At 46.9% G+C, this 57,671-nt stretch carries 56 protein-coding genes, 2 CRISPR repeat arrays and 1 riboswitch (2 of these 59 cut by a window edge); of the genes, 42 read left to right on the top strand and 14 right to left on the bottom strand.

Annotated features, from left to right (window positions below; translation table 11 throughout):
* From CR164_RS03740 to cbpB, 3 genes are all read left to right on the top strand, one after another.
* Positions 1-396: the 3' end of a bile acid:sodium symporter family protein gene (locus tag CR164_RS03740; protein ID WP_110022576.1), read on the top strand. 516 nt of this gene lie to the left of the window's left edge; only the last 396 of its 912 coding nucleotides appear in the window; the start codon falls outside the window, past its left edge; it ends in the stop codon at positions 394-396.
* 91 nt (positions 397-487) lie between these two features.
* Positions 488-629: riboswitch (cobalamin riboswitch) on the top strand.
* Positions 630-741: 112 nt separating this feature from the next.
* Entirely contained in the window at positions 742-885 is a 144-nt protein-coding gene (locus tag CR164_RS13095; protein WP_167392932.1) for a hypothetical protein, read from the top strand.
* Positions 882-2,303, top strand: a complete 1,422-nt coding sequence (gene cbpB, locus CR164_RS03735) for a peptide-modifying radical SAM enzyme CbpB (protein ID WP_110022575.1) — start codon at positions 882-884, stop codon at positions 2,301-2,303. Before CR164_RS13095 ends, cbpB begins: the two co-directional genes overlap by 4 nt.
* Positions 2,304-2,393: 90 nt before the next feature.
* Here the strand turns inward: cbpB and CR164_RS03730 are convergent, their stop codons facing one another.
* The 7 genes from CR164_RS03730 to tsaD form a co-directional block, all read right to left on the bottom strand.
* Positions 2,394-2,750, bottom strand: a complete 357-nt coding sequence (locus CR164_RS03730) for a c-type cytochrome (protein ID WP_110022574.1) — start codon at positions 2,748-2,750, stop codon at positions 2,394-2,396.
* Positions 2,751-2,840: 90 nt separating this feature from the next.
* The gene (locus CR164_RS03725) at positions 2,841-3,224 is read right to left on the bottom strand and encodes a c-type cytochrome (RefSeq protein WP_110022694.1); all 384 of its coding nucleotides are present in this window, start codon (positions 3,222-3,224) and stop codon (positions 2,841-2,843) included.
* A gap of 130 nt (positions 3,225-3,354) precedes the next feature.
* Complete coding sequence (locus tag CR164_RS03720) at positions 3,355-4,788, bottom strand: B12-binding domain-containing radical SAM protein (RefSeq protein WP_110022573.1); 1,434 nt, start codon at positions 4,786-4,788, stop codon at positions 3,355-3,357.
* A gap of 5 nt (positions 4,789-4,793) precedes the next feature.
* On the bottom strand, positions 4,794-5,453 hold the full coding sequence (locus CR164_RS03715; protein WP_146204132.1) for a hypothetical protein: 660 nt from the start codon (positions 5,451-5,453) through the stop codon (positions 4,794-4,796).
* An 18-nt stretch (positions 5,454-5,471) separates the two neighbouring features.
* Positions 5,472-6,572, bottom strand: coding sequence for a glutamine-hydrolyzing carbamoyl-phosphate synthase small subunit (gene carA / locus CR164_RS03710; RefSeq protein WP_110022571.1), 1,101 nt, complete (start codon positions 6,570-6,572; stop codon positions 5,472-5,474).
* A 9-nt stretch (positions 6,573-6,581) separates the two neighbouring features.
* Positions 6,582-6,935: a preprotein translocase subunit YajC gene (gene yajC / locus CR164_RS03705; protein WP_110022693.1), complete on the bottom strand. Its 354-nt coding sequence runs from the start codon at positions 6,933-6,935 to the stop codon at positions 6,582-6,584.
* A gap of 139 nt (positions 6,936-7,074) precedes the next feature.
* A complete protein-coding gene (gene tsaD, locus CR164_RS03700) occupies positions 7,075-8,115 on the bottom strand; it encodes a tRNA (adenosine(37)-N6)-threonylcarbamoyltransferase complex transferase subunit TsaD (RefSeq protein WP_110022570.1) in 1,041 nt (346 codons plus the stop codon).
* 34 nt (positions 8,116-8,149) lie between these two features.
* Here tsaD and CR164_RS03695 point away from each other — a divergent pair, with 34 nt between their 5' ends.
* From CR164_RS03695 to CR164_RS03680, 4 genes are all read left to right on the top strand, one after another.
* Complete coding sequence (locus CR164_RS03695) at positions 8,150-8,368, top strand: hypothetical protein (RefSeq protein ID WP_110022569.1); 219 nt, start codon at positions 8,150-8,152, stop codon at positions 8,366-8,368.
* Between the two features lie 41 nt (positions 8,369-8,409).
* A complete protein-coding gene (locus tag CR164_RS03690; protein WP_110022568.1) occupies positions 8,410-9,408 on the top strand; it encodes an AAA family ATPase in 999 nt (332 codons plus the stop codon).
* Positions 9,409-9,606: 198 nt separating this feature from the next.
* Positions 9,607-10,497 carry a DUF58 domain-containing protein gene (locus tag CR164_RS03685; RefSeq protein WP_110022567.1) on the top strand — a complete coding sequence of 297 codons (891 nt, stop codon included), beginning with the start codon at positions 9,607-9,609 and terminating at the stop codon, positions 10,495-10,497.
* Positions 10,481-11,377 (top strand): hypothetical protein, encoded by an 897-nt coding sequence (locus tag CR164_RS03680; RefSeq protein ID WP_110022566.1) that lies wholly within the window; start codon positions 10,481-10,483, stop codon positions 11,375-11,377. Before CR164_RS03685 ends, CR164_RS03680 begins: the two co-directional genes overlap by 17 nt.
* A 29-nt stretch (positions 11,378-11,406) precedes the next feature.
* On the opposite strand, the gene CR164_RS03675 is transcribed toward CR164_RS03680, so the two are convergent.
* The 5 genes from CR164_RS03675 to CR164_RS13145 form a co-directional block, all read right to left on the bottom strand.
* Entirely contained in the window at positions 11,407-11,838 is a 432-nt protein-coding gene (locus tag CR164_RS03675; protein WP_110022692.1) for an SRPBCC family protein, read from the bottom strand.
* A gap of 636 nt (positions 11,839-12,474) precedes the next feature.
* Positions 12,475-13,161, bottom strand: coding sequence for a DUF3307 domain-containing protein (locus CR164_RS03670; RefSeq protein WP_110022565.1), 687 nt, complete (start codon positions 13,159-13,161; stop codon positions 12,475-12,477).
* Between the two features lie 78 nt (positions 13,162-13,239).
* A complete protein-coding gene (locus CR164_RS03665; protein WP_146204131.1) occupies positions 13,240-13,938 on the bottom strand; it encodes a hypothetical protein in 699 nt (232 codons plus the stop codon).
* A gap of 681 nt (positions 13,939-14,619) precedes the next feature.
* Positions 14,620-15,379: direct repeats of the CRISPR family, unit length 30 nt; unit sequence GTTTCAATTCTCCATGAGTACGATTAGAAC.
* Between the two features lie 1,206 nt (positions 15,380-16,585).
* Positions 16,586-16,723, bottom strand: a complete 138-nt coding sequence (locus CR164_RS12985) for a hypothetical protein (protein ID WP_153303684.1) — start codon at positions 16,721-16,723, stop codon at positions 16,586-16,588.
* A 50-nt stretch (positions 16,724-16,773) separates the two neighbouring features.
* Entirely contained in the window at positions 16,774-17,676 is a 903-nt protein-coding gene (locus tag CR164_RS13145) for a CRISPR-associated protein Csx3 (protein ID WP_204901784.1), read from the bottom strand.
* Positions 17,677-18,396: 720 nt separating this feature from the next.
* On the opposite strand from CR164_RS13145, the gene cas10 reads away from it, so the two are divergent.
* The 12 genes from cas10 to CR164_RS03600 all read left to right on the top strand — a co-directional run bounded on the left by cas10 (position 18,397) and on the right by CR164_RS03600 (position 34,125).
* Complete coding sequence (gene cas10 / locus CR164_RS03655) at positions 18,397-20,730, top strand: type III-A CRISPR-associated protein Cas10/Csm1 (protein WP_110022563.1); 2,334 nt, start codon at positions 18,397-18,399, stop codon at positions 20,728-20,730.
* Positions 20,731-20,743: 13 nt separating this feature from the next.
* The gene (gene csm2, locus CR164_RS03650; RefSeq protein ID WP_110022562.1) at positions 20,744-21,163 is read left to right on the top strand and encodes a type III-A CRISPR-associated protein Csm2; all 420 of its coding nucleotides are present in this window, start codon (positions 20,744-20,746) and stop codon (positions 21,161-21,163) included.
* A gap of 15 nt (positions 21,164-21,178) precedes the next feature.
* The gene (gene csm3 / locus CR164_RS03645) at positions 21,179-21,991 is read left to right on the top strand and encodes a type III-A CRISPR-associated RAMP protein Csm3 (RefSeq protein WP_110022561.1); all 813 of its coding nucleotides are present in this window, start codon (positions 21,179-21,181) and stop codon (positions 21,989-21,991) included.
* Entirely contained in the window at positions 21,988-23,052 is a 1,065-nt protein-coding gene (gene csm4, locus CR164_RS03640) for a type III-A CRISPR-associated RAMP protein Csm4 (RefSeq protein WP_110022560.1), read from the top strand. The genes csm3 and csm4 overlap by 4 nt, the downstream gene beginning before the upstream one ends.
* A 5-nt stretch (positions 23,053-23,057) precedes the next feature.
* Positions 23,058-24,356 carry an RAMP superfamily CRISPR-associated protein gene (locus CR164_RS03635; RefSeq protein ID WP_110022559.1) on the top strand — a complete coding sequence of 433 codons (1,299 nt, stop codon included), beginning with the start codon at positions 23,058-23,060 and terminating at the stop codon, positions 24,354-24,356.
* The gene (locus CR164_RS03630; protein ID WP_161953475.1) at positions 24,353-25,840 is read left to right on the top strand and encodes a hypothetical protein; all 1,488 of its coding nucleotides are present in this window, start codon (positions 24,353-24,355) and stop codon (positions 25,838-25,840) included. The genes CR164_RS03635 and CR164_RS03630 overlap by 4 nt, the downstream gene beginning before the upstream one ends.
* Positions 25,841-25,899: 59 nt before the next feature.
* The gene (gene cas6, locus CR164_RS03625) at positions 25,900-26,694 is read left to right on the top strand and encodes a CRISPR-associated endoribonuclease Cas6 (protein ID WP_110022557.1); all 795 of its coding nucleotides are present in this window, start codon (positions 25,900-25,902) and stop codon (positions 26,692-26,694) included.
* 29 nt (positions 26,695-26,723) lie between these two features.
* Entirely contained in the window at positions 26,724-27,659 is a 936-nt protein-coding gene (locus CR164_RS03620; RefSeq protein ID WP_110022556.1) for a hypothetical protein, read from the top strand.
* Between the two features lie 1,375 nt (positions 27,660-29,034).
* Positions 29,035-29,468: a CRISPR direct-repeat array (repeat unit 30 nt; unit sequence GTTCTAATCGTACTCATGGAGAATTGAAAC).
* Positions 29,469-29,959: 491 nt separating this feature from the next.
* A complete protein-coding gene (locus CR164_RS03615) occupies positions 29,960-31,018 on the top strand; it encodes a cytochrome-c peroxidase (protein WP_204901783.1) in 1,059 nt (352 codons plus the stop codon).
* Positions 31,019-31,659: 641 nt separating this feature from the next.
* Positions 31,660-32,652, top strand: coding sequence for a VWA domain-containing protein (locus CR164_RS03610; protein ID WP_110022555.1), 993 nt, complete (start codon positions 31,660-31,662; stop codon positions 32,650-32,652).
* Between the two features lie 77 nt (positions 32,653-32,729).
* Positions 32,730-33,749, top strand: a complete 1,020-nt coding sequence (locus CR164_RS03605; RefSeq protein ID WP_110022554.1) for a VWA domain-containing protein — start codon at positions 32,730-32,732, stop codon at positions 33,747-33,749.
* An 85-nt stretch (positions 33,750-33,834) separates the two neighbouring features.
* Complete coding sequence (locus CR164_RS03600) at positions 33,835-34,125, top strand: hypothetical protein (protein WP_110022553.1); 291 nt, start codon at positions 33,835-33,837, stop codon at positions 34,123-34,125.
* Positions 34,126-34,128: 3 nt separating this feature from the next.
* Here CR164_RS03600 and CR164_RS03595 read toward each other — a convergent pair whose 3' ends face one another.
* A complete protein-coding gene (locus CR164_RS03595) occupies positions 34,129-35,763 on the bottom strand; it encodes a glutamate synthase-related protein (protein WP_110022552.1) in 1,635 nt (544 codons plus the stop codon).
* Between the two features lie 62 nt (positions 35,764-35,825).
* On the opposite strand from CR164_RS03595, the gene CR164_RS03590 reads away from it, so the two are divergent.
* The 3 genes from CR164_RS03590 (at position 35,826) to gatB (ending at position 39,434) form a co-directional block, all read left to right on the top strand.
* Positions 35,826-37,145: a Clp protease N-terminal domain-containing protein gene (locus CR164_RS03590; RefSeq protein WP_110022551.1), complete on the top strand. Its 1,320-nt coding sequence runs from the start codon at positions 35,826-35,828 to the stop codon at positions 37,143-37,145.
* Between the two features lie 216 nt (positions 37,146-37,361).
* The gene (locus CR164_RS03585) at positions 37,362-37,892 is read left to right on the top strand and encodes a lipid-binding SYLF domain-containing protein (protein ID WP_239994451.1); all 531 of its coding nucleotides are present in this window, start codon (positions 37,362-37,364) and stop codon (positions 37,890-37,892) included.
* A 114-nt stretch (positions 37,893-38,006) separates the two neighbouring features.
* Positions 38,007-39,434, top strand: coding sequence for an Asp-tRNA(Asn)/Glu-tRNA(Gln) amidotransferase subunit GatB (gene gatB / locus CR164_RS03580; RefSeq protein ID WP_110022549.1), 1,428 nt, complete (start codon positions 38,007-38,009; stop codon positions 39,432-39,434).
* Positions 39,435-39,446: 12 nt separating this feature from the next.
* Here the strand turns inward: gatB and xseB are convergent, their stop codons facing one another.
* Positions 39,447-39,695 (bottom strand): exodeoxyribonuclease VII small subunit, encoded by a 249-nt coding sequence (xseB, locus tag CR164_RS03575; RefSeq protein ID WP_110022548.1) that lies wholly within the window; start codon positions 39,693-39,695, stop codon positions 39,447-39,449.
* Positions 39,696-39,886: 191 nt separating this feature from the next.
* Here xseB and obgE point away from each other — a divergent pair, with 191 nt between their 5' ends.
* From obgE to rpsC, 20 genes are all read left to right on the top strand, one after another.
* Positions 39,887-40,900 carry a GTPase ObgE gene (obgE, locus tag CR164_RS03570; RefSeq protein ID WP_110022547.1) on the top strand — a complete coding sequence of 338 codons (1,014 nt, stop codon included), beginning with the start codon at positions 39,887-39,889 and terminating at the stop codon, positions 40,898-40,900.
* Positions 40,901-40,907: 7 nt separating this feature from the next.
* On the top strand, positions 40,908-41,393 hold the full coding sequence (locus CR164_RS03565) for an N-acetyltransferase (protein WP_110022546.1): 486 nt from the start codon (positions 40,908-40,910) through the stop codon (positions 41,391-41,393).
* Between the two features lie 97 nt (positions 41,394-41,490).
* Positions 41,491-41,757: an HPr family phosphocarrier protein gene (locus CR164_RS03560; RefSeq protein WP_110022545.1), complete on the top strand. Its 267-nt coding sequence runs from the start codon at positions 41,491-41,493 to the stop codon at positions 41,755-41,757.
* Between the two features lie 85 nt (positions 41,758-41,842).
* Complete coding sequence (locus tag CR164_RS03555) at positions 41,843-42,982, top strand: glycosyltransferase (protein WP_161953474.1); 1,140 nt, start codon at positions 41,843-41,845, stop codon at positions 42,980-42,982.
* A gap of 2 nt (positions 42,983-42,984) precedes the next feature.
* Positions 42,985-43,830, top strand: coding sequence for a glycosyltransferase family 2 protein (locus tag CR164_RS03550; protein ID WP_110022689.1), 846 nt, complete (start codon positions 42,985-42,987; stop codon positions 43,828-43,830).
* 152 nt (positions 43,831-43,982) lie between these two features.
* A complete protein-coding gene (locus CR164_RS03545; RefSeq protein ID WP_110022543.1) occupies positions 43,983-45,464 on the top strand; it encodes an oligosaccharide flippase family protein in 1,482 nt (493 codons plus the stop codon).
* A gap of 41 nt (positions 45,465-45,505) precedes the next feature.
* Positions 45,506-47,866 carry a glycosyltransferase family protein gene (locus CR164_RS03540; protein WP_110022542.1) on the top strand — a complete coding sequence of 787 codons (2,361 nt, stop codon included), beginning with the start codon at positions 45,506-45,508 and terminating at the stop codon, positions 47,864-47,866.
* Between the two features lie 46 nt (positions 47,867-47,912).
* Positions 47,913-49,112, top strand: coding sequence for a glycosyltransferase family protein (locus CR164_RS03535; RefSeq protein ID WP_110022541.1), 1,200 nt, complete (start codon positions 47,913-47,915; stop codon positions 49,110-49,112).
* Between the two features lie 168 nt (positions 49,113-49,280).
* Entirely contained in the window at positions 49,281-49,667 is a 387-nt protein-coding gene (rpsL, locus tag CR164_RS03530; RefSeq protein WP_110022540.1) for a 30S ribosomal protein S12, read from the top strand.
* A gap of 29 nt (positions 49,668-49,696) precedes the next feature.
* On the top strand, positions 49,697-50,164 hold the full coding sequence (rpsG, locus tag CR164_RS03525) for a 30S ribosomal protein S7 (protein WP_110022539.1): 468 nt from the start codon (positions 49,697-49,699) through the stop codon (positions 50,162-50,164).
* Between the two features lie 31 nt (positions 50,165-50,195).
* The gene (fusA, locus tag CR164_RS03520; RefSeq protein ID WP_110022538.1) at positions 50,196-52,310 is read left to right on the top strand and encodes an elongation factor G; all 2,115 of its coding nucleotides are present in this window, start codon (positions 50,196-50,198) and stop codon (positions 52,308-52,310) included.
* A 74-nt stretch (positions 52,311-52,384) separates the two neighbouring features.
* A complete protein-coding gene (gene tuf, locus CR164_RS03515) occupies positions 52,385-53,566 on the top strand; it encodes an elongation factor Tu (RefSeq protein ID WP_110022537.1) in 1,182 nt (393 codons plus the stop codon).
* Between the two features lie 82 nt (positions 53,567-53,648).
* On the top strand, positions 53,649-53,960 hold the full coding sequence (rpsJ, locus tag CR164_RS03510; protein WP_110022536.1) for a 30S ribosomal protein S10: 312 nt from the start codon (positions 53,649-53,651) through the stop codon (positions 53,958-53,960).
* Between the two features lie 24 nt (positions 53,961-53,984).
* On the top strand, positions 53,985-54,614 hold the full coding sequence (rplC, locus tag CR164_RS03505) for a 50S ribosomal protein L3 (protein WP_110022535.1): 630 nt from the start codon (positions 53,985-53,987) through the stop codon (positions 54,612-54,614).
* 20 nt (positions 54,615-54,634) lie between these two features.
* A complete protein-coding gene (gene rplD / locus CR164_RS03500; RefSeq protein ID WP_110022534.1) occupies positions 54,635-55,261 on the top strand; it encodes a 50S ribosomal protein L4 in 627 nt (208 codons plus the stop codon).
* A gap of 30 nt (positions 55,262-55,291) precedes the next feature.
* Positions 55,292-55,615, top strand: coding sequence for a 50S ribosomal protein L23 (rplW, locus tag CR164_RS03495; RefSeq protein WP_110022533.1), 324 nt, complete (start codon positions 55,292-55,294; stop codon positions 55,613-55,615).
* 20 nt (positions 55,616-55,635) lie between these two features.
* Positions 55,636-56,475 (top strand): 50S ribosomal protein L2, encoded by an 840-nt coding sequence (gene rplB, locus CR164_RS03490; protein ID WP_110022532.1) that lies wholly within the window; start codon positions 55,636-55,638, stop codon positions 56,473-56,475.
* Between the two features lie 32 nt (positions 56,476-56,507).
* Positions 56,508-56,804 carry a 30S ribosomal protein S19 gene (gene rpsS / locus CR164_RS03485; protein WP_110022531.1) on the top strand — a complete coding sequence of 99 codons (297 nt, stop codon included), beginning with the start codon at positions 56,508-56,510 and terminating at the stop codon, positions 56,802-56,804.
* 29 nt (positions 56,805-56,833) lie between these two features.
* Positions 56,834-57,184, top strand: coding sequence for a 50S ribosomal protein L22 (rplV, locus tag CR164_RS03480; protein ID WP_110022530.1), 351 nt, complete (start codon positions 56,834-56,836; stop codon positions 57,182-57,184).
* Between the two features lie 24 nt (positions 57,185-57,208).
* On the top strand, positions 57,209-57,671 hold the 5' portion of the coding sequence (gene rpsC / locus CR164_RS03475) for a 30S ribosomal protein S3 (protein ID WP_110022529.1). It continues 299 nt past the right edge of the window; 463 of the gene's 762 nt are visible here — the first part of the coding sequence; the start codon lies at positions 57,209-57,211; its stop codon lies off the right edge, out of view.

The raw sequence follows: 57,671 nt of genomic DNA, 5'->3' as shown, positions 1-57,671 counted from the left end.
GTGAGGCATTTTTTTTCGGGCATTGTTACCCGATACAGTGATATTCTGCCAGCAGTGTCAGTTGTTTCGATCACGTTGATCATAGCCTGTGTTATGGCTCTGAATGCAGACAAGGTTATGAGCTTGCCGCTCGTGGTGGCTGCGGCTGTCATGATGCATAACATGCTCGGTCTCGCGGCAGGGTACGGGGCGGCGAAGCTGTTGTCCTGTAACCGTGTTGATCGTCGGACTGTTGCGGTAGAGATCGGTATGCAGAATTCCGGACTCGGCGTGGCACTTGCCAACCAGTTTTTTCAACCATTGAGTGCGTTACCGGGAGCACTGTTCAGCCTCTGGCACAATCTCTCCGGAATTGTGCTCGCGAAATATTGGGCGAGAGAAAAGAGAGAGCGCTGAGGGCAGGAGTTGTGAAATTGCTTTTCAAGCAGTACATTTTTTCTTGTAGAGCCGTGAAAGTGCGTCACGGCTGATTGTTTTGTAACATTCCGGAACACGGTGAAAATCCGTGGCGGTCCCGCCGCTGTAATCGGGGACTGAACCTGCACGAGACCTGAAAGATGGTGGTCACTGTTCCGAACTATCGGGATGGGAAGGCTTGCAGGCTAAGGATGATCCGAAAGTCAGAAGACCTGTTACATGACAATGACATAGAGCACGAAACCCGATGGTAAAGGGCTTCGCTCCATCTTCGATAAGGTGGAACGAAGCCCTTTTTCTTTTTATAAAAAAAAGAGAACAACAATGAAACAACATGAGACGACACAGAAGAACAAGACGATCATCCTTGCCAGACGTAAGCGCTGCACTGCGAAAGGTACCGGACTTTCCCACTACATTTTGATCGAGAAACCTTCTGAAAAAAAGGAGCGCGGAAAAACAGTATGAAGACAGGACGTACAAAAACAGCTGCATCATCACAAGGCAGATGGGCCAATTCCGGTAATGGAATCGAGCTCTATCCGGTGGACATCGATCATCCCGTGTTTACGGCTGTGGTCTCTCCCGATACAGCGTTCTGGGCTCTTGTTGACAAATCCGAATTGGCCGGAGTGTTTTCTGACGATCATTCTCTGTATCGGGAATATCGCCAGAAAGCGGAGGTGTTTGAACATGAAATGAACGCTCTGCGTTCGGGACAAAAACCTTCTGCGGTTTACGTTAACCCTACGGAACGCTGTAACCTCGACTGTTCATACTGCTATATTCCCGGGGAGATGCGCAAGGATGGCCGTGATATGCCGAAGGAGGAGCTGATCGATGCATTGGGACGTATGAAACGGTATTTCAGGAGGAACACGCCTGAGGATTACAAGCCTGAGGTGATTTTTCACGGGTCCGAGCCGATGTTGAACCGTGAAGCGGTTTTTACAGCTATCGACTATTTCAGTGATGATTTCCGGTTCGGCGTGCAAACAAACGGGACGTTACTTGACAGGGAGTCGGCTGATTTTCTGATGTCGAGAGGGGTGGGTATAGGCTTTTCCCTCGATGCACCCGAGGCGTTGCTTGCTTCGAGGACGCGTAAGACCTGGTCGGGAGACGGGGTCTATGACTCCGTCGTTCAGGCGATAGAGCTTGTCAAGGGGTATGACAGGTATAGTGTCATTTGTACCGTGACGAAAGAAAATATGGCGGCTTTGGTCGATATGGTTGATTTCTTTCACGCCATGGAGGTTCCGGTATGCATGCTCAATCCTGTGCGGTGTACCAGAGTGGGCGGGCGGATGATGAAGCCGGATGATGCCGCAATGGCAAATTACTACCTGAAAGCACTCGATCGCACCCACGAGCTGTATCGTGAGACAGGCAGGAAACTGGTTGTCGCGAATTTCGCCAATATTCTGCTTGCCGTTCTTGCTCCGACAGCAAGAAAGCTCATGTGTGATATTTCACCCTGTGGCGGAGGGCGTTGTTTTGTCGCCCTGTCGGCGAAAGGAGATCTTTTTCCCTGCAGTGAGTTTGTCGGACTTCCGGAGTTCAATGGGGGCAGTGTGTTTCATGAGGATATCGACGACGTGCTTGAAAAAGCACCTTTCCGGAAAGTAACCGGTAGAATGGTCGAGGATATCGAGCCCTGCAACCGTTGTGCGATTCGTCATTTTTGCGGATCGCCCTGCCCTGCTGAAGCATACAGTCTGCATGGAACCATGCAGAGTCCCGGAGCATTTTGTGAACTGTATGAAGAACAGGTTCGCTATGCCATGCGGTTGATCGCCGATGGAAAGGCGGATGATTTTCTCGAAGACAACTGGGAAAACAGTGTGGAGACGGTGTTTGATCTTGCGCTTTCTTCTCCAGCGTGATTGCAGAGGGTGAGCCGGCGTGGATAAAAAAAAGCGGGTGCGCCAGGAGGCAGCCCGCTTTTTTCAAGATGTTCTGAAAGAACCTTGATATTAGAGAACCTGTTTGACCATATAGGCAACGGCATCACCTACCTGCTTGTCGGTGAGGTCAGGATTGCCGCCCCGTGCCGGCATGTTGCCTTCAGCGGTATAGCCATTGATTGATTTTTCTACAAGAGTTCCCATTCCCTGTCCAAGACGAGCAGTCCAGCTTGCTTTGTCTCCGGTTTTCGGTGCCTGCAGGATTCCGTTTGCATGACAGGCGGCACAGCTTGCATCATGGACGGATTTGCCATTTGCAAGGTCGTATTTGGCTAAATCTTCAGCTGTAACTCCGGCAAGTGCATCGAGACCGAAAGAAAGCACAGCAGCTGCGCAAAGGGTGAAAGCGGAAATCAGTCGTCTCATGTGTTTCTCCTTGACAACGTTGGACTGTTAAAAAAAACAAAAAAACGGGCGCTTTTCTGCGCCCGTTGTAGTGATATATCAAGAAATTGCTTATTTGGCACTTTCGTTTACCATGTAAGCAACTGAATTGGCAACTTCCTCATCGGTAAGAGCGTCATTACCACCTCTTGCCGGCATGCTGCCTTCAGCAATGTAACCCTCGATCGACTTCTTGATCAAAGTGTCCATGCCCTGTTCGATGCGTGCGCTCCATGCAGAAACATCGCCTGTTTTCGGTGAGCTGAGCACGCCTTCAGCATGACAGCTTGCACAGTTTGCTTCATAGATCTCTTTGCCGTTTGCAAGATCGTAGCCGCTGACAAGCTCGCTTGCTGCTCCACCTTCAGCAGGTGCCTCTGCTGAAGGTTCCTGTGCGCCGCCACAACCGATGAAGAAAATGCTGCAAAGTGCCGCTACCGGTAGGATTTTTTTCATGTTGTTCTCCTTCGTTCGTAATGATATAAGTGTGCTGATATGTTTTTTTTTGAAAACAGGTAGGAAAAATACAAAAGTTAGCGATAAAAACATTCATTTCTTAACTGAAAAAGTTTTAGGGCCTTTTCTGTCAAGGTGTTGCGTGTCCTGATAGAGAGAGGCTTATCTGTTTTTTCAGGTCATGGCGCGAAAGAGCGTACAAGTGTGTATAGAACAGATTGAACAACAGCACCGCAGCTTTTGCGCTTGGAGCGGAAACACCACGCAAAAAAGAGTTTTTGACCGTAAAGATGTCAGCTGTCAGTCGTGAATAGCTTTCTACAAAATCAGGGAGCGTTATGTGTTTCGGCATGTAGAGCATCTCCTGCCCGAACGTATAGCGATAGGCGGAGAGATCTTCTGCATCGAACAGCAATCGGCCTTCCTCTTTGAGACGTTCGAAAACCCTTGTTCCGGGATTTGGCCGCAGGATGTTAATGCCGGGAACGTCCAGCTTGGTCATGCGTATGAAATCCAGGATCGCTGCCGGAGTTGCCAGCGTATCACCGTCCAGCCCGTAAATGAAGCTTCCGTACAGACTGATGCATGCCTTGCGGATATTGATGATTGCCTCTGCGAGTTCGGTAGAGCGGTTCTGTGTTTTGTTATGGCTTTCCCGGCTTTCGGGCTCGATGCTTTCAATACCGACAAGTAACGCCTGACATCCTGACCGGGCAAAGGTTTCAAGCAAGCGGGGTTGTTTACCGAGCATTGTTGTGGCCTGTCCGAACCAGGTGATGTTGAGCGGAATGAGTTGGCGGAACAGTTCCTGTGCGTATTCTTCGTGTGCGTTGATGGAGTCGTCGACGAAAAAAAATATCCTGTTATCGTGTTCGCTGAAACGGCGTACCTCGTCAACAATGTTCTTTACGGTTCTTCTTCGGTGCCGGTTGCCGTTGAGGATATGAACATTGCAGAAATCACAACTGTAGGGGCAACCCCGGCCGGTTTGGATGATATTCGTTGTGAAATACCGTTTCTTATCGAGCAGTCGGGAGTTGATGGGGCGGTTGAGTGAAAGATCGGGAAAATTTTCAGGAACATAGCTCTTTTTCGTGGTCCCGTTTTTGAGATCTTCAAGGACAGTCTTCCACGTATCGTCGGCCTCACCTTGAACAAGGATATCTGCATGCTTGCTGCAGGCGTCGGGAAACAAGGTTGCATGGGCTCCGCCAAGAGCCACTTTGTAACCTTTCGCTCTCAATCTGTCGGCGAGGTTGAACGCTTTCGACGCCATACCTGTCTGAACACTTATCCCGATGAGGTCCCAGGAAGTATCAAGCGGTAATTTTTCGAAACGAAGGTCGCAAATGGTTTGCTCGACACCTTGCACATCGATGGAGGCGAGGATCATGAGCGCCAGGGGAGGGATGGCAAACTGTGTCTGTTTTATCAGGTTGCGAACCGCTCTGTCAAACCATTCTTTTGCTTTATGTTTCGATTGTTCTTCAAAAAGCGACCTGGCCCCGTCGACGCCGCTGTCGGAGGCAAGAAACACCAGCAGTACCTTTTTACTGTTACTCATTCCTGTTACCAGTCCTTGTTTGAGCCACCCGGTTTCGCTCGGTCTGCATTGCGATATCTTTGTCGCAATACGGTTTGTTCTTCCTCTACGGCCTGCTCGAGAATATTTGCTACGATATCATTTCCGATGCTGGATTTTCCGGTATCGGGATCGCTGTTTTTTCCTGTGGCTGGCGGGGGAGCCTGCTGTTTCAACAAGCGAAGAATGATTTCATAGTTGACCTTGCTTTCCTGGTCATCGGGATTTAACAAAAGAGCCGCCCGGTACTCCATGAGAGCGGCTTTCAGGAGTGTTTTTTTCTCGATGCTTTTGTTTACGGGCAATGCAAGCTGGGCGTGTGCATTGCCGGCATTGAAATGGGCGTCGGCTCTGAATTTTTCGGGAAGACCCGGTGTTTCGGCTATCTCATGAAACAGCGCGGCTGCATCTGCATGATGCAGTGTCTGAAACAGCGTGTTACCGAGGTTGAAGGCGGCGATAATGCCGTTACGGCTTTGTGGTTCGCGTTCGATAACGCTTTTGTAGAGTCCACCAGCCTCGTTGTAGCGACCTGCGTTAAAATGCTCGTTCGCGGCTTTTACTTTTGCATGGTCCGCTCCCGCATCTGAAAGAGAAATACAGGTCATGGCGATGACCAGTGGAGCCGGTAGATACCAGTGTATCATAACACCATCCGTAGTACTTCATCTATCCATCATTTCGGTAAACAGATTGAAGAGGTAGTGTGAATCATGCGGACCGGGCGCTGCTTCTGGATGATACTGTACGGAAAAACAGGGCAGTTCACGGTGCCGGACGCCTTCAACCGTGTTATCGTATAGGTTAAGATGAGTAAGTTCGAGTTCTTCGGGCAGCGAGTCCATCTCCACGGCAAAACCATGGTTTTGGGATGTGATCTCGATGGATTTTGTCGAAAGGCGCTTTACCGGGTGATTGCTGCCATGATGACCGAACTTCAGCTTGTATGTTTTGGCTCCGAAAGCCAGTGAAAGAAGCTGGTGACCCAGGCAGATACCGAATATCGGCAGTTGGCCAGAAGGGTTGTCCTGCCGGGTAAGGTCTTTGATGGTATCGACCGCATAGGTTACAGCGAACGGATCACCGGGACCGTTTGAAAGAAATACTCCGTCCGGGTTCAGCTTGAAGATCTCATCGGCAGAGGTCTTTGCGTTGAGCACGGTAACTTTGCATCCGGCGTCCTGCAGCATTCTGAGGATGTTTCGTTTGATGCCGTAATCAAAGGCAACGACGTGGTATTTTGCGTCAGGGCAGTCAACCGTGTAATTCCGGGCGGTACTGACCTTTTTAACCAAATCGAGTCCGGTCATTTCAGGGGTTTGCAGGGCTTTTTCCTGCAGACTTTTTTCATCATGGTCAATCGTGGAGATGAACCCTCGCATGGCGCCTTTTTCCCGTATTTCACGGACCAGTCTTCTGGTGTCGATACCGGCAAGGCCCATAACCTTTGATTCTTTCAGGTAATCGTCAAGGCTTGATGTCGCTGCGAAATTGCTGTGCAGGTTGGACGCTTCGCGAACGATAAGGGCCGATGCCCAGATTTTATCGGACTCGCCGTCGCTCTGGTTGACCCCGTAATTGCCTATCAGAGGATACGTCATGACCACCATCTGGCCTGCGTAAGAGGGATCGGTAATGATTTCCTGGTACCCGGTATGGGAAGTGTTGAAAACTACTTCTCCGGTGGCTTCGCCAACATGTCCGAACGCTATACCTTTATAGACGGAACCGTTTTCTAAAATCAATGTTGCCTTTGTGGACTGCATATATCTCGTTTAATCCTTACTGGTAAGTTTTTCGCCGGCTTCCTGTTTTTCAGTTGTTGCAATAGCGCTGCGGTCAAACTTTATTTTCAGGTTGTCGGCAACCTGAACTAAAACAGTTTTTTTCTCCGAATCGATCCCGGCTACGGTGCCATGGACACCGCCGATGGTAATGACCCTGTCTCCCCGCTTCAAACTTTCGAGTACCTTTTCGCGCTCTTTTTGTTTTTTCTGCTGCGGGCGAATGAGAAACAGGTAGAAAACAACGAAAATAAGGGCTAACGGTATGAGCTGAACAAACATGTTGGGGGTTTCGCCTCCACTTGGAGGAGCGAAAAGAAGTAAAGATGATATGAAAGTGTGCATGGTATCGTAATAAAAATTGAAAAACTTCAGCTCCAAAAGCCGAAAGATAACGTATTCAGCCAACTAATTCAATGAGAAGTTTGGACACTCGATATGGAAACCTCCAAAGCAAGCCGGTTCCGAAAGCCGGAGAAACAACTCAAGAGTATTCAAAGCTTGCGAAAGGTGCGACATCGTAGTTGTTCGGTTTGACGAGTCCTCGGGAAAGTTTCAGGCTGGCGAGCGTGGCTATCATTGCTGCGTTGTCGGTTGAATACACCGCTTTGGGAACGAAGAGGCGTATACCGTGTTTTGCGCAAGAGGTTTCCATTTTGTGCCGCAAGCCTGAATTGGCGCTTACTCCACCGGCTACCGATATCGCTCCGATATTGTACTTCAAGGCGGCGGCAACGGTTTTTTCGACAAGGACACTGATAATTGCCTCCTGGATAGATGCCGCTATGTCGGGAAGATGCTGCTCGATGAATTCCGGCTCATGGTTGTTGATGTAGTTCAGCACGGATGTTTTCAGGCCTGAAAAACTGAAATCAAAATTGTCACGGTAGCTTTTACTGGTTCGAGATTGTGCGGTAAGCGCCCGTGGAAACGTGTGAAAATCCGCATTTCCTTCTTTCGACAGCTTGTCGATGAGCGGGCCTGCAGGATAGTCGAGACCGAGCATCTTTCCTGTTTTATCGAAGGCTTCGCCGGCAGCATCGTCGATGGTTCTGCCGATGACCCTATAGTGCAGATCGTTATCCACGACGCAAAGCATGGTGTGCCCTCCTGAAACGGTCAGGGAAATGAAATTATCCTCGGGGGCCTGATGTTCGGGATCTTCCTGTATAAAGCCGGAAAAGATGTGTGCCTCGATGTGGTTGACCGGGACAAGCGGCTTTTTCAATGCATAAGCAAGGCCTTGGGCGAAACAAAGGCCCACCATCACCGCGCCGATAAGGCCGGGACCGGCAGTTGCGGCTATGATATCGAGATCGTTTTTTTGTATATTAGCCTCGTTTACCGCACGGTCGACAATCGATACAATCAGCCGTTCATGTTCACGCGAGGCGAGTTCCGGAACAACACCGCCATATGCCTTGTGAATGAGCTGTGAGCTGATGATGTTCGATGCGACGCGGCCGTTTTTCAGAACGGCGGCCGACGTTTCATCGCAACTGGTTTCGATGCCGAGAATATTCATGTATTATCTTTTACTCCCATTGTAATATAAAAGTATGGCCAAAGAAGCTAACAATAATAAACCAAGGGTCAAGATAAAGTTTCTCAACTTGTTGCTGGTTATTCTCGGAGCAGACATTATTCTGCTCTTTGCTCCCGGGATTGGAATGCTTAATGCTTTTTTATCACTTGACGCATTTTTTAGTTGGGGGGCTCTTGTTGTGGGAATAATTCTCCTCGTTCTCGGTTTCAAAGATCTCTACCAGAAGCAATAGGCAGTTTCTCCCTCGCAACCATCACATGCAGGATCACAGGAATGAAACAAGACGCAGAGCTTCAGGAACTGGCGGGACAGATCACCGAAGCATCGGCTTTTCTGAACAGGGCGGCAGAGTTGCTTGCAGAACGTGTTGTCGGTCAGAACAAGGTTCTCGAGAGGGTATTTATCGCCTTGCTGGCAAACGGTCATGTTTTACTGGAAGGGGTCCCCGGACTGGCAAAAACGCTTATTGTCAGAACCTTCGCTTCGGCAATGAACCTCGCTTACCGGCGCATACAGTTCACGCCCGATATGCTTCCGGCCGATCTTGTGGGCACCATGGTCTATAATCCCAAAGAGATGGTGTTTTATCCTCGGAAAGGCCCGGTGTTTGCCAATATCATACTGGCTGACGAAATAAACCGTTCACCGGCAAAAGTGCAGTCGGCGTTGCTCGAGTCCATGCAGGAGCGTCAGGTAACCATCGGCGACCAGTCGTTCATGCTTCCGGAACCCTTTATGGTGCTTGCTACGCAGAATCCCGTAGAGCATGAGGGGACTTATCTTTTGCCCGAAGCTCAGCTTGACCGTTTCATGATGAAGGTGCTGGTCGAGTATCCTTCCTATGACGAGGAGCTTGAAATCATGCAGCGCTCGGCAAAAACCGCACTGCTTCCCGATGTGTCTCCTGTTGTTGACCGGTATGAGATTCAGAAAGCGAGGACATTGATCGACCTTATCTATGTCGATGTGAGGGTGCAGCGCTACATAGTCGACCTTGTCACCGCATCGAGAGACCCGGTAGCTGCGGGACTGCAGTCGCTTGAAGAGATGATCGAATACGGGGCGTCACCGAGGGCATCCATTTTTCTGTTACTTGCCGCAAAAGCGCACGCTTTTTTGCGTCAGAGAGCCTACATAACACCCGAGGACGTCAAGGAAGTGGCGTTCGATGTACTGCGCCACCGCATTCGCCCCACATATGAAGCCGAAGCCGATAACGTGCACCCGGAAGACTGCATCCGCCAGATACTCGCCCATGTGAAAGTACCATAAGGCAGTGATTGATGAGTTCTGGTGTAAGAAAGTGTTGCATCTCAGGTGCGGAATCACAGCAAGAGTGGATTCACATTGATTCAGGAAACCTATTTTCTATCCATTACCCATTACCCATTACCCATTACCCATTACCCATTACCCATTACCCATTACCCATTACCCATTACCTATATCACCTATTGACTTTCTTCAGCCATGCAACGAAGAGTTCGCAATATAAAAGAGCTTGCCCGGACAATCAGGCATATCGAAATCCGTTCGAAGCGGCTGGTGAATGAACTCTTCAGCGGTGAATATCACTCATCATTCAAGGGGCGCGGTATCGAGTTCAGTAATGTTCGGGAGTATTCCTGGGGTGACGATGTAAGGACTATCGACTGGAACACGTCGGCTCGCAAAAATGACCTTTATGTCAAGCTCTTTACCGAAGAAAGGGAAAGGACGGTGTTGCTTGTTCTCGATGGATCGGGGTCGATGTTGTTCGGTAGCCGCCAGCGTACGAAAAAAGAACTTGCCTCGGAGGTGGCGGCTGTGCTGGCGTTCAGTGCGATCATGAATAACGACAAGGTCGGGCTGCTGATTTTTTCCGATCATGTCGAAAAATTCATACCGCCACGAAAAGGAAGGAGTCATGTACTGGTTATTCTCGAGGAGATCATAAGCTATGAGGCACAAAACCGAAAAACCGATATCGATGCGGCACTTTCCTTTATCCGTTCTACCCAGAAGCGACAGGCGATAGTTTTTCTGCTTACCGATCTTATCGACGAACGTTACGAAAAAGCCATGAAGATCCTCAATGCAAGGCATGACTTTGTGGTTGTGCACCTCACCGACCCGCTCGACACGGAAATACCCGGCAGCGGTATTCTCTGGGTCCAAGACCCTGAAACAGGAGAAGAGGGCATTATCGACGCTGCTGGAACAAGGGTACTGAAGCGTTACAAAACGATCCGGCAGGCGCAACAGGAGCTTTTGATGAAAAAACTCAGCGGCATGAAAATCGATACGATTTGTCTGCAAACGAACAGTTCCATTATCGGAGCGCTCAACAGGTTTTTCCGGTACCGTGAGAAAAAAGTCTGACATTCCGGCAGCATTGCTGCTGGTATTCTCCCTTTTTTTTGTGTTCTCTCCGGCAAGGGCAGATGATGGTGACGGCAAATACAGCAGCGACTTTTCTCCTGCATCGGTTACCGTAGGAGATAGAATAGCATATACGGTTACGGTAAAGCATGAGCCGGGACAAACCGTGGCCTTTGCAATGCCTGACAGTACAGGGATTCATCCATTCGTACTGATCGACCGGCAGGAGAAAAGACCTCGGGAGCGAACGGCTGCTTTTCAGGCGACGCTTGCAGTGTTCGATATCGGTGAATATGCGTTGCCTCCGGTAACCGTTACCATTCGTAGTACCTCGGGAGCCGAAACAGTGATGCAGGTGGTGCCTGAAAGCGTTGTTACAGTGAACGCATTGACCGATTCATCCGTCACCGCTTTATTACCGATAAAACCGATCAAACGGCCTCACCGCACAACTGCAGAGATTTTTTTCGCGCTTTTTCTCGGTGCAGTAGTGGTTGTAGCGGTTATTGTTACCTGGTTTCTGGTGAAGAGAAGAAGAGGCTCCTTATCTCGAGAGGTGGATCATTCGAAGGTGGCGCTTCGGAAAGTACGAAAGCTCGAAAAAAGCCTCGGTAAAACCGTGCAGCCCGAAGAGTGTTACGAACAGCTTAGTTTCCTGATTCGCGAATACCTCGAAGGTGCTTACCGTATCAAGGCTTTCGAAGAGGTGACAAGTGAGATAGAGGAAGAGTTGTCGGTCATTTCTGTCCCCGATGCCATTGTACTTACCGACGTGCTGCATCAGGCTGATCTCGTCAAGTTCGCCGAGAGCCGTCCGGGAAAAGAGGATTGTCGCACATCTCTCGCTCAGACGAAAAAAGCGATCAGCGTAAAGACGTAGGAGTGCAGGGCAGATCGATAAAGGGATATTTAGCTGTTTTCAAGTATCGTCATAAGCGTCTCGAGGTTCTTGCGGAACCTGCGTGAAAAGATGCCCTGCATGAAAGGGTCGAAGAGTGCATTGAATCCGGAGTGAAAGATGGTAAACGAAAAGGTGACTTTCGTGCTCATGTCAACGGCTTCAAGGTTGAATGTGCCTTCGTAAGGAGCAACACTCGATGTACTTGCAAAGCTGAAGGAACTGCCCGGTTGATATGCCGTTATTTTCCACTCGGTCCGTAAGGGAAAGTTCATGATGTTCCTAACCTCGAAGGCTTTTGTCCCTTTGCCGATGACACCGTCGGTCAGAAGGCCGGACTCGGTTACGTCTTCCTGCCATACACAGTTGTTCGAAATATCGATAAGGTAGGCTTCTACTTCTTCGAGCGGTTTTCTAATGATGACAGAGTGCTGGATGTGCATTGAAGCGTTCCGCATTTTGGAAATACGATATGGCATTGGATAAACCCATGATGCATTTCCTGTTGAGTTGAGCAAAGAATACGTTTACGGCCGGGCATGTTTTCCACTGTCATGAATCCTCGATTGTATCGGAACCAACGAAACAATTGAAGTCCCGGCATAAATTGAGGTATTCCGTAGTATACCCGTGTGCAAATATACGCTATGCATTTCTTTTTTTTGTGCTCGTTAACTATCGGGAACGACGTTTCTTGCAGGCGTCTGCGTGATCCAAACTTTCAGATTGGTTCATGATCGGCCCAAAAGTGCAGGGTGAACGGATAGGGCGCAAGTGCCCGGCAGATTTTTTGTGAAAAGGTACTCGTCGAGCTCTTTGCAGGTGAGAATTCCTGCGGCATAAGTGAAAAATGTGGCAAAATCTTGGCCCGATACATGTCCCGTCGCCATGTTGAGCTATTGTTCACGAGGGCGGAGCGGGAAGACGATAGAGTGCTTTAGAATGCTTTGTTTCGGAAGATGATTTCGCGGAAATGGGAAAGAAGTTTGGGAAATGGTTGAGTCCCAAACAGGGCGATGGCACCAAGAGCTTCAACAAGGATTCCCCGTTTATTATTGCATGATCGATGAATTTTTCGTTCAGAAAGAAATGGCCCACATGGTGAGGGTGCCAATGGCGATAGCGGTCGAGAAGCTCAGAAGGGTGCCGATGAGAATATACTCGGCGAGTTTCTGTTTTCGGGCTTCTTCGAACCGGAGGATGGATTTTGCAGTTACGAGAAAACCTATCGCAGTGGGCAGGTTGATAAAGATAAAAAGAAAAATGAGCCCTCTTTCCAATTGACCGATGAGCTTGCCGCCATCGATCAGTCCGTCAGGATTGAGCTGGTTTTTTTCGAGGATTTCTTTCGTGATAAGGTTGATGAGAAAACCCGCGCCCCGGATGGTTGCCGTCAAACCTGCCAGGACGACGGTTGCCTTGTAAAGAAAACCGGAAAGCTCGGGCACGAAGTGTTGCTCGGCAAGCAGGAACGACAGTAAAACGAGGCTGAAAAGATGAGCTGTCTGATCGGCGATGAATGACCGGTAGCTCTTTTCCATGAAACGCTCTTTGAGATAATCGATAAGAGCATGAACAGCGAACAGGTACAAGGGAACCTGCCAGTATATCCATGCCTGAAGCAGCAGCCAGCTCACTACGGCATGAATCGCGGCATGGAGAAAGAGCAGTAAAAGGTTTCTTTTGTTGTTCGCCATCTTGCCGGTTTGCAGTAGAAAGTCGGCAAAGATATGAGCGCAAATCAGGATTGCTGCTATTTTTTCCATGAAAACACTGTTGATAACAAAATATGTTGTGGGTAAGCTTTGAGAGGTTGCTTTTGATGCTTGCAAGCTCTCAGGTTTTCATTCTGTTGGGATGTTCAGAGTATCGGCTATCTGCTGCTCTGTCCAAAGCAGTACATCATGTATGGTGTTCCAGTGGGCACGCTGCAGAGAACCGCCGACAGCCTGCCGGGTAGGCTTCTTGCCGTCGCTCGACTGCCACCGGGCGGCAGTCTGATCCTGAGTCAGGCCCGTGAGAACGCTGTTGACAGCCTGGGATTCCGTAGGAGTCCAGTCGGATACAAGACAGTCGAGCAAAGGGATTGTCGTTCTTTTGAGCGTACTCCAAAAGGGAAGTGCGTCGTGCTCGGTGCTCCATGCCAGCCGGGAATTCTTCATGGAATCGAGAAGCTTGCCGGAACGAGTGAACGCCGGGCCTCGTGAATTGGAAATGTTTGTCGGGTCGATATATTCGACCTCTCCGATTCCGATGGCGATTCGGGTATCGTACTTGATATCGGGATTGGAGTTCATCCTGAGAACGGTTCTGAAGAACAGCGCCGCTCTGAGCGCGTTTTCCGGCCGGTTGAGAAGCAGCTGCCAGCTGTCATGACGGAATGTATCCATGCTGCCGTAAACCGAGCCGGGAGAGACGGTGTTAAATGTCGAAACAGAGGCTTTCAGCCACGCCATGGCTTTCGTGCTGAGTGTGCTGGGCAACCTCGAAGACTTGACAAGGTCCCCCGTCAGTACCGCATATGTGGCCTGAGATTCGGTCATGTTCATCGCTTTGCGCCCGAAAGCTCTTGAGATATGCTACGTTCCAGAGATGTCTATAATGTACGAGCACAGCCGTAGCTTTGCAAAAATACAGCAAACACGAGCATGTATACAGTTCGATACGGAATCCTATAAAGCAATCCCGCCATCCTAACCCATGGCCCGTAGCACATGCTTCAACTTAGCCCTGAATGTTCTCCGTGAGTACGATAGTGCACCTTGCTTCGTTCAAGGAGCCAGGGACCTGAGTCTGGCAGGTAGGTAACGGGGAATAGGTAATGGGTAATGGATAGAAAAAAAAGCTGAACTTCGCAGCCAAAGCACAAAACCTCTTGCAGTCATTCCGCACTTGATGCGGAATCCATCTTACAAAGCCATTCCTCGGCCATAACACTAACGCAATCTTCAACTCAGAACTCAGGACTTAGAACTCAGCACTTGAATATTCTCCATGAGTACGATTTGTTTCGCTTCGCTCAAGGACCCAGGAGCCTGAATTTAGGAAATAGGTAACAGGGAATGGGTAATGGATAGAAAAAGAACACGAAGCTTTACAATCAAAGCACGATTCCCCCTTCCAGTCATTCCGCACTCGATGCGGAATCCATCTTACAGGGCTATTCCTCTGCCATAGCACTAACGCAATCTTCAACTCAGAACTCAGGACTTAGAACTCAGCACTTGGATATTCTCCATGAGTACGATTAGAACTTGCAGTATAGCCCAGATCCCAATGATCTTTACGAGTTTCAATTCTCCATGAGTACGATTAGAACGTCTGCTGCGTATTCGGGCGTGTACGAGGGGTATGGTTTCAATTCTCCATGAGTACGATTAGAACGCTCTTTTTCGGGTGTCAATTCTTGCATTAGGATTTGTTTCAATTCTCCATGAGTACGATTAGAACTCAAGGGAGTAGCTTCGGAGAGTTCTTTAAGCAAGCGTTTCAATTCTCCATGAGTACGATTAGAACAGTATACCAGTCACCTGCTTTTGCCTTGGCCATACGAGTTTCAATTCTCCATGAGTACGATTAGAACCGTTCCGGCTGACAAGAGGGGCAGACCTTACCTCCGGTTTCAATTCTCCATGAGTACGATTAGAACTTGGCGGTAGCACGAAAGATACTATTGCCTTTACTGTGTTTCAATTCTCCATGAGTACGATTAGAACTCATACAGGCATTGATGAGTTGCGTAAGAGAAAGAAAGTTTCAATTCTCCATGAGTACGATTAGAACGAAGCGGGACAGCTGATGCAACTATAACCCATGATCTGTTTCAATTCTCCATGAGTACGATTAGAACGCTCAACTTCCTTGTCATTTGCCGCCCTTTCATCCTGTTTCAATTCTCCATGAGTACGATTAGAACAAGGCAATGCTCAACCGTGAGGCTCCGGTGTTATTTATGTTTCAATTCTCCATGAGTACGATTAGAACCCGCAGCAATGAGCTGCAGAGAGGTGCGAAAACACAGGGCATGACGCGTGACAATATGCCAAAGAAAGTCGTCGATATCCAATAGCCCGAAAACCCAGGGAGGTCGACGACAGCTCTAAAGAAATATAAAATAAACTCTTAAAAATCGACACACCGAAAAACAGTTCGCACAAGACTACAAAAGCACAAGAAAACAGTTGGTCGACGACTGCTAAAAGAGAGTTAATAAACTTTAAGTGTAGATATTATTGATGCTTAATCCGTATGTCCTGCGCTAAACTTTGCAGTAACCACGATCCCTTCTTTATCGGTTCCATTTCAAGATGTATTGCCTCCTATTCCTTGCTAATCGATGTGCAATGCCGGTGTTATCGGAATAACTGTTAATTATTTACAACGTCCCCTAGTGTTTGGTTCGTTGACGGCAATAAAGATTTTGATATAGAGGGTCCGTTCATCATTACCTGATTCTTCAAGACAAATCATTCGCTACAGCCTCATATTCCCGCCAAGTGTTTTGTTGTAACCTGCAGTCTCACCAGCGAGGCTCCAAAGTCTCATATCACCACCATCAGTCATTCCGCACTTGATGCGGAATCCATCTTACAAAGCCATTCCACCATAGTACGTAATACCAACGAAAATCTTCTACTCAGAACTAAGAACTTAGAACTCAGTACTTCCTGTTCTCCATGAGTACGATTAGAACGTGTGCTGTACGACGACAGCGCAAGCGCGACGGTTGAGTTTCAATACTCCATGAGTACGATTAGATCAAAAGTGGGTACAAATACGTTCTTGGACGTTTTTCTCTTTGGGAGTCGCAATACTCCATGAGTACGATTAGATCAAAAGTCGTCGATTCCGGGATGGGGATCCGCGGAATGACCTTTGTCGCAATACTCCATGAGTACGATTAGATCAAAAGAGTACCTCTGGAAACACTTGTCTGGTAAGGGCTCCCAGAGCAAAATGGATGGCTCGTGTAAAAATCAGTGATGTCAAAGGACAATGTGGTGATTTTACTCTCTTTGCTTACCTGTATCTTACGTATTTTGAGCATGTTATGCAACATCGAAGGCTCATTTGCTTATGTGATGGTAGCTAATACTATGTTTTTTATGGTGTTATGGTGAAATTTGCGAGCAGCTGGTTTGGTATAACGACGAGGGTTCCGAGTTTTTGGTTGATACTTATTCTAAGTGATTACTTTGGAAGCTTATACGGCTCATACTCCTCAACCTTTCCCGTCATCATATCTTTCAGTAAGCCAACCTGCTTTTCGATATGCCGCCGGACGTTGAGGGTTCTGCCGGTGTAGCCGTCTTTCGATTCCTGCCACATACGGGTTTCGAACAGCTTGCCTTTTTCTGAGCATCAAGAGACATAACGATTTAATCGACAAGGTCTCCTACCCTATATTTAGGTCCATGGGTGATTACAATAACGTATTTAGATAGTTTTGGGTCATACATTGCAACGGCTTCATATAGATGATTGAGCTTATGTGCGAGTACGAAAGCTATAGGCAGTGTCGCGGGGCCATTGATTTTTATGATTTCTCCTCCATATATTTTTTTCGCAGCAATTAATTCATCAAGCTTTTTTTCTACAGTCTGAACGAGTACGTCATTTTGGGCGGGAACGTCTCCCATGCACAACTGAAGAATATTGTTATTCTCTAAATCTATTTTGTATACCTCCATATTTGGTTCTCTTTTTTTTATGCCTATCTGTGTAAGAATTTTAGCGAGTTCAACGATCGTTGGCCGATCTTTTATAGATAAATCACCTCGCTCAAGGTGATGAACGGTTCCGCGATAAATATTGTCACTTCCTAAAGATAATGGGACATCATCGTTTTTGTTTAGGTCGCTATAAATTATGGCAATTATCTGAAGGTTTAGCTTTTTACAGAACTCGAGCCATTCGGGTAGAAGTTCCTCTTTTCCGTATACAAGAATTGCATGAGTTGCTGATTTACAGATCTCTTGATTCTTTGCATCTGGGATGCCTCCAATATCAATAAATGTCAAAGGTTCGGAGCAGTTATTCACCCATTCTGCCCACATTTCTACTTTTTCTTTTGAAAAGCCACTTTTATATGGCAGCCTCAAACGTTTTGCTAATTCAGGGTCTTTGTTGTGTGTTTCTTGAAACCAAGCTCCTTCTCCATCTGGACATGCAGTTATAACATAGGGATATGGCGAACCTGTCTGTGCTTTTATTGATTCTTTCAACCCGTAACGTAAGCATGACTTTCCAGAATGATGTGGGCCACCAATAATGATTTTCATAGCATCTTCTTTATTGATTGAAAAAAGTAGGCGGGTGTTGTACTGTTGACGTAATATAGAAAATGTCAGTAGTATAAACAGTTGTGCCTCTCTCGTGATATCGTTTTTGTGATATCTTCCAAACCAAAACTGACAAGCTGATAGATGTGATTATGACGGAGCCTCGTTAACTGCAGTTGCATCATCGAATCTTTAATGTTTTTTCTGCGTCTAAGAAGCGATACTCCATAAGCTATCGGTTCATTTTAGTAAGAGGAGTTGACTCGCCGAGAGTTGAGGGATGGCTTGGCATGTTTTCTTTAAGCATTGTGGCTGTTGGTTGGGATAATAAGAGTTAACTTATTTTTATAATGGGTTTTAATTAGAGTTTTGAATTTGATGTGTCAATGTTGTTGATATTCCGTGTGCTGATAAGAAGAGAGTCCAGTTCAATGGAGAAAAGATTACTGGCAAAAGCGGAAAGTTTTTCTGGCGTAGAAAATTATTGTTTTTGTTTCTTCGGTTTGGTATTATTTAAGTAATAATCAGGCGGAGCAAGTGGAGCAAGTTTCTTATATTATATACACTGTTGATTGAGATGTCTTCTTGTTCAGTTATCCGTTGCAAGTAAAGCAGTAGCCTCGACGTTCCCCCCACCCTGATCTATGGACACGAAGTCCGTGTGTCCACCGTGTTGTTCGGTAGTATAAACTTTCTGGATTACCTCAAGACCGTAAAGTTATGTCCGGCAGTTCGCATCCAGTAATACAGCTTGGCTTTGATCTTTTGAAAGAAAAAAGCATTGAATCTCATCTGCTCGAAGAGTACAGAGAAGCATTTTCACTACTTGATATTGACATAAGCACCGGGTTAAAACTTGCTGGACTTCGGTCGATCTTTTCTGATCCTACAGATTCGACAACTGCCGCCAATTATTACTTGCCATGCAAACTCGATCCCAAAACAATCAACTATCCAGATCAGGATGTCGAACCGAGTGATTTCGAAAATGTAAGGCCCCCTAAGCCATCTTCTCAAAATTTACTCGTTCAGCTTGAGCGTTACGGTTCGTTCGTTGCAACAAGTGCTGATCCGCAAATCCCTGTTTACGACCTCTTCAAATCTGTGGCGGCGGTTCATGATTGTCTTGGCCTTAAACAGTGTGATGAAGAATTCGATAAGAAATGCCTGCTTGTCGGATGTGACTTTTCGGGCATTCAGGATACAGTGTATACGATTTCTTCAAAAGGTGCATTGAAAACCCTGCGTGCCCGATCGTTTATGCTTGAAATGCTCACTGAGCATATCATTTATGAAATTCTAAGCTTGGCCGAAGCTGAACGCCATGCTGTTATTTATTCCGGCGGGGGGGGATTTGGGTTGCTTTTGCCGAATAAAAAAGGATTGAAAAAGGACATTGGAAAATTTGGAGATCTCCTGAACGACTGGGCGTATTCAGAATTTTTCGGAAAGCTATTCATCGCGTTGGATGCGTTGCCATTCGAGAGAGAGAGCCTCGAGACAGGGGGAGCTTTTCAAACTAAGAGGCAAGAACAATCCGATAATTTGGATAAGCAAAAACGGCAGAAGTTTCTCAAACAATTGGATAAGCTTTTCGAGCCGAAGATGCCGAAGCAAAAGTCCGTTCAAACCGAATGCCAGATTACCAGAAGAGATGATTTGCCTCCAACAAAAATGTTCGCGTTGCCTGACAATATTGTGAGGCCATCGGAAAAAATATCAATGCAAGATGTACTTGATAAAAAAGAAAATCGCAAGTCACTTGAGGATTATAATTGGGCTTCAGAAAGTTGTTTCCATCAATTCAAGTTGGGTGATAAACTGGTTGAAGAATACCGTTTTATTTGCCGTTCAAGCGTTGAGTTGCAGAATGACCCATATTTGAAATTTCCAACCATAGATTCCGATGTAGATAACCTGCAGTATTGCTATTACTACTTGAGCAATGGGAGAGGCGCTCGCAAACCATATTGGCAAATTAATTTTTGGGATGGAAACGGCACTCCTGTTGTTTATGCCGATTATGCCCGTAAGCACGGTGATCTTTCTGAATATGCCCAATCTATTGAGTTAGAAGCGATTCAAGGTGATGGCAGACAAGTAAATGGCAGCGAAGAGATCAAAAACGATACTGCCACGTTTGAAGGTCTTTCGGCAAGCTCCTGCGGCGCAGATTTGATTGGTGCACTTCGTATGGATGTAGATGACATGGGCAAATTGTTTGCCGACATCGAAAAGCTTTCGATGCTTTCGGCAAAGTCGCGAATGTTGAACCTTTTTTTCAAAGTCTATCTCAACGAAATTTGCACTACAAACTTGGGCGATAGCCTTAAGGCAAAAGACATAGTCGGAAAGGAATATGATAAGGATAACAAACATGGAAAATCTGGACGAAACGTGTCGGTGATTTATGCAGGTGGCGATGACCTGTTTATTCTCGGTGCCTGGGACGAAACAACCGAGCTTGCATTTGATATTCAACGCTGTTTCGCACACTTCACCGGGGGACTAGGAATTTCAGGTGGGCTGACATTGCACCAACCCAAGTTCCCGCTTTACCAGATGGCACGAAGATCCGGTGAAGCAGAGCACGTGGCGAAGCAAGCAAAGGCGCAAAAAAACTGCTTTACACCGTTTTTACTTGGTTTGGACGATGTTGATAAGCGATATGAATTTGACAACAACAAAACGGTTCGGGTCATTGATTGGGATGACTCAAAATTTTTTGAAATACTAAAAAGCTTAGTGGCCCTAACAGATAAGCAAATAATCGGGAATCAAATTGATGCCGTCAAGCTCGAAGGTGTATCACGAGGTTTTATATATAAATTATTCGAAGCTGCTAAAGACTGGGTGATCGAAGACTCTTTCTATTTGCCTCGGTTACGCTACATATTTGCACGTTTAGAAAAGCAATATAACGAGCATAACAATGATGATATTGAAATATTGAGGAGTCATTTATTTGTTCCAATTAAGCCTGAAAGAGAGAAGTCTGTGAAACTTCTAAGTTTAATTCTTAACTGGTTTGAGCAACTTCAATGCAGCAAATAAGGGGAGTGAAAATATGTCGTCAGTTCATGCTATTAAGCAAAAAACTTCTAAATACAATGCTAATTTATATGATGAATTGGAAATTGATGATGCAATTGAGTATGCAGAAACAATTGCAAAACATATGCGGAAAGTAAAAAATCATCAGTTAAGACGTTTTTTTTCTGCTATCAAAAATATTCAAAAAAAAATCGTTGATCTCAAGGATGAAGATCAACTCCCACCTGAGAACTATGCTGAGTTACAAATGCTTAGGCCTCAACTTGCAAATACTGTTGGACGTTTACGTGGTCATGAAAAGTTTGTTATGCAAGATTTGCTAGACATTTTACAACCAGTTTTTAAAACTGTTAAAAAGAACAATGATTTTGTTCTTTTTGTCAATTTTTTTGAATCCATTGTGGCCTATCACAAGGTTTATGCGAACGATTAAATTGGAGGAAAATTAATGTCAAAAGGTCTATTTGGGCATGTTGTTATAAGAGGGGCAATTATTGCTAAAACCGGTTTGCATATCGGTGCAAGTGCCGACACAGTGGAAATTGGAGGAATTGACACACCTGTAATTAAGCACCCGATTACTTTCGAGCCGTATATACCAGGAAGCTCGCTTAAGGGAAAAATGCGTTCCTTATTAGAAAAAATTAATGTTTGTGATAATGGTATGAAATATAATCGCCCTGTTGTTAAGGGGAACAAACCTATTAATCAACATATTTGTGATGATATAATCCAAGCTTTGGATTGTCCCGTATGTCGTGTTTTTGGCTCAACAGGACAAGGAAATCGTAATGATAACCTTAGCAATCAAAATCATCCTGCAAGAATCCTTGTTCGTGATGCTACTCTATTAAATAAGGATTTTCTAATTCCAGATGCTTTATTAATCACCGAAGCAAAAATGGAAAATGTACTTGATAGAGTTACCTCACATGCAGTTCCTCGCACTATTGAGCGTGTTCCAGCCGGAGCGAAGTTTGCATTTGAAATTGTTTATCGAGTTGAGGGAGAAAAAAATGCCGATAAAAAAGAAGTTCAAACAGATGTGAAAAATATCCTTTTGCTTCTCAGGGCCGTTGAGCGAGAAGGGTTAGGCGGCAATACTTCTCGTGGGCATGGTCAAGTCGGGTTTGAACTCACTGAATTCTTTTACCAAAAAGTGAAAGAAAGCGATTCAACATCCCAATTTTCTGAATCAAAGGGTTTGGAAAAAGTTATTGAACATATTAACAAAGACAATTGGGAGCTGCAAGGGCTATGAAATATCTTGTCGAACTGCAATTTGATCATGCGGTTCATTTTGGATCATCAGTTGCTGGATTTGGTGTTGAGGAAGTTGATGATACATGTCACTCGGATACGCTCTTTAGCGGTATCATTAACCAGCTTGCCACAGTTGAACATCTTATTCCTCACTTCAGTCTCAAAAATTTTCTTGAAGAATTTGATTCACAGAAACCACCATTCCAAATTTCATCATTCGGTCTTGTAAAAGATACGGATTATTTTCTTCCGAAGCCTTTACTTGAACCTGCTGCTTTTACTGCCGAGCCATTGTTAACAGAATACAGAAAAGAATTTAAAAAACTTAAATGGATTCATTTGGAGGATTTTCATAAATGGCAGAACAAATTGCTTTCTGGTAGTGACATCAAAAATTATTTCGATAGTTACAGCAATGAACCACCTCCGAAGGCTCCATCGTTCTATAAAACACTCACCAAAGCACAACATGCCCAAGACAGGGAAACGGAGGCTACCCAACTCTACCATGTAGGGCAATTGTTTTATGCCGATGAAGTTTACCCTTTTTTCCTTGTAGATTTTAACTCGAAACATCTCTCATGGGAATGGTTTAAGGAGGCATTGCGGCTTTTGGGGATCTCAGGTTTGGGAGGACGACGCTCAAGCGGCTATGGAAAATTCACCTTACGATATGAGCCGATTTTGATTGGCGATGATGAATCTCAATGGCCAAAAGAAGTTCGTGAAACTACTCGGCATAGAAAAGCAGTTGAATTATGGAATAAAGTTCTAAATCATGAAAGTGAAGGCAGATATCTATTTTCACTGCTAAAACCCAAAGTAATAACTGAAAATGATTATGTGTCCTATTACTTATTAATTCGAAAGGGATGGTTCTTTTCCAATTCGAGCTTTTATCAAATGAAGCGAAAAACCGTTTACATGTTCTCGGAAGGCTCAATTTTTAGCAAGCCTATTGAAGGTGAATTGCTCAATATCTCTCCTGATGAACTTCCCGAAGAGCATCATGAACTCTATCGTTACGGGCATCCTTTTACAATCCCATTTTCTATTTGAATACTATGAGTTACGAGGAAAAGATAGAGCGTCGAACAGTTAAGCTTACAACAGTAACACCTCTTCACATCAAAGGAAAAGATATTGATTTCGGGCAAGGATTTGTACGGCGTAATAATTACTCAGCATACGCAATTGACCATATGAAACTCGGCAACTACCTGCTTTCCAAAAACAAGTTTGAAGTTTATTTGGAAGAAGTCGATAGGCTTATCAGTCGCCGTAAATTTAAGGATTTTAATTTCCAAAAATTTTTGAAACATCATCACCTCTATGATATTGATAAACCCGAAACACATGATGAATTAATCAAGGCCGGTGTTTTCAAAGGGATTGTCGAGTCAACAAATGATAAGCAGTTCGTCAGAGACGGTATGCAACGGCCTTTTATTCCAGGGTCATCAATTAAAGGATTTATTCGGGTTGCCTACATTTATGAGCATTTTAAGAGCAAGTTATTTGCAAATCGAGAAACTTTTGAAACAGAAATTCGAGATTTTGATAGACATCTAACAGATATTTTTCGTTTTATATCTGTAACAGACAGCTGTGAACTGAATATTCAACAGCTTAAAGATGAAACTGTTTCCATCATCTCCAGAAATACAAGAAACGAGAAGATCTTGGCACAAGCGGAAGAAGGTGAAGCCAGAGTTATTGATATGTTTGGGAAAATCAAACTACAAGCAAATGGTATAAAAATGTATGATATTGACGAAAAACTTGTTAAGCAATTTTTTCTAAAAACCGGAGATATAATTTCTTCATATAAAGCCGATAAAAAAGGAAAGGTCATCAAAGAGCTAACGGTTAAAGAGAAAACATCTGTTAGCAAACCGGTTACTCAAAAGGTTATTAGCTTAAAATTCAAGGATAAAGAAGAACTTGAATGCTTTAACGGGGAAACAACTTTCGATATCATTCTAAACAAAAATAATTCGAATGTCCCTTTTAAAAGCATAGAACATGTACTTGCAGCGCTTGATTCTTTTTCTCAAAAAATCTGGGAACTGGAAACAGACTTCATCTCGGAAATCACTGAAAATATTGCATCTATCACCGATATAGGTGCCTTTTATTCTCAACCTCGTACTGCAAATGCACGATTAGGTTTCGGAACGGGACTTATTAGCAAAACTCCTGATAGTATTTTAGAAGAAACCATGTTAACAGAACTTGTTAATGCGCATTTTGATCCAAAGAAAGATCCGCCTCACACACGCCCGAAAAGTCGTAGAGTCATCTCTTTCGATAATAATGCAATGCTTCCGCTTGGATGGGTAAGGCTGGAGTTAATAACATGACAAGAAAGAATATACAAGATAAAGTTTACTCCTCTCAAGCATTTAAAATTTATAAAATTGCTAATGATAAGCTAAAAGAAAAATATTATTTTTCACATGATTTGAATTGTAATGACAATAATAAGAAAATTGATCCTGATAGTCTTTTTTGTCATTCGGCACAAGCTTTAAAAATCAAGCAAATTTCCGATGAGTTAAGTGCCCTGAATTATGATTTGCATATTCTTCTCGTAGGAACAAGCCTTCAACCCCTTATGCTATCTGTTTCTGCAATTAATTCGGAACAAATTTTACTCCTTTATGCTTCTGATGGAACAGAGCAAAAGAAAGATGACCTTACGGACTACATCAGAGCTTTTAAGTCAACAAAGGTGATATCAAAGTCAATAAATAGTTCTGAGCCAAATACAGTTTTTTCTACGATTAAGGATTTTATAGAAAAAGATGAATGGCGATGCAAAAAAATATGTATTGATATTACTGGTGGTAAAAAGTCAATGGTTGGAGGAGGCTTTTTGGCGTCTTCAATTCTTGATATAGATACTTATTATATCGATTTTGAAGAATACCGGAACGGAAAGCCTGTTATTGTGACGGAATTTATTAATAGGCTAGATAATCCATATAAAATTTATACGGTTAAAGAAGATCATCTAATCAAGAATTTATGGGATAAGGGGAATTATTCGACTGTCAAAGATCTTGTTACATCTTTGATAGAAGAGTCGCTTACAAAGGATATCGCAAAACGCTATTCACTAGAAGAAAAATATAAGAAATACGATGAGATAAGTAAAGCAGCTGCGTGTTATGATGCGTGGGTTAGGTTTGACTATCAGGGAGCAAATAAATCTCTGTTTGCTGATTATGATGAATATCATGATGGAATCCTCGATGAACTTGATAAGTGCTCAATGGTATTTATGGAAGGTAAGTGTTGTAAGAAGGAAAACGCTAAAATAGCTTTGATGTTGGCTGTAGACCGTTATAAGCGTGGAGCTGACGCTAAACGATTTGAGGAGTGGAATAGAGCTGCGCTGTGCTATATGCAGGCAGCAGAAGCGCTGCTACGCTTTAGTTATTCGGAATCAGAAGATGAGCCATTGAGATCAGGAAAATATGAATTTTTTTCAAGTAATCTTCTGAGCAAGCTTTTTGGTTTGAAGATTAACAATGAAACTCAAGAGATACAAACTTGCCATAGGGCAAAACAATCACTTTTTTATAATTGTGATTTGTATAGAAGATTAAAAGAATCTGTCATCAATAAACGAAATGAACTATCGCATTATGAATGCATCTCACATGATGGCAAAAACAATGTAATGGAGCCGATGATAGATGAGATGGGGAGCGTTGTAAAAAGCTTTCTTGAAATGTTTGCTAAAATATATGTGATTGAAGAGAATTTTGTTGACTTATTCTGCAAGCAGGTTGCTTTCGTACAACTTGATTACAGCCTTCAATTCATAAAGATGGATTAAGCGAAGAGTGCTTTATCATTTGTTATTAGCAATAATATTGATATGTAATTGACTGTATCATGCGCATTGCCCTCGAATTATCCCATCGAAACCGCTATCTCACCCTGCCAGTGAATGTTAATCACCTGATTTCTTCCCTGATTTATCATATCGTTTCGAACAGCTCCAGCGAGTATGCGGAGCGGTTGCATGAGCAGGGGTATCGGTTGGACAAGCGGACGTTCAAGCTGTTTACGTTTTCGCCGCTGTTTCCGGGCGGACATCGCCGGTGGAAGATGAACCGGGACGGGACGATGACGACGGATGCGAGGAGCGTGTCGATTATGATATCTTCGGGGAAAGCCGAGTTCATCGAGCATCTGGTGGTAGGGCTGCTGCACCAGCCGTTTGTGCAGATAGGGCGGCAGCGGTTCAGGGTGGAAACAGTCAAGAAACTGGAGCCGCCGGAGCTTGGTGATGATATGCGGTTTATCATGCTGTCGCCGCTGGTGTGTTCTACAAAACTGAATGGGGAGAAGTATCCGAAATTTCTCTTTCCGGGGGACGAGGAGTTCAAACGCGTGCTGCTGGAGAACCTTCTGGGGAAGTATGAGGCCTTATGTGGTCAATCGTACGAAGGTGAGAATACGGAGTTACGCGTCAAGGTGTCGGAAGAATATGTGGAACGTAAGCACGGGAAAATCACGAAACTCGTCACGTTGAAAGAGGGTTTACCAGACGAAACGAAGATTCGCGGTATGCTGGCCCCTTTTCGGTTACGTGTGTCTCAGTCTCTGATGGAAGTTGGCTATTACTGCGGCTTCGGCGGATTGAACGCACAAGGTTTCGGCATGGTCAAAGTTGAGAATAGATAAACAATAAATATTTTTTAACAATTGAATATATGAGATCAGATAGGCCATTTGATCGAGGTAGGCTTAAAGGTTATATGTGGGAGTGTGTAATTCTTAAGCTTCTACGGGAAAATGAATTTTTAGAGGTGTTGGTGTCTGATAATATTAGAATAAGACAGCATCGAAGCCATTTCCTAGAAATTCGTGGTAGAGGTGCTTGGCATCAAATTGATTGTTGTTGTGATTATGATTCATTCATCCCTTTCATAAATCCAATAAGATTGCTTGGCGAAGTAAAGTTCCAACATAAACCTATTGAAAAGTATTTGATTAGAGAGTTTATTGGTACTATAAAGGATATACAGGAAAATTACTTTATTTCGGATGATTTTTCTACTTCTACGGAGCGTTATACTGAATTAGGGGTATTTTTTTCGGCAAATAGTTTTAGCGAAGAAGCAGAAAAACTTGCTTTTGCACATAATGTTAAAACAATCTCATATAATAACATTGCTATTTTAGAGCCCTTGAAAAAAATAGTTGAAGAAACTGAACGAAACTATTTGTCAGCAAGGTTATGCTTGAGTGAAAACAATCAATCTGAATTTATAACTCTTTTTAGAGATATCTTATTAAGGAATGAAGAAGCAATATTAAAATTTAAAAAGCATTTTCGAACTCCTAATGGATTTGAAAAAGTTATCAATTCCCTTCTTGATAAATTTTATAAGATTGGTGCAAATTTTGTTGCAAATTCGAGTGGTGGTGCAATGATGCATTTTGTGGGTATTAATACATTTCCTGATGAATTATTCGGAAAAACTGATACACAGCCTTGCCAAGTCTTTTATCAAAATTCTGATTTGCCTAATCGTGAATATGAGTTTTATTTGATTTTTTCTGAAGATCAGAAAAAAAGAAAATTTTACTTTAGCCCACCGACTTCTTTAAGACAAGCTGTTTTTTTTGGGAAAAAAAAGCAATAGACGAGAAAGAAAATATATTTAGAACTCTCCATACTGCAAGAAAAATTAATGGACTGACACGATCTCTTGTGATAAAATTAGATAATGACTGGCTTGAATCGGTAAGAAGTTAAAACGGATAGTGTTGTTTGTTTTGGTATATAGGTTATGTGGTTACCTTACATTGAATGAAGAAAAACAGAAGGAAAGCAGGTGAAAATCACAAAACTTTTCACGTTAAAAGAAGGCTCGGTGGAAGAAGCTAATTTTAGCGAATAATTTGAACATCTCTGTCTTTACATTCTAAAACAGTTTATGGGATTTGGTTATTATTGTGTCTTGACATGATTGAGTTAGAAAAAGTGGACGGTGAAAAGTCTTGATCTTATAAGCATGATCCTCAAATCTAGAAGGGATTGCGATATCTCTTGATCAATAGTTGTATTCAAGCCAGAGATTATACAACCTTATTCCAATATAGCAGAGTCTGATGGCTGTGATAATCAATTGCCATATTTTTCTGGTTCGAATGTTGTTATAATGTTTTTTCTTCATAAAATATCTAAGATTTTTTTATAGAAATGATCATTATTGATCTAATCGTACTCATGGAGAATTGAAACTCATCACCCTGATAGGTTATCGGGAGTTCGCCGCAAGTTTTAATCGTACTCATGGAGAATTGCGACTCAAAAGAATTGTTTCCCTTGCTGACCAAGTTTTCGACAGCTTTTGATTTAATCGTACTCATGGAGAATATTCAGTACTGAGTTCTGAGTTGAAGAATGTATTACGTGTTAGGTGCTTTGTCAGAAGATGGATTCCGCATCAAGTGCGGAATGACTGATGGTGGTGATATGAGACTTTGGAGCCTCGCTGGTGAGACTGCAGGTTACAACAAAACACTTGGTAGTGATATGAAACTGTAACGGTTGATTTGTCTTGAAGAATCAGGTAATGATGAACGGACCCTCTATATCAAAATCTTTATTGCCGTCAGCGAACCAAACACTAGGGGACGTTGTAAATAATTGACACTTTTTGTAAGAGAAGCAGTTAAGCTGATCGTTCAAGATCAAGTTCGAATGAAAACGAGGAAATTGTGACTACGATGAGTTCATAGGAAGAAGTGAGTGATAACGATATATACTATATGTGCTTATGAGTCTTTTTCTCTCTTTCAGAAGTCGTCGGTGAGTTGTTTTCTTAGCTTTTGCAGCTTTGTTGCGAGCTGTTTTTCGGTGTGCTGATATTTTAAGCGTTTGTTTTATATTTCTTTAGAGCTGTCGTCAATCCCCCGGGGATTTTAGGCTATTGGAGGTCGACGACTTTCTTTGGCTTATTGTTACATGTCATGTGTAGTGTTTTTGCGCCTTTCTGCGACTCTACCTGGTGGGTTCTAATCGTACTCATGGAGAATTGAAACTCGGCCTCCTCCTGAATCATACCGTACCGGATCATCGTTCTAATCGTACTCATGGAGAATTGAAACAGCAACAGCGGCGACGACAAGACGTGTACCCGCACCGTTCTAATCGTACTCATGGAGAATTGAAACCTGGTATGTAAATCATCGACGATTTCGCCGACAACCTTCGTTCTAATCGTACTCATGGAGAATTGAAACCTGGTATGTAAATCATCGACGATTTCGCCGACAACCTTCGTTCTAATCGTACTCATGGAGAATTGAAACTCTTTAATTGCTGACCAAATCATCGTATTCCAAAGTAGTTCTAATCGTACTCATGGAGAATTGAAACTTGTGCTGTGACCTCCGTCTTTTTTAGCGCCGGACCAGTTCTAATCGTACTCATGGAGAATGTTTAAGTGGAGAGTTCTAAGTCCTGAGTTCTGAGTAGAAGAATGTGTTCGTGTTTGGTGTTTTGGCAGAAGATGGATTCCGCATCAAGTGCGGAATGACTGTAAGGGGGGTTTTGCGCTTTGGCTGTTGGATCTTACTTTTTCTGTCCATTTTTCAGTTCCTATTCCCCATTTCCTGTTACCTACTACCTCTCTCCCCAATGACCCCCCTGGATTCCTGAGCGAAGTGGAATGGCATTTCTGCTACTGTGTTGAATCGAAACTTTTTACAGGCTTTTTTTCTTCTTAATAGCACCTTCAGGTGGTTTCCCTTAGAGAAAATAATATAGTGTGAGCGCTTGACTCGGTATAAACCGGCAATGGTAGACATTTCGAGGGCAGTGCAGGGTTTTGGGCAGTTGAGACAGCATCGAGTGCCGGATGGCTCCGGCATGATACGGCAGTTTGCATGTTAGTATCGGTTGTTTTCAGTGAACAAAAAAACAAGGAGATAAACAATGGGGATCAAAACACGTGGATTTGCTTTTGCATTGCTTGCAGTTATGTTTTCCTGCACTCCGGCTTCCGACGATACTCAACAAGGAGGCAAAACGGAGAATTCCGGAAACGAAGGTCCTGCTTCGCTTAGAAATGAGCCCATCAAACCGATCGAGCCGGTGGTTGTTGCCGATCCGGCTCTGGTGGAGCTGGGTAAGAAACTGTATTTTGATCCCCGTCTTTCCATGTCGGGGTTCATTTCCTGCAACTCATGTCACAATCTCAGTATGGGCGGGAGCGATAACCTTAAAACATCGATCGGTCACCGTTGGACAAGGGGGCCGGTCAATGCGCCTACAGTGCTTAATTCCAGCATGAATATCGCTCAGTTCTGGGATGGCCGTGCAAAGGATTTGAAGGAACAGGCAGGTGGCCCTATGGCCAATCCTGACGAAATGGCTTTTTCTCATGAACTCGCGATACAGCTCCTGCAGTCGATTCCGGGTTACGTTGAGGAGTTCAGCACGGTGTTCGGTACGGATCAGATCGATATCGACCAGCTGACCCAGGCCATTGCAGCTTTTGAGGAAACCCTCGTTACGCCCAATTCCCGTTTCGATCAATGGTTGAAAGGAGATGATACGGCTATTACCGCAGAGGAGCTCGAAGGATATGAGTTGTTCAAGTCGAGCGGTTGTATTGCGTGCCACTACGGTTCGGCTCTCGGTGGAAACTCATATCAGAAAATGGGGGTCGTCGAACCGTATAAGACTGACAGTCAGGTAGAAGGCCGGATATCTGTTACCGGCAATGAGGCCGACCGTTTTAAATTCAAGGTTCCGATTCTGCGCAATGTTGAACTGACCTATCCGTATTTTCATGATGGAGAGGCTGCAACGCTCAAGGAAGCGGTCGAGATCATGGGTAGAATTCAGCTCGGTCGGGTGTTTAGCGAGGACGAAAACGCTAAAATCGTTGCGTTCATGAAAACTCTGACCGGCGACCAGCCACGCATCGAGCTGCCTTTGCTTCCGCCTTCATCGGATGATACGCCTCGTCCTGCACCATTCGATGAATAGCTGTTACAAAGAGTTCACTGGAAGAAGTGAGTGGTAATGATCTGTAACATTGATAGTTATGAGTATTTTTCTCTCTTTCGGCAGTCGTCGGTGAGTTGTTTTTTTTGTTTTTGCAGCTTTGTTACGAGCTGTTTTTCGGTGTGCCGGTTTTAAACGTTTGTTTTATATTTCCTTAGAGCTGTCGTCGACCCCCCGGGGTTTTTAGGCTATTGGCGGTCGACGACTTTCTTTGGCTTATTGTCACTTGTTATGCGCAGTGTTTTCGCACCTTTCTGTGGCTCATTGCTGCGGGGTTCTAATCGTACTCATGGAGAATTGAAACCGTTTTACGGCGCATCATGTTTATTAGCGTTCTTATGTTCTAATCGTACTCATGGAGAATATTCAAGTGCTGAGTCCTGAGTTGAGGAATGTGTTATGAGTTAGGTGCTAGGTGTTATGGTGGAAGATGGATTCCGCATCAAGTGCGGAATGACTGGAAGGGGGATTTTGAGCTTTGATATGTGGTATTTTGCTTTTTCTTTCCATTACCCATTTCCTATTCCCTATTTCCCAAACTCAGGCCCCTGGGTCCTTCAGCGAAGCTAAAGCTCAGATTTGCCTTCTCTTTTTCGCATCTTTCCTGAAAAGCCGGAAGAACGATGCAGGATTTTTTTTTCGATACAGTGACATTTGGATTTTCTCATCCCTGGTGGCTTTTGCTTCTGTTGCTGCTGCCTTTGGTTTGGAGGCTTGAGCTGTGGTATGAAAAGAGGAAGAGCAGGATGATGTTTCCGGGCGTTTCCAATCTCAAAACCAGAGGGATGGAAGCCGGTTGGTGGGTGCATCTGCCGCAATGGTTTGTGCGCTTGTCCATTGTGCTGGCGGTTCTTGCCATGGGACGGCCTCAGGTGACACGGAATGTGACGGTGGCTTCGGACAGGGGCATCGATATCGTGCTCGCACTTGATATTTCGGAGTCGATGCTCAAGGAGGATTTCGGCGGCAGCCGTCTCGATGCAGCAAAGGATATCGCCCTGCGCTTTATACGAAACCGCCCGAAAGACAGGCTGGGACTCGTGCTGTTCCGTGGAAAAAGCTTTACCCAATGTCCTCTTACGCTCGATCACAAGCTTCTCGGTATGCTCGTCAGGCAGGTGTCGGTCGATGCGATCAGTGATGACGGTACCGCTATAGGATCGGCGATCCTTGTCGGGACAAATCGCCTGAGTGCTTCGGTATCGAAAGAGAGGGTCCTGTTGCTGTTGACGGACGGGGAGCATAATAGAGGGGAGATAGATCCCGTTACAGCTGCAGGTATTGCAGGCAGTCAGGGGATAAGAATCTATGTCGTAGGGATGAGCGTGCAACGGCGGGTGGAGAACACCGAATCGTTTACCGAGGGGCAGGTTGCAGGCAAGGAGGATGTGCTTCGAAAAGTAGCTTTTTTGACCGGTGGCAGGTTTTTCAATGCTTCTGATGAGCGTGGTCTCAGCGATGCGTTCAGGGAGATCGACGCGATGGAGCGCAGCCGTCTGGACGGGCCGGTGCGGGTTGTTCGGGCAGAACTTTTCCCTCAGTTGCTGTTGTCGGCTTTAATAGTGCTTGTTACCGGTTTGATTTTGGGAGGGGTGAGGTTGCTGAGGATTCCGTAAAAGGTAGGTAATGGGGAGTGGGTAAGTAGGAAATAGATAAAAGGGAATGGGAAATGGGAAATGGGGAATAGAGGGGGATGGAGATTTTTTGTTTTGCATATCCTGAACGGCTGTTTCTGCTGTCGCTACTTGTGCCGCTTGCGGGTGTTCTGGTCTGGGGGATGTGGCGGAAAGCTCGAGCGAGAAAGCTTCTCGCCGACCGGAAGCTTTCTGAAAGTTTGCTTGGCAAATGGAGTCCCTACAGGGAGATTGTCATCCGTGTGATGCAGTTTTTCGCGACCGGGTTTCTTTTGGTTGCCTGGTGTGGTCCTCAGCTTTGTACGGGAGACAAGTTGGTGAGAAGGGAGGCCGTTGATGTGGTCTATGTACTCGATGTGTCCAACAGCATGCTTGCCCGTGATGAGGTTCCTGACAGATTGGGAAAGGCGAAACAGGAGATGCTGGTGATAAGTCGGGGGATTGACCGGGGCAGGAGAGCTCTTGTTGCTTTCGCTGGCTCGGCGGTTGTTCAGTGCCCTTTGACGGCTGACCAGCGGGCGTTCGAAGCGATGTTGGCTATAGCTTCTCCCGGGCTTGTCGAGGAACAGGGGACGAATCTGGAGGCTGCGCTCGACATTGCCGGCAGGGTGTTAACCGGCCGCGGTAATTCGAGGAATGCCGCTGGCTTACGCATTGTTGTGATTGCGAGCGACGGCGAAAACCATGACAAGACTTTTACCGGCACGGTTCGGAGACTGAGCGAGATGGGTATACAACTTTTTGTTGTCGGTGTGGGAACGCCAGACCCGGTTCCTATTCCGCTCCAGGATGATGAGGGCTTATCGGGTTCTGTAAGGCGTGATGCTGAAGGGAGTCCGGTTTTGACATCCTTCAGGCCGGAGGTACTCAGCAAACTTGCTGAAGAAGCTGGAGGGATCTTCTTGCACAGTCGTGAAAATGAGCCGGTTTCAGGTCGAGTACAGGAAGCGCTTGGCGCGGTAAAAAACAAAATGCAATGGATGCGTGAGCCGCGTTACAGGGAAGAGGTCTACCACTATTTTGTGCTGGTGTCCGTGCTGTTGCTGCTCGGAGCAGGAGTTGTGGCTTCCAGGAGCTGAGTTGCAGAGATGGATTTTTTCGTAAAGATTCTTACATTGATCTCTAACGATCATTCAGGTTCTCCAAGGAAATAAAACATTAGCGATGGGTCAGCAGATACAGCCAAAAAAAACTTTCGAGCCTCTGGAAAAAGCGAAGCTTGCCATGAGACTGGTCAACAACCCTGGTTTTGAAAAAGAAATCGACGAGTATGTCAGCGGCAAGGACTATGATGAGCATAGCGTGAATTTCTTCAAGAAGCAAATCGCTCTTCAGCAAAAGCTCCAGCAGGAAAGTGGAAAGCTTCTTGACACCGGTGGGCAGATTTTTTCCTTGGTTATCAACGCTCTTGCCAAAAGCTGGCAAAGGACGGCAGGAGAAAACAACAATAAGTAGTTTTTATTCGGAGCAGCCTCCATATCTGATCCCAGTCAGCCAAGCCATATCTTTTTTCCATGTTACAAGATCGTCCGGATTGAGTTTTCCGAGATGATTGTAGCCGCATGCCCTTGCCATAACCTTCATCATGCCGACTGAATTCTGAAGATAGTTGTGCAGCCGTTTTGCCGAGTTGTCGATAACGAGTCGCGCCCGGAGTTTTTCATCCTGAGTGGCAATGCCGACAGGACATTTGTTGTTGTTGCATGCCCGCATGCCGAGGCAACCTGCAGCCTGTATGGCGGCGTTGGCTATCGCTATGCCATTTGCTCCGAGTGCAAGCGCCTTGATGAAGTGTGATTCGGTTCTCAGGCCTCCGGTTATGATGAGTGTCACATGACTGGCGTTGCGTTTGTCAAGATGTTTTCTCGCCCGCGCAAGTGCGGGTATTGTTGGAACGGCGATATTGTTCTTCAGGAGATTGGGTGATGCTCCGGTTCCTCCGCCTCTTCCGTCGAGTATGATGTAATCCACTCCGACTTCGAGTGCAAAATCGATATCGTTTTCGATATGCTGAGCTGACATTTTAAAGCCGATCGGTATTCCGCCTGTTGCCTTTCTTACTTCTTCTGCAACCTTACCGAAATCCTCCGGAGTGACGAGTGCGCGGAACCGTGAGGGGGATACGGCATCTGTCCCCGGGGCGACGCCTCTTACTTCCGCAATATCATTGCTGACCTTGTCGGCGGGCAGGACGCCTCCCGCACCGGTTTTGGCCGCTTGGCCTGCCTTGAAGTGAAAGGCCTGGCACCGGGTTACCTGTTCGATGTTCCAGCCGAACTTTGCCGGGGCAAGTTCATAAAAGTAACGGGAATTTTCTCTGCGTTCCGCCTCGAGCATGCCTCCTTCTCCGGAGCATATTCCTGTTCCCGAAAGTTCGGCTCCTCTCGACAGCGCTATCTTGGTTTCCCTGCCGAGGGCTCCGAAACTCATGTCGCTTACAAGGAGCGGGATACCGAGTTCAAGGGGTTTTTTTGCGTTCGGCCCGATAACGAGGTTTGTGCCAACTGCGGTTTCGTCGAGCAAGGGAGGTTTTGCAAGCTGGGCCGTGAGAACCTGAATGTCTTCCCATCGGGGGAGCTCGCCAAGCGGTACGCCCATGGCTGAAACCGGCCCGTGTGGATCGAATGAAGCGGGGTCCGTTGTTGCAAGGGAGTGAATATAGTGGTTGAACGGTTCTTCCGTTCCCCCTTTTATGTCTGCATAGAGCCCCTGATAGATATCGCGATTCCAGGGCTGAGGGTTCGTTCGGGTCCACTGGGCTACTTCCGCTTCGTCGACATAGACGGCATCCGTTTTCAGGTCGATCCACGCGGAGAACTTATGCAGGGATTCATCGTTGTTATATTCGCTTATGCCACTGTCATAACGGTAGTCCCAGCCGTGTACACTGCAGAGCAGGTTTTTTCCGCTGACATGACCGTCCGCCATGAGCGCTCCGCGGTGATGGCATCTTCCATACAGGACTGAAACATCGTTGCCATAGCGGATAATAACAAGGTCTACATCTGCAACAAGAGCATACGATGGCTTTTTTTCCTCAAGTTGACTCCACGTTGCAACTTTAACTTTTTTTGTTTTAACATTGTTATACATAAGCAGAAAAGAAGATGTTTCGTTATGTTTTTAAAGATAATCATTAAAGCTCTCAAACCACTATGCAGTTTGATCCCAACAAATTTACCGTAAAGGCGCAGGAGGCTTTGCAATCAGCGGCCACGCTTGCCGGGAGCAGGCAGCACCAGCAGATCGATCCGGTGCATCTTCTTCATGTCATGCTGAGTGACAGTGAAAACATAGGTTTTCAGATAGCTCAGAAACTCGAGGTGCAAACCGATAATCTGCTTGCCGTTCTCGACAGGGAACTCGATCGAATACCGAAGGTTACCGGAGCTTCGGCGACCGGTCAATATATATCGCAGGATCTCGGCAAGGTTTTTGACCTTGCTTTGAAGGAGGCGGAAAGCCTCAAGGATGAGTATATCAGCTCCGAGCATCTTTTCATCGCGATGAGTGAAGCGGGCGGCAAGGTTTCCCCGCTCATGCGGGATGCAGGGTTGAATCGTGACGCCATTCTGAAAGTAATGGCCGGTATTCGGGGTTCCCAGCGGGTAACCAGCCAGACCGCCGAGGATACGTACAACTCCTTGAAGAAATATTCGCGCAATCTGAACGATCTCGTGCGCAAAGGCAAGCTCGATCCTGTCATCGGCCGCGACGAGGAGATCCGGAGGGTGCTTCAGATTCTCAGCAGGAGGACGAAGAACAATCCCGTTCTGATAGGTGATCCGGGTGTTGGTAAAACTGCCATTGCCGAGGGTATCGCTCAGCGTATCGTTGCGGGTGACGTTCCCGAAAACCTCAGGAGCAAGCAGATTGCAGCACTCGATATTGCACAACTGGTTGCTGGCGCCAAATTCCGCGGTGAATTCGAGGACCGCCTGAAGGCTGTCATCAAAGAGGTCCAGGATGCCAATGGTGAAATCATTCTTTTTATCGATGAAATGCATCTGCTTGTCGGAGCAGGTTCGGCCGAAGGAGCGGTTGATGCCGCCAATATTCTCAAGCCGGCACTTGCACGCGGTGAGTTGCGTTGTATCGGAGCGACGACGCTCGACGAGTACCGCAAGCATATTGAAAAGGATGCTGCTCTTGAAAGGCGTTTCCAGACGGTCTTGGTCGATCAGCCGAGTGTGGAAGACACCGTTTCCATTTTACGTGGTTTAAAGGAAAAGTATGAAATCCATCACGGGGTTCGTATCATGGATTCGGCAATCATTGCGGCTGCAGAATTATCCGACCGTTACATTTCTGAGCGTTTCCTGCCTGACAAAGCGATAGATCTTATCGATGAAGCTTCTTCCAGACTTCGTTTGGAGATGGACAGTGATCCGGAAGAACTCGACAAGGTCAACCGCGAAATCCGCCGTCTGGAAATAGAGCGTGAAGCGTTGAAACGAGAGCTTTCGAGCGGTTGAGTTTTATAGGGATCTCTCTTTATTGTCATGAAAGGTTCGAATGCAAGGCGGGCGAAGCGCAGAAACCGGAGTGCCCTGGCCTTGTCGGGATCAACAAAGCAATTGAATCGCGGAGAAAATGGAGAAAATAAAGTAAGGTGCCCTCATGAATAAATATCATTGTATGTTAGAGGCGGTTTCTTTTTATTGAACAATTAAAATAATGGCACTATGAACATGGGTAGGAATGTACTTGTTTTGCTGTTGCTCTTGATGGGCATGGCTGTTACACCGGTTTTTGCAGGATGGGACCCTCGTGAAGAGGAGCATGCACAGCAGACCGTCCGTCTTTTCCAGAAAACAGATCCGACTTTACAGGTTTTTTTCGATGAGGCTTACGGTTATGCAGTTTTTCCCGATGTGTATAAAGGAGGATTTTTGTTGCTGGGAGGCGCCCGGGGTAAGGGGTTTGTCTATGAACAGGGGCGCTTGATAGGTACGTCTTCGATTACCCAGATCAATGTAGGTCCGCAGCTTGGTGGTCAGGCTTTTGCAGAAATAATCTTTTTCCGTGCCCAGTCCGATCTTGCTGATTTCAAGAAAGGAAACTATGAGTTGAGCGCTCAGGCAAGCGCGGTGGTTGTGACGGCAGGTGTGGCGACCAAAAGTGAATATTCGGATGGTGTGGCTGTATTTGCCCTTCCCAAGAGCGGACTTATGGCCGAAGCCTCTGTCGGTGGCCAGAAGTTCTCTTTCGATGAATATTGAGCGGCTGGTTAGCCTGATGGCTGGATTGCTTGATCCGGTACGACCTTTTGAGAGAATGGAGTGCATGATTTGTCTGTCTTCCAACAATTTCTAACAACGATTTTTTTGCAGGGTATGAGTTATGAATTAGTGGTTGGGCTTGAAGTCCATTGTCAGTTGAATACAAACAGCAAAGCTTTTTGCGGGTGCTCCACCGAGTTTGGAAAACCTGCCAATACCAATGTTTGTCCGGTATGTCTTGCGCTTCCGGGAGCTCTTCCTGTGCTGAATAAAAGAGTTGTTGAGGATGCTGTCAAGCTCGGGTTGGCTACTGACTGTACCATTGCGAGGCAATCGATCCTGGCCCGGAAAAATTATTTTTACCCTGACCTGCCCAAGGGATACCAGATTTCACAGTACGAAGAGCCGGTTTGCTCGGAAGGCATGATTCATGTCGATACCGATGAAGGTCGAAAGAACATCAGATTGGTTCGCATCCATGTCGAAGAGGATGCCGGTAAATCCATTCACGATATCGGGGACGATACTTTCATCGATGTCAACCGGTGCGGTGTTCCCCTGCTGGAAATCGTGAGTTACCCTGATATTCGTTCGGCAAAGGAAGCTTCGGCCTATCTTCAGAAGCTGCGTCAGATCGTGAAATATCTCGGTATATCGGATGGCAACATGGAGGAAGGGAGCCTGCGCTGTGACGCCAATGTTTCCGTCCGTTTAAAGGGAGCTGAGGAGTATGGTACGAGAACCGAGATCAAGAACATGAACTCCTTCAAGAGCGTTGAAAAAGCCATCGAGTACGAGGCTCAGCGGCATATTGATGTGCTGGAGAGTGGCGGAAAGATTGTTCAGGAAACCCGTCTCTGGGATGCAGACAAGCAGGAGACCCGTTCCATGCGGGGTAAGGAGTTCGCTCATGATTACCGGTATTTTCCCGATCCGGATCTTGTGCCCGTTCAGATTGACGACGAGATGCTCGAAAGCATGAAACTCGAGTTGCCCGAGTTTCCGGAAGCCCGCTCCGAACGTTTTGTGCAGGAGTTCGGCATTCCCGGTTACGATGCCGGTGTTTTGACTGCTGAAAGGGAGGTGGCAGATTATTTCGAAAATGTTGTCCGTTGCAGCGGTGATGCAAAAGCGGCTTCGAACTGGGTTATGGGTGAGGTTTTACGGACTCTCAAGGAAAAAAATATTCCGGTCGCTTCATTTTCGGTTTCTCCGGAACGCCTGGGAGAACTTATTGGCTTGATTGCCGGTGGAACGATCAGTAATACCATTGCCAAACAGGTTTTCGAGCGTATGCAAGAGACCGCTGACGATGCCAAGGCCATTGTTGAAAAAGAAGGACTCGCCCAGGTTTCGGATACCGCAGAGATTGAAAAAGTTGTTCAGGATATCATCGATGCAAATCCCGGACAGGTAGAGCAGTACAGGAGTGGAAAAACCAGGATTTTCGGTTTTTTTGTGGGTCAGTGTATGAAAGCGATGAAAGGCAAGGCGAATCCTGTTGTTGTCAATGAGATCCTGAAGCGGAAACTCGAGGGGTGAGCCGTGAGGCTGTCAGGAATCGCTGAACAGGCCGTAATCCTGTTTTTTTTCTGGCTGTTTTTCGGAAGATTCAGGGTTGATGACTTCGATTTTCTGCCGTGCGTCCTGGAGCCTTTTCCTGCAAGCATCCGCGATTTTAAGCCCCTCTTCATAAAGCTTGATTGATTGATCGATGCCTGTATCGGGATTTTCCATTTCTCCGGTTATCTCTTCGAGTCTTGCAATAAGCTCCTCGATGGTGGCTTTTTTTTTCTGGCTCATGTGATCAGTCGTGATGCTGTGGGGTTTGTGGTTGTTCTTTGCTTCAGGTAACATAGTCAAAGCAGGAATGTATTCAAAGAATAGGGGATAGGTAGTAGGTAATGGGGAATGGGTAATAGGTAATAGAGGTATGGAGTTGTGGTTGCTGGTTTGTTGGGAAGGGATTGTTAATCGGGAATTTTGAGGGTGCTATGAAATTTGTCGACAGTGCGAAAATATACGTGAAGGCGGGTAACGGCGGTAACGGATGCATGAGCTTTCGGAGAGAGAAATATGTGCCGAAAGGCGGGCCGGATGGTGGTGATGGCGGCCGGGGCGGCCATGTGTTTCTCAAGGCGCACCGCCAGATGTCTACGTTACTCGATTTCCGGTACAGGAAACATTACGAGGCACAACGGGGGGTTCACGGGCAGGGGGCGAAAAAAAACGGAAAGATGGGTAAAGACATTGTGATTCCGGTTCCCTGCGGTACTGTTGTCAGGAATACTGAAACCGGGAATCTGATTGCCGATCTTACCGAAGATGGCGAAGAACTGCTTGTTGCCAGGGGCGGCAAGGGTGGTAAGGGAAATCCTCACTTCGCGTCGTCTACCCATCAAGCGCCGAGGTATGCCGAGCCTGGAGGTAAGGGAGAAAGCCTCGAGATCGAACTCGAACTGAAACTGATTGCCGATGTCGGACTTGTGGGGTTTCCCAATGCGGGGAAATCGACATTGATTTCTGCCATGAGTGCGGCAAAACCGAAAATAGCCGATTATCCGTTTACGACGCTTGTGCCGAACCTTGGCATTGTCCAGTACAGGAATTACAACTCGTTCGTTATGGCGGATATTCCTGGAATCATCGAGGGGGCTGCTGAAGGCAAGGGGCTTGGCCTTCAGTTTCTCAAGCATATCGAACGGACCCAGGTGCTTGCTGTTCTTGTTTCTGCGGATTCCGAGGATATTGCCGGTGAATATGCGCTGCTTCTCAAAGAGATGGAAAAGTTTGATCCGCAGATGCTGCACAAGCCAAGGGTTCTGTTGATCACAAAAATGGATATCGTCCCGGAAGGTTTCAGTTGCCCTGCTTTCGGGGATGATGTACGGGTGCTTCAGGTTTCCAGCATAACCGGTCTGGGCCTTGAAGAGCTGAAGGATGCATTGTGGGAGAAAATCGAACCGTCCCGGGATGTTTCGCAGGAATGTAAAACAGAGTCAGAGTAATCGAAGTATGGTATCGAACGATATTACCATAAGAACCGCTCGGCTTGCCGATGCGGGAGCAATAGCAGGTATAACCGCTTTCAATGCAGGTAAAGGCGTTATGCTGGAACGCTCTCCTGAAAATGTTATCGAGAATATTCGTAATTTTCTGGTCGCGGAGCACGACGGGAGAGTTATCGGCTCTTGTGCGATCGCTTTTTTCACGCTCCATCTTGCCGAAATTCGTACGCTTGCCGTTATCGACTCTTTTAAGCGGCTTGGAGTGGGCAGCCTGCTGGTTGGCAAGGCTGAAGAAGTGCTCAGGGAAGAAGGGGTTACAACGGCTTTTGTTCTGACGTTGAGTCCGGGTTTTTTTCTCAGTCTGGGATATCGGGAGGTGAACAAGGAGATGTTTCCTCAGAAAATCTGGAGAGACTGCACAAATTGCCCGAAGCTCATGGCCTGTGACGAAATTGCAATGATCAAGGAGCTTGACGGCGAGATGGCTGGATAGCTGAAAGGGCACTGTTTATCCTGTTCAGAGAAACCCGGTATCTTTTGACTATCAAGCTTTTTGCCTTTTGATTTTTTACCTTTGACTTTATTACATCGTGATTATTCAGGAAGTTATCGTTAAAAATAAAGCCGGGTTGCATACCAGACCGGCAGCGGCGGTTGTCAAGATTGCTTCTCGTTTTAAAGCCGACTTTTTTATTGAAATGCGGGGCTCCGAAGTAAATGCCAAATCGATTATCGGGGTTATGAGCCTTGCTGCACCGAAAGGCACAAAACTTATTCTGAAGCTTGACGGCGAGGATGAAGAAGAGGCGGCCAAGCAACTGGTCGATTTTTTTGAGCAGGGCTTTGGTGAGCAATAACCCCTTGTTGATGATTTTTTTCTTCAAGGTTGCCGGGCCTGTGTTTTTTCTCTGACAGGTAACAAGAAACTATTCCGAGGTGCCCTTGAGACCCCTGAGTATAGCGTTTGTCAGCCCGTTTTTCCCTCTTAAAGGTGGTATTGCCCGTTTCAGTTCGGCACTGCACGCGGTTTTACTCAAGCGGGGGCACAAGGTGGAAGCGATTTCTTTCAAGCGGCTTTACCCGAGGCTGTTGTTTCGGGGAAAAACGGTTTACGAGCAAGGGGTTTCCTGTAAGCCGGGTAATGAGGTCTTTCCCCTTCTCGACACACTCAATCCTTTAAGCTGGGTTGCCGTTGCCCGCGGTTTGAGGCGCCGGAAACCCGATGTCATACTTTGTGCATACTGGTTTGGTTTGTTTGCACCGCTCTATGCATTGATCAAGCAAGTGTCCGGTAGGAAAATGATTGTACTGATGCATAACTTTGCGTCGCATGAGACGTTTGCAGGGGAAACAATGCTCCGTAATCTCATGGTTGCATCGGCTGACGGTATCGTCACTCTTTCACAGCATGTCGCCCATGAGGTGCGGAAATCCTATCCGCATGTTCCGGTCAGGGCCCTGTTTCATCCCGTTTACGAGCCTGTGCGTAAAATGGTTCCGAAAGAAGAGGCTCGAAGGAAACTCGGTCTCGGGAGCAGTGAGTCGGTTCTGCTTTTTTTCGGGTATGTCAGGAAGTACAAAGGGCTCGATATTCTGATCGAGTCGATGCCGGAAGTCATTCGTCGTCATCCCGGAACGCAGCTTCTGGTAGCCGGAGAGTTTTATTATGGCGAGAAGATGTTCAGGGAGCGTATCGATGCCCTTGGTATCGGGGAGCAGGTGAAGGTATATGCGGAGTTTGTTTCAAACGACCGTATGTCTCTGTTTTTCTCTGCAGCAGATGTTGTTGTCTTGCCCTACAGGGAAGCTTCACAATCGGGAGTGGTACAGCAAGCCTACGGGTTCGGTCGTCCGGTACTTGTTTCCAGCACGGGTGGGCTGCCGGAAGCTGTTTTGGATGGTGAGACCGGTGCTGTTGTCAGGGCTCTCGACCCTTCGGCTTTTTCAGAAGGCATCTGTGATTTTCTCGACAGCATGAAAAGCGTTTGCTATGAGGAGAAGGTCAGGGAATATGCAAAAGAACTTTCCTGGGAAGTTTTCGCTGACAAGATAGGTGCTTTTGCCGGGGAGGTGGCCGGGTGAGGGTGAGCGATTCAGAGGAAACGGTGTTCGTGATTGTCGTGAACTGGAACAATGCGAGTGATACCGTTCGATGCCTTCAGTCACTTTCTTCGGTAGATTACTCCGGAATGCGTGTCATGGTTGTCGATAACGGGTCAACCGACGGTTCGGCCGGGCATATTTGGCACCATTTTCCTCAACACGAGATTCTTGAACTGAAGAGCAATCGGGGGTTCGGAGGTGGCTGCAATGCAGGCCATAAAGTGGCGCTCGAGAAGGGCGCCCGGTATGTGGTTTTTCTTAACAACGACACTGTTGTTGATCCGGGGTTTCTCGAACCGCTTATCGCTCCGCTACGTGAAAGGGATGAGTTGGCGGCCACGGTGCCCCGCATCTATTTCATGACCAGGCCTGACAGGATCTGGTATGCCGGTGGTGAGGTGAACCTGTTGACCGGGAGAATCGCTCATCGGGGTATCCGTCAGCCGGACGGTAAACGTTTCGGGTTTCCTTTTGAAACCGCTTATGCAACCGGATGTTGCCTTGCGGTGCGGGTAAGTGATTTCAACGATGCAGGAGGGTTTGATCCTTCGTTTTCCATGTATGCCGAGGATGTGGATCTCTCACTCAGGATGCAAGAAGGTGGAAAAAAAATTCTCTACGTTCCGGCTTCAAAGGTCTGGCACCGGGTGAGCGCTTCTGGTGGGGGGGAACTCGGCTTGCCGAGGCTGTGGAAAAAAAACCGGTCGATATTACGATTGCTGGTCAAGCATCGTGCGTGGTCGGGAATTTTTTTTTACCTGTTGCTTGCTCCGTTCAGGCTTGTGCAGGGAGCAACGGCTGTACACGATTTCACACGAGGTGAATAATTGCCTGAGTCGAGCGGCGGTTCCCGGCGTGTCGGGGGTGTACATGAATGCGGCTCTGCTTTTTTCGGTTTTTACTTAATAGCTGAAAGGTAAGATCTTATGTTTAAAAGAGTTGAATTTTCAGGCATTTGTTAGAACCGCTGAGTTCGGAAATGAAGCGACAGGTAACTATAGCCAGAGAAGCAGGGTTCTCTTTCGCAGGATTTGTTGCAGGGCAGGGTATGCGTTTTTTGTTCAACCTTGTGGTTGCAAAGCTGATGGGCGCAGAATATCTGGGAGTCTACGCTCTTTCGCTTGCAATTCTGCAAATTGCCGAGGTACTTGCCGTCAGTGGTCTCGATGTTGGTGTTCTCCGGTTTGTCAGTATGCAGGCCGGTAGTTTCCGGGATCGGTCGGCCTTTGTCGCTTCGGCGCTGAAAGTTTCTCTGCTCTACTCACTTCCTCTTACCCTTTTCCTTGTTGTTTTTTCGGGTTTTCTCGCCGGTCTTTTTGACGGTGGGAACCTGTTGCATCTTACGCTTATCTGCTATGCATGTTCGGTGCCTTTTCATGTCCTTATCGCTGTTGGCGGTCATGCGGTTCAGGGATACGAAAAACTTCGGCCCAAGATTATTGCCGGTCAGATACTTGTCCCCGGCGGACTGCTGCTTCTGACGGTTTTGATCAGCGCTGTTGCCGGAAACATGCCGGCACTGTTGTTTTCCCTGCCTTTATCGTCGCTTGCGGGTTTTGTGTGGTTGTGGTTGCAGCTCCATCGTATTACCGGCGTTTCCGTAACGGATGTGTTCAATGCCGCTTCTGAAAAAGAGATGGTACGATACGCCCGGCCTCTTATGTTCGTAGCCCTGACGGGTATGGTGAGTCACTGGCTGGATATCCTGATGCTTGGGTGGTATGCGGGTGCGGAAACTGTTGGCTTGTATCAACCCGCAGTCAGAACAGCAGGCCTTATGCGTTCTGTTTTACTTGCTTTTGCGGGAATCGCCGCACCGATGTTTGCCGAGATGCACAGTCGTGGAGGGATGGACGAGCTTGAGAAGCTCTTCAAGATGGTTAGCCGATGGGTTTTGATGGTGTCGATGCCCCTTGCCGTTATCCTGCTCTTGATGCCTGCAACCATCTTGAATCTTTTTGGCGACTCTTTTGCCGTTGCAGCACCGGTTCTCGTTGTTCTCGCTCTTGCAGTTCTGATTCAATCCGGTTTCGGTCTGTACGACACCATACTGCAGATGACCGGTTACTCGAAAATATGCTTCGTGAATGGGGCTGCAGGCCTTGCAGTGCACATCATGCTCAATGTGCTGCTCATACCGCAATTCGGCATGATGGGGGCTGCAGCGGCATTGTTGGCGGTCTACTGCCTGCTTGCCGTGGTCAGGGCTGTCGAAGTGCGGACGCTTCTCGGCATTCATGCGTTCAGCTTCCCGTTGTTCAAACCGCTTGTCGCAGGAATTGTATCCGGTGGTGTTCTCATCACAGCGAAACCTTTTCTTGAGGTGCTTTATGCTCCGTTTTTCTTGCTTGGGGGCGTACTGCTTGTTTTTGCAGTATATTTGCTGATTATAAGGGTTATGCGGTTGGAACAGGAAGAGCTGGACGTTATTTTGGAGCTGTTTTCGTTTGTTAAGAAGTAGTTAATTCTCTGTACAACCTGGGTAAAACTGTAAGTGAATCAGTGAAAAAACTAATTCTGCCTTTTGGCGCCTCTCTCTTGGGGTACCTGCTGCTCTCTGCGGGGGTTTTCTATTCCGTTTTGTTTCAGGGCCTGGTTCCGGCTTCTCCTGACAGCGTGAGTCCCATGGCGACTTCCATCGCTCTCGATGCGCTGTATCAGGAAACCGGCCGTTACCCTTTGTGGCAGCCGTGGTCTTTTTCCGGGATGCCGACGGTCGAGGCGTTCACCTATCTGAACGGCCTTTACTACCCGGGCGTTTTCCTCGGGGTTTTTCAAGTGAGCGGTCTGTGGCTGCAACTGCTTCATTTTGTGTTTGGCGGTTTGGGTGGTTTTGTTCTGCTCCGCTATTTCAAGCTGCATGATATAGCCGCTTTTTTGGGCGGGGCGGCGTTTATGTTGACGCCTTACATGGTTACGATGTTTATCTACGGGCATGGGAGCCAACTCATGACTGCTGCTTATATGCCATGGGTGCTATGGGCGGGTATCAGGCTTCTGGACAGTATGCATCCCTCTGACATGGGGGTTCTGGCTCTATTGGCAGGATTTCAACTGCAGCGAGGTCATGTTCAGATTGCCTACTATACATGGCTGTTGCTGTTTCTGCTGATTGTCTGGAAGGTTGCAACCGGTTCTTCAGCGGCAAAAAGGTTTAAAAAATCTGCGATGATTTTCGTTGCCCTCTGCATCGCGGTAGTTATTTCTGCCTCCGTTTATCTTCCTGTTTTCGAGTACACCCCTTTTTCTGTCCGTGGTTCGGGTAGCGGCGGCGGTGCTGCCTATGATTACGCAACAATGTGGTCGATGCACCCACGGGAGTTTATCACCTACTTTCTGCCGGGTGCTGCAGGTTTCGGCGGGATTACCTATTGGGGGAAAATGCCCTTTACCGATTATCCCAATTATGCTGGGTTTATTGTGTTTTGCCTTGCAGTAACCGGATTGATTGCCGAAAGGCGAAACGGGTTTGTCCGGTTTCTTGCCGGAGGAACGGTGCTCATGGTTTTTCTTGCCTTCGGTAAGTATTTCAGTCCGGTGTACGACTTGTTTTATCATTTCGTGCCGTTTTTCAGCCGTTTCAGAGTCCCGTCCATGGCGCTTATCGTCGTGTCTCTCACTCTCGCTTTGCTTGCCGGATTTGGTTTGCATGCTGTCATGCAGGAGATCAAGGGAAAGGGATTGCGCCTGCTGAAGGGGGGGGCACTGCTTGTTGCGTTGTCTGCCCTGGTTTTTTTGTTTTTTGAAACTTCTTTCGAAGGGTTTATCCGCTCTCTTTTCCCGATACCTCGGGTTGAAAGTGCCGAGCTTGCACAAATGGTTGATCAGGTGCGCTGGAACCTTTGGAAAAGCAGTTTTCTCGGGATGGTCTGTTTCGGCGGAATCTTCGCGGCTCTTCTTTGGCTTCGGTCGAAACAGGTTATCGGTGCAGTGCTTACGGCGTCGTTTCTGACACTGATCGCTCTTGTCGATTTGTTGATGGTCGACCGTCAGATTGTTGCTCCTTCAACGGGTTCTCTGCAGTCTTCTCAGCTGGTTTCCCAACGCTATCTCGAGAGAGCTTTTGCAGAAGATGACGTGACTGCTTTTTTGCGTGCCGATTCTGATGTGTTCAGGGTATATCCGGCAGGCCCCCTTTTTGCCGAGAACAAGTTTTCAGTGTTTGGTATCGAGTCCACCGGAGGATACCATCCTGCAAAACTGCAGGTCTATGATGAGTTGCTTCAGGTTTCCAAAAACCTTGCCAATATAGATGTTTTGCAAATGCTCAATGTCCGGTATGTTGTCAGTATGTCACCGCTGGACCATCCGCTTCTCGATGTTGTCCATGAGGGTGAGCTGCGATTGGCAAGAGGTCCGGTCAGGGTGATGGTGTATCGGCTTGCCGGTTCCATGCCACGCGCATGGTTTGTTCGCGAAGGTGTTTCCGAGAAAGAGGTGATGGACGTATATGGGAAATTACTCGGTGGTGAAATCGATGTGACGACACAGGCTCTTGTCGAAGATGCGCCCTGGATCGGTGGCAGGCAATTTGGAGAGGCCACTGTTTCTTCGATCGAGGTTTTGCCGGAAAAAATTTCACTTTCCGTGCAGGCGGATCAGGAGGCCTTTCTTGTGCTGAGCGAGGTGTTTTTTCCTTTGCGCTGGAAAGTGATGATCGACGATCATGAGCAGCAGGTCTTCAAAACAAATGGTTTGTTGAGGGGGGTTTCTGTGCCGGCAGGAGAACATCGGGTGGTCTTTTCTTTTGACCGAAGAGGATTTGAAAACGGTAGCAGGCTTGCTTTTGCAGGTTTTGCGGTTGCATTGCTGCTTGCGGGTACAGGATTGTCCGGTCTGAAAAGACGGGGAGGGTTCAAGTAAGAAGTTTTTAAGCTTGAGTGGAGTGAAAAAAATTCTGTTTTTGTGCATGAACTTTCCCCCGATGATGACAGAAGGCTCGTCACGTGCCTTTAAATTTGCATCGTCTTTTCCTGCGCTTGGCTGGGAACCGATCGTGATCGCCTATCACGAGGTTTCAGGGATCGAGGCTGAGCGTTTGCCTTTCAGGGTTCACTATGCTGGGCATACCTATTCAGCAAAAGAAATGGACCCCGAGCAACTGTTCAGGCTGGTACATGGACTGCCGCTAAAAAAGCTTTTTTTCAAGAAGGAAGGGTTTCCTCAATCAAAAAACGGCATAGGGGAAAACAGCTGGGAACGAAAAGCGGCCACGCTTGCAGAACAGCTGCTGCAAGAGGATTCGGATATTGAAATGATTTATGCACAGGCGCCTCCGTTTGCTCCGCACCGCTTGGCCCTCGAGCTTTCCGCAAAATATCATATTCCGGTAATGTTCGATTGTACTACCTCTTTTGTCGTTGAAAAACAGGATATGGGTATCCTGCATTCCGGTCATTGCGTTGCCATGCCGTCGAGAGTGATGAAAGAGTTTTTTCTTCGGAAATACCGGGGAAGGTTGTTCCATGAGGATATTTCAATTGTCAGAAACGGTTATGATCCTGAGTGTTGTCATGTGATGTCGCCACAAGAGCAGGCTGGGGTACCGATTCTCTGTGTATTCCATATCGAAAGGGCGGAGGGGAAAGAGCTGAAAAATTTCTTTTCCGGCCTGTCGGCTTTTGTCAAATCCCAAGAGGGTGCAAAAGGCTTTTTTTCGATTGCTTTTACCGGTCCCGGATATGAAAAGGTCAGGCGATACCTGAAAAAATACAGGCTCGAAGATTTTGTCGAAGCAGGTCCTGTGTGTTCGCATGGTGATGAACTGGAACTCTGTATGCGCGCGGACTTATACTGTGTTGTGCTTGGTAAGGCTGATGGTTATGAGCTTTTTGTGCCGGAACGCTTGTACGATATCATGGGCATGAAAACATCGCTTGGAGGTCTGCTCCCCGATGGTCTTGCAAAAAAGGTTATTCATGAAGCGGGAGGCCGAACGGCTTCGATAGAGCGGGTTGAAAGTATTGTCGATTTTCTGCAGGACACTTTTTCTCTTTGGCTTTCAGGGCAGTTGCCGACCGTTTCCGACACTGCCGTTGGCGATTACTGTTTTCGCTCGTCGATGAAGGATTTTCTTGGAGAGATGGCGACGAGGCTTCCCATGGCATAGCAGGAATATCACTGGAAAATATTTCTCGAAAAAGCTATAAAAAATGTGGCTTCTGTTTTTGTATTTTATGCAAAAATATTTTACCTTGGTGGTCCTTATGGATTTTATGATCGATTCAGACTTTGAACGTCTGCGTTTAACCAATTGAATAGAAAAGAATTTACAGCTATGCCGACGATTCAGCAGCTTATCAGACGCGGTAGAAAAACCAAGGCGTCGAAAACAGCGTCACCGGCTCTCGAAAAGTGTCCGCAAAAGCGGGGTGTTTGTACCCGCGTATACACTACGACGCCGAAAAAGCCTAACTCCGCGCTCAGAAAGGTTGCTCGTGTGAGGTTGTCCAACAAGATTGAGGTGACGGCCTACATTCCGGGTGAGGGTCATAATCTGCAGGAGCACTCGATTGTGCTGATCCGCGGTGGAAGAGTCAAGGATCTCCCGGGTGTGCGTTATCATATTGTGAGGGGGTCGCTGGATACTTCCGGTGTTGCCGATCGCAGGAATGCGCGTTCAAAGTATGGTGCCAAACGGCCGAAAGATGGCGCTGCCAAGTAAATCGAATCCTTTAATTACTGACTTCTACTATGGGTAAGAAAGTTGTATACAGCGGTGTTAAGCCTGATCTGCGCTTTGGCGATGAGAGTGTGTCGAGGTTGATTAATGCGATTATGCTTGACGGTAAGAAAAACGTTGCGGCGAAAATAGTGTATGGTGCGATGGATATTATCGCGGAAAAAATGAAGGATGAGGAGCCGCTCGAAGTGTTTCGTCGTGCCTTGTCGAATGTCGCGCCGCTTGTAGAGGTGCGCAGCAAGAGAGTGGGTGGGGCAACCTACCAGATTCCGATGGAGGTCCAGCCTTCGAGAAGAGAGGCTTTGGCGTTCCGCTGGATCAAGCAGTTTTCTGCTCGCCGGGGTGGGCGGACCATGGCGGAAAAGCTTGCGGCCGAATTGATGGATGCTGCAAGTGAGCAGGGCGCTTCGGTGAAGAAAAGAGATGAGGTGCATCGTATGGCAGATGCAAACAAGGCTTTTGCACATTTCAGGTTTTAACAACTATTAACACGGGCGTAAAATTCAAACCATGGCACGGCAAGTAGGTTTAGCGAATGTTAGGAATATCGGTATCATGGCCCATATTGATGCCGGGAAGACGACGACGACAGAGCGGATTTTGTATTACACCGGTCGGCTCCACAGGATGGGTGAGGTTCATGATGGCGGTGCTACCATGGACTGGATGGAGCAGGAGAAGGAGCGTGGTATTACTATTACTTCGGCTGCGACTACCTGTTTTTGGGTGCCGAAAATCGGGAATTTCGAGGATGTGAAGCATCGCATCAATATTATCGATACTCCCGGTCATGTTGATTTTACGGTGGAGGTAGAGCGTTCGCTGAGGGTGCTTGATGGTGCGGTTGCCTTGTTTTGTGCTGTCGGTGGTGTCGAGCCGCAGTCGGAAACGGTCTGGCGCCAGGCCAATAAATATAATGTGCCGAGGGTTGCATATGTCAACAAGATGGATCGTGTCGGCGCAAACTTTTTTGAGGCGGTCAAGGCTATCAAAGAGCGTCTTGGGGCGAATCCTGTTCCGATTCAGATTCCGATCGGCCAGGGCGAGATGTTTGCGGGTGTTGTCGATCTGATCCGTATGAGGGGTATCATCTACGATAAGGAGGATGGTAGTACCTATGAGGAGGTCGAGATACCTCATGATCTCGAGAGCGAAGCCAAGCACTGGCGGATCAATATGCTCGAAGCTGTGTCCGAGCTCGATGAAACGCTTCTCGAAAAATATCTCGAAGGCGAAGAGATTACCGAAGGTGAAGTTCGCAGGGTTCTTCGTCAGGCGACTCTCGACGGGACGATCATTCCTGCTCTGTGCGGTTCATCGTTCAAGAACAAAGGTGTTCAGTTCATGCTCGACGCGGTTATAGAGTATCTTCCTTCCCCGGTCGATGTCGGGGTGGTAAGCGGGCATCATCCTTCAACCGATCAGGAGATCAGTCGTGAGCCGAAAGACGATGATCCGTTTGCCGGTCTTGCCTTTAAGATCGCAACCGATCCGTTCGTCGGAAAATTGACTTTCTTCAGGGTGTATTCGGGTGTGCTCAAAGCCGGCAGTTATGTGTTGAATACCGTGACCGGCAAGAAGGAGCGCATCGGCAGGTTGATGCAGATGCATTCCAACAAAAGGGAGGAGCGGGATGCCGTGTACGCAGGTGATATCGCTGCGGCGGTTGGTTTGAAAGATGTCAAGACTGGTGATACGCTTTGCGATGAAAGCAAGCCTATCGTTCTCGAGAAGATGGTGTTTCCCGAGCCGGTTATTCAGATCGCGATCGAGCCGAAAACAAAGGCCGACTCGGATAAGTTGGGGGTTTCTCTTGCCAAGCTTGCCGAAGAAGATCCGACATTCAGGGTGTCGTCGGATGAAGAAACAGGGCAAACGCTTATAGCCGGTATGGGTGAGCTGCACCTCGAGGTGTTGGTAGACAGGCTCAAGCGTGAGTTCAAGGTCGAGGCCAATATCGGGCAGCCACAGGTGGCTTACCGTGAAACGATCCGTGGTTCGGTTGAGCATGAAGGTAAGTTTGTTCGACAGTCGGGTGGTAAAGGTCAGTTCGGTTTGGTCAATATCAAGCTTGAACCGCTCGAAGAAGGTGAAGGGTACGAATTTGTCGATGAGATCAAGGGTGGAGCCATTCCCAAGGAGTATATTCCGGCGGTGTCGGCTGGTATTCAGGATGCTATGAAGGATGGTGTTGTTGCCGGGTACCCGGTGCAGGATGTCAAGGTGACTCTGTTCGATGGTAAGTACCATGACGTTGACTCATCTGAGATGGCTTTCAAGATTGCCGGATCGATCGGTTTTAAAGGTGCTGCAAGAAAAGCAAATCCTGTTTTGCTCGAGCCTATCATGAAAGTTGAGGTTATTACACCTGAAGAGTATTTGGGTGACGTGATGGGCGATCTTTCGAGCCGTCGGGGACATATCGAAGGTATGGGTGAGCGTGCAGGTGCTCAATTTGTGAAAGCCAAAGTGCCGCTTTCCGAAATGTTCGGTTATTCGACCGTTCTCCGTTCGATGACTCAGGGGAGGGCGAACTATACGATGGAGTTCGAGTGTTACAATGAGGTGCCGAGGAATATTGCTGAAACTCTTCAGGAGAAGAAGGTGGCCGATGAGGCTGGGTAATTGTGAGGTGTTATATCGTATAAGTGTATTTTTTTTGAGTAATAACAACAGTTAATCGATAGAGGGAGAAAGATATGGCAAAAGAGGCCTACAAAAGGGATAAGCCCCATGTAAATATTGGTACCATCGGTCACGTTGATCATGGGAAAACTACGCTTACAGCAGCGATTACATCAGTGCTGGCGAAGCAGGGTATGGCGGCACAGCGTGAGTTCGGCGATATTGATAAGGCTCCTGAGGAAAGAGAGCGTGGTATCACCATTTCGACCGCTCATGTGGAGTACCAGACCGAAAAGCGTCACTATGCACATATCGACTGTCCCGGTCACGCTGACTACATCAAAAATATGATTACCGGTGCTGCTCAGATGGACGGTGCTATCCTCGTCGTTGCTGGTACGGATGGTCCTATGCCTCAGACTCGTGAGCATATTCTGCTTGCCCGTCAGGTGAACGTTCCTGCTCTTGTTGTGTTCCTGAACAAAGTTGATATTGCGGATCCTGAGCTTCTCGAACTTGTCGAGCTCGAGCTTCGTGAGCTTCTTTCCGAATACGAGTTTCCTGGTGATGACATTCCGATTATCAAGGGGTCTGCGCTGAAGGCTCTCGAAGGTGACGCGGAAGCTGAAAAAGCCATTATCGAGCTGATGGACGCGGTTGACAACTACATCCCCGAGCCGATTCGTGACGTCGACAAACCGTTCCTGATGCCGGTTGAAGATGTGTTCTCCATCTCGGGTCGCGGCACTGTCGGTACTGGTCGTATCGAAAGCGGTATTATCAAAATCAACGAGGAAGTTGAGCTTGTCGGTATCAAACCAACCAAGAAAACGGTCGTTACCGGTGTCGAAATGTTCCAGAAGACACTCGATGAAGGGCAGGCTGGTGATAACGCAGGTCTTCTTTTCAGAGGTGTCGGCAAAGAAGAGGTCGAGCGCGGTATGGTCGTGGCAAAGCCTGGTACGATTACCCCGCACACCAAATTCAAGGCGGAGGTCTATATTCTGAAGAAAGAAGAGGGTGGCCGTCATACACCGTTTTTCAACAACTATCGTCCGCAGTTCTATTTCAGAACCACTGACGTGACCGGCGCAGTAACGCTTCCGGAAGGTGTTGAAATGGTTATGCCTGGTGACAATCTGTCGATCGAAGTCGAGCTTATCGTGCCGATCGCCATGGATGAAAACCTCAGGTTCGCTATTCGTGAAGGTGGCCGTACCGTAGGCGCCGGTACCGTAACCCAGATTATCGAGTAAGGCACGGATACTGTATGCAGTGGGGCGGGAAGTAGCAGCTCGCCCCTTTTTTATTCTAAACATTGAAAGAGGATTACGACAAGTGGCTGTTCAGCAAAAGATCAGAATAAAGCTAAAATCCTACGATCATAGTCTGGTGGACAAATGGGCCGTCAAGATTATCGATGTGGTGAAGCAGACGGATGCTATCATCTTCGGTCCTATCCCGTTGCCGACCAAAACTCATGTGTATACGGTTAACCGGTCTCCGCATGTAGACAAGAAGTCCAGAGAGCAGTTTGCTTTTTCATCGCACAAGAGGCTGATTGAAATAATCAACCCGACCGGCAAGACGATTGATATGCTTATGAAGCTTGAGCTTCCAAGCGGTGTGGATGTAGAAATTAAGTCTTAATGAAAATTGAAAAGCAAATCGGAAATGGCTGCGATTCTTGGTAAAAAAATAGGCATGACCAGCATATATGATGAAAACCGCGAAGCGGTTCCATGTACGGTTATCCAGGCTGGCCCCTGTTTTGTGTCACAGGTTAAAACTGTCGTCAAAGACGGTTATGAAGCATATCAGCTGAGTATAGGCGAACGAAAAGAAGCTAAGGTTTCCAAACCTTTGAGAGGTCACTATGCGAAAGCGGGCGTGGTCCCCGGCTACAAGGTTGTCGAGTTCGAAAAGGATCTCATGGATGCTGAGCTCGAAGAGGGTGGTTCTGTAAGTGTTGAGATGTTCCGTGAAGGAGAGACGGTCGATGTTCGTGGTGTTTCCAAGGGAAAAGGCTTTGCCGGTGTGGTCAAGCGACATAATTTTGGCGGCGGTTCGAGAACCCATGGCCAGTCGGACAGGCTTCGTGCTCCGGGTTCGGTCGGAGGCGCTTCTGATCCATCACGGACCTTCAAGGGTACGAAAATGGCCGGTCGTATGGGCGGAAAAACTGTCAGGGTAAAGGGATTGAAAATAATGAAGGTGATACCGGAGTCTAATCTTCTGGTTGTAAAAGGTGCTGTTCCGGGCGTTAAAAACTCGTATGTACAGATTGTTTCTTCAAAAAAGTAAATGGTGACTAGCAGGGAAGCATGGAACTTAAAGTTTTAAATACAGGCGGCTCGGAAACCGGTGAGGTTGTTTCGCTGGCTGACAGTGTGTTCGCAACAGAGGTGTCGGAGCATGCTATGTATCTCGATGTTAAGTCCATCATGGCAAACAGACGTCAGGGGACGCATAGCGTTAAAAACCGCTCGGAAGTCAGAGGTGGCGGTAAAAAACCATACAGGCAGAAAGGTACCGGTCATGCGAGGCAGGGTTCGACCCGTTCACCTTTGATGGTTGGCGGTGGATCGATTTTTGGGCCTGAGCCACGCGATTACAGTTTGAAAGTCAATAAAAAAGTCAAGCGTCTGGCTCGCCGTTCGGCATTGACAAACAAGGCGCAGGAAGGCGGAATTGTTGTGGTCGAGGATTTTGTCTTCGATCAGATCAAGACAAAGCAGATGGCGGAGATTCTCAAAAATCTCGGGCTTGAAAGCAAAAAAACGCTGATGCTGATGCCGGAGCATAGCGAAACCGTTGTCAAGTCAGGAAGAAATATTCCTAAACTGAATGTCGTTGTTGCAGACAATGCTTCGACATATGATATACTCGACAGCCAAACGGTGCTTATGCAGAAGGCTGCGCTGAAGAAGATAGAGGAAACACTGGGTTAATAAAGCAGAGACAGCAAAAAAGAGGTGGTTATGAGAAATCCGTTATTGCAGCCCTGGCTCACAGAAAAAAGTACTCGCTTGACGGAGCAGGCAGGCCAGTATGCTTTCAAAGTGAAGGCCGCTGCCAATAAGACAGATATCAAGAGAGCGGTAGAGGAAAAATTCGGTGTCGAGGTCCAGTCGGTCCGTACCGCGAATTGTCTGGGGAAGTCCAAAAGACAGTACACTCGTAAAGGGTTGATCGCTGGCAAGAAAAACGACTGGAAAAAAGCTGTTATTACGCTCAAAGAGGGGCAGGTAATCGATTATTATTCCGGTTCGACTGACCAGGGAGAAGAAAAACAATCCAAATAAAGGTTAGACAATAGTTTACAATGGCGATAAGGAAATTAAGCCCAGTTACACCGGCATCAAGGTATCTCTCTTATTCGGGATTCGATGAGGTTACAAAAAGCAAGCCGGAAAAAAGTTTGCTTGCACCCCTAAAAAAATCAGGCGGCAGAAACCGTGCAGGTCGTATTACTTCGAGACACAGAGGTGGCGGGCACAAGCGTTTTTACCGTATCATCGACTTCAAACGCAACAAGGACAATATTCCGGCAAAAGTTGCGGCGATCGAGTATGATCCGAACCGTTCTTCGAGGATTGCGCTACTGCATTATGCGGATGGAGAGAAACGCTATATTCTCGCGCCAAAAGGTTTGCGGGTTGGAGATGTACTGCAGAGTGGTGAAAAAGTCGAGGTGAAGGTCGGTAACACTATGCCGCTGAGGAATATCCCTCTCGGTACCGATGTGCATAACATCGAGATGAAGATAGGAAAAGGCGGTCAGATGGTGCGCTCTGCCGGGGCGTTTGCCGTTCTTGCTGCGAAAGAAGGCGACCATGCAACACTCAAGCTTCCTTCAGGTGAGATTCGTAAGGTGCGCATCGAGTGTCGTGCGACTATCGGCGGCATCGGTAATGTCGATCATGAGAATGTTGTGCTTGGCAAGGCCGGCAGAAGCCGCTGGTTGGGTGTCAGGCCTCAAACGCGTGGTATGGCGATGAACCCTGTCGATCATCCGATGGGCGGTGGCGAAGGAAAATCGAAATCAGGTGGTGGGCGCAAGCATCCGAAATCACCCTGGGGTCAGATTGCAAAGGGTATGAAGACCAGAAATAAAAAGAAGGCTTCGGGCAAGCTGATCGTTCGCGGTCGTAAGTCGAAGTAAGAAGCGAAGCAAAAAAACAAGCAGAGAGAACTATGCCAAGATCGCTTAAAAAAGGACCGTTTATCGAGAGCAAGCTTGAAAAGCGCATACTTGAGATGAACAGCAAAGGTGAAAAGAAAGTGGTGAAAACCTGGTCAAGAAGCTCGATGATTTCACCTGATTTTGTCGGACATACCATAGCTGTGCATAACGGTAAAACTCATATTCCCGTGTATGTCAGTGAAAACATGGTCGGGCATAAGTTAGGTGAGTTCGCTCCAACAAGAACATACCGCGGCCATGCAGGCGGTAAATCTGAAAAAGGCGGATCAGCGCCCAGGAAAAAGTAAACAGAATAACGCGGAAAGGTTAAAGAGACATGCAAGCTAAAGCAGTATTACGGCATACGCCGACATCGCCGAGGAAAATGCGCATTGTGGCGGGTCTTATTCGCGGGAAACAGGTTGACCAGGCAAAGGCAATTCTGATGAACTCGACAAAGGCAGCATCCCGCAACGTAATGCAGACACTCAAGTCCGCGGTTGCAAACTATACCCAGAAAAACCCTGATGAAAGGGCTGGTGATAACGACTTGTTTATCAAAGAGATTTTTGTCGATGAGGGACCGACCATGAAACGCATGCTTCCGGCTCCGATGGGTCGTGCGTATAGAATTCGTAAGCGTTCGAATCATCTGACGATCGTCGTGGATAAGGTTAATCCAGTATAATAACTAAACAACAAGGAGCTAACATTGGGTCAGAAAGTTCATCCTACTGGATTCAGATTAGGGATTATCAAAGACTGGACATCGAGATGGTATGATGATGGGCCGGTAATTGCCGAGAAACTCAAGCAGGATCAGGTTATTCGTAACTATGTCAGCGCACGTCTCAAGAAAGAGCGCGCAGGTGTTGCAAGAATTGTTATCGAGCGCACGACAAAACATATTAAAATTAATATCTTTGCCGCACGTCCGGGCGCGGTTGTCGGTAGAAAAGGTGAAGAGATCAATAACCTTTCGCAGGAGTTGAGCCGCATTACGGGCAAAGAGGTGAAAATAGATGTTGTCGAGGTTGTCAAGCCCGAAATCGAAGCTCAGTTGATCGGTGAGAATATCGCATATCAGCTCGAAAACAGAGTCTCTTTCCGGCGTGCCATGAAGCAGGCGATTCAGCAGGCCATGAGAGCAGGGGCAGAAGGTATCCGTATCCGCT

It is taken from the genome of Prosthecochloris marina, assembly GCF_003182595.1.
In the GTDB taxonomy this organism is placed as follows: Bacteria; Bacteroidota; Chlorobiia; order Chlorobiales; family Chlorobiaceae; genus Prosthecochloris; species Prosthecochloris marina.
This window is presented reverse-complemented; position numbering and strand designations above follow the sequence as displayed.

Coding starts and splice junctions, on each gene's coding strand:
- CR164_RS13095 (WP_167392932.1), top strand. CDS start 742: ATGAAACAACATGAGACGACACAGAAGAACAAGACGATCATCCTTGCC.
- cbpB (WP_110022575.1), top strand. CDS start 882: ATGAAGACAGGACGTACAAAAACAGCTGCATCATCACAAGGCAGATGG.
- CR164_RS03730 (WP_110022574.1), bottom strand. CDS start 2,750: ATGAGACGACTGATTTCCGCTTTCACCCTTTGCGCAGCTGCTGTGCTT.
- CR164_RS03725 (WP_110022694.1), bottom strand. CDS start 3,224: ATGAAAAAAATCCTACCGGTAGCGGCACTTTGCAGCATTTTCTTCATC.
- CR164_RS03720 (WP_110022573.1), bottom strand. CDS start 4,788: ATGAGTAACAGTAAAAAGGTACTGCTGGTGTTTCTTGCCTCCGACAGC.
- CR164_RS03715 (WP_146204132.1), bottom strand. CDS start 5,453: ATGATACACTGGTATCTACCGGCTCCACTGGTCATCGCCATGACCTGT.
- carA (WP_110022571.1), bottom strand. CDS start 6,572: ATGCAGTCCACAAAGGCAACATTGATTTTAGAAAACGGTTCCGTCTAT.
- yajC (WP_110022693.1), bottom strand. CDS start 6,935: ATGCACACTTTCATATCATCTTTACTTCTTTTCGCTCCTCCAAGTGGA.
- tsaD (WP_110022570.1), bottom strand. CDS start 8,115: ATGAATATTCTCGGCATCGAAACCAGTTGCGATGAAACGTCGGCCGCC.
- CR164_RS03695 (WP_110022569.1), top strand. CDS start 8,150: ATGGCCAAAGAAGCTAACAATAATAAACCAAGGGTCAAGATAAAGTTT.
- CR164_RS03690 (WP_110022568.1), top strand. CDS start 8,410: ATGAAACAAGACGCAGAGCTTCAGGAACTGGCGGGACAGATCACCGAA.
- CR164_RS03685 (WP_110022567.1), top strand. CDS start 9,607: ATGCAACGAAGAGTTCGCAATATAAAAGAGCTTGCCCGGACAATCAGG.
- CR164_RS03675 (WP_110022692.1), bottom strand. CDS start 11,838: ATGCACATCCAGCACTCTGTCATCATTAGAAAACCGCTCGAAGAAGTA.
- CR164_RS03670 (WP_110022565.1), bottom strand. CDS start 13,161: ATGGAAAAAATAGCAGCAATCCTGATTTGCGCTCATATCTTTGCCGAC.
- CR164_RS03665 (WP_146204131.1), bottom strand. CDS start 13,938: ATGACCGAATCTCAGGCCACATATGCGGTACTGACGGGGGACCTTGTC.
- CR164_RS12985 (WP_153303684.1), bottom strand. CDS start 16,723: ATGTGGCAGGAATCGAAAGACGGCTACACCGGCAGAACCCTCAACGTC.
- CR164_RS13145 (WP_204901784.1), bottom strand. CDS start 17,676: ATGAAAATCATTATTGGTGGCCCACATCATTCTGGAAAGTCATGCTTA.
- cas10 (WP_110022563.1), top strand. CDS start 18,397: ATGTCCGGCAGTTCGCATCCAGTAATACAGCTTGGCTTTGATCTTTTG.
- csm2 (WP_110022562.1), top strand. CDS start 20,744: ATGTCGTCAGTTCATGCTATTAAGCAAAAAACTTCTAAATACAATGCT.
- csm3 (WP_110022561.1), top strand. CDS start 21,179: ATGTCAAAAGGTCTATTTGGGCATGTTGTTATAAGAGGGGCAATTATT.
- csm4 (WP_110022560.1), top strand. CDS start 21,988: ATGAAATATCTTGTCGAACTGCAATTTGATCATGCGGTTCATTTTGGA.
- CR164_RS03635 (WP_110022559.1), top strand. CDS start 23,058: ATGAGTTACGAGGAAAAGATAGAGCGTCGAACAGTTAAGCTTACAACA.
- CR164_RS03630 (WP_161953475.1), top strand. CDS start 24,353: ATGACAAGAAAGAATATACAAGATAAAGTTTACTCCTCTCAAGCATTT.
- cas6 (WP_110022557.1), top strand. CDS start 25,900: ATGCGCATTGCCCTCGAATTATCCCATCGAAACCGCTATCTCACCCTG.
- CR164_RS03620 (WP_110022556.1), top strand. CDS start 26,724: ATGAGATCAGATAGGCCATTTGATCGAGGTAGGCTTAAAGGTTATATG.
- CR164_RS03615 (WP_204901783.1), top strand. CDS start 29,960: ATGGGGATCAAAACACGTGGATTTGCTTTTGCATTGCTTGCAGTTATG.
- CR164_RS03610 (WP_110022555.1), top strand. CDS start 31,660: ATGCAGGATTTTTTTTTCGATACAGTGACATTTGGATTTTCTCATCCC.
- CR164_RS03605 (WP_110022554.1), top strand. CDS start 32,730: ATGGAGATTTTTTGTTTTGCATATCCTGAACGGCTGTTTCTGCTGTCG.
- CR164_RS03600 (WP_110022553.1), top strand. CDS start 33,835: ATGGGTCAGCAGATACAGCCAAAAAAAACTTTCGAGCCTCTGGAAAAA.
- CR164_RS03595 (WP_110022552.1), bottom strand. CDS start 35,763: ATGTATAACAATGTTAAAACAAAAAAAGTTAAAGTTGCAACGTGGAGT.
- CR164_RS03590 (WP_110022551.1), top strand. CDS start 35,826: ATGCAGTTTGATCCCAACAAATTTACCGTAAAGGCGCAGGAGGCTTTG.
- CR164_RS03585 (WP_239994451.1), top strand. CDS start 37,362: ATGGGTAGGAATGTACTTGTTTTGCTGTTGCTCTTGATGGGCATGGCT.
- gatB (WP_110022549.1), top strand. CDS start 38,007: ATGAGTTATGAATTAGTGGTTGGGCTTGAAGTCCATTGTCAGTTGAAT.
- xseB (WP_110022548.1), bottom strand. CDS start 39,695: ATGAGCCAGAAAAAAAAAGCCACCATCGAGGAGCTTATTGCAAGACTC.
- obgE (WP_110022547.1), top strand. CDS start 39,887: ATGAAATTTGTCGACAGTGCGAAAATATACGTGAAGGCGGGTAACGGC.
- CR164_RS03565 (WP_110022546.1), top strand. CDS start 40,908: ATGGTATCGAACGATATTACCATAAGAACCGCTCGGCTTGCCGATGCG.
- CR164_RS03545 (WP_110022543.1), top strand. CDS start 43,983: ATGAAGCGACAGGTAACTATAGCCAGAGAAGCAGGGTTCTCTTTCGCA.
- CR164_RS03535 (WP_110022541.1), top strand. CDS start 47,913: ATGAACTTTCCCCCGATGATGACAGAAGGCTCGTCACGTGCCTTTAAA.
- rpsL (WP_110022540.1), top strand. CDS start 49,281: ATGCCGACGATTCAGCAGCTTATCAGACGCGGTAGAAAAACCAAGGCG.
- rpsG (WP_110022539.1), top strand. CDS start 49,697: ATGGGTAAGAAAGTTGTATACAGCGGTGTTAAGCCTGATCTGCGCTTT.
- fusA (WP_110022538.1), top strand. CDS start 50,196: ATGGCACGGCAAGTAGGTTTAGCGAATGTTAGGAATATCGGTATCATG.
- tuf (WP_110022537.1), top strand. CDS start 52,385: ATGGCAAAAGAGGCCTACAAAAGGGATAAGCCCCATGTAAATATTGGT.
- rplC (WP_110022535.1), top strand. CDS start 53,985: ATGGCTGCGATTCTTGGTAAAAAAATAGGCATGACCAGCATATATGAT.
- rplD (WP_110022534.1), top strand. CDS start 54,635: ATGGAACTTAAAGTTTTAAATACAGGCGGCTCGGAAACCGGTGAGGTT.
- rplW (WP_110022533.1), top strand. CDS start 55,292: ATGAGAAATCCGTTATTGCAGCCCTGGCTCACAGAAAAAAGTACTCGC.
- rplB (WP_110022532.1), top strand. CDS start 55,636: ATGGCGATAAGGAAATTAAGCCCAGTTACACCGGCATCAAGGTATCTC.
- rpsS (WP_110022531.1), top strand. CDS start 56,508: ATGCCAAGATCGCTTAAAAAAGGACCGTTTATCGAGAGCAAGCTTGAA.
- rplV (WP_110022530.1), top strand. CDS start 56,834: ATGCAAGCTAAAGCAGTATTACGGCATACGCCGACATCGCCGAGGAAA.